The organism is Drouetiella sp. (assembly GCF_059504425.1).
The window spans coordinates 1-56,779 of record NZ_JCACIN010000091.1 but is presented as its reverse complement, the minus strand read 5'-3'; the positions used below and the strand labels follow the sequence as shown (position 1 = coordinate 56,779).

The 56,779-nt window shown below is 50.1% G+C and carries 53 protein-coding genes, 1 tRNA gene and 2 pseudogenes (1 of these 56 cut by a window edge); 29 read left to right on the top strand and 27 right to left on the bottom strand.

Features of this window, described 5'->3' with window-relative positions; genetic code table 11:
• Window positions 1-1,092: the 5' portion of a molybdate ABC transporter permease subunit gene (gene modB / locus AC5JMP_RS21110; protein ID WP_495853464.1), read on the bottom strand. 741 nt of this gene lie to the left of the window's left edge; only the first 1,092 of its 1,833 coding nucleotides appear in the window; its start codon is at window positions 1,090-1,092; its stop codon lies beyond the left edge, outside the window.
• 163 nt (window positions 1,093-1,255) lie between these two features.
• Here modB and AC5JMP_RS21105 point away from each other — a divergent pair, with 163 nt between their 5' ends.
• From AC5JMP_RS21105 to AC5JMP_RS21090, 4 genes are all read left to right on the top strand, one after another.
• Window positions 1,256-1,528, top strand: coding sequence for a hypothetical protein (locus tag AC5JMP_RS21105; protein ID WP_495853463.1), 273 nt, complete (start codon window positions 1,256-1,258; stop codon window positions 1,526-1,528).
• Between the two features lie 412 nt (window positions 1,529-1,940).
• Window positions 1,941-2,645 (top strand): ROK family protein, encoded by a 705-nt coding sequence (locus AC5JMP_RS21100; RefSeq protein ID WP_495853462.1) that lies wholly within the window; start codon window positions 1,941-1,943, stop codon window positions 2,643-2,645.
• A gap of 219 nt (window positions 2,646-2,864) precedes the next feature.
• The gene (locus tag AC5JMP_RS21095; protein WP_495853461.1) at window positions 2,865-3,092 is read left to right on the top strand and encodes a hypothetical protein; all 228 of its coding nucleotides are present in this window, start codon (window positions 2,865-2,867) and stop codon (window positions 3,090-3,092) included.
• Window positions 3,085-4,506, top strand: a complete 1,422-nt coding sequence (locus AC5JMP_RS21090) for an APC family permease (protein ID WP_495853460.1) — start codon at window positions 3,085-3,087, stop codon at window positions 4,504-4,506. The genes AC5JMP_RS21095 and AC5JMP_RS21090 overlap by 8 nt, the downstream gene beginning before the upstream one ends.
• A 352-nt stretch (window positions 4,507-4,858) precedes the next feature.
• On the opposite strand, the gene AC5JMP_RS21085 is transcribed toward AC5JMP_RS21090, so the two are convergent.
• Window positions 4,859-5,089, bottom strand: coding sequence for a hypothetical protein (locus AC5JMP_RS21085; protein WP_495853459.1), 231 nt, complete (start codon window positions 5,087-5,089; stop codon window positions 4,859-4,861).
• Between the two features lie 892 nt (window positions 5,090-5,981).
• Window positions 5,982-8,096 (bottom strand): type I DNA topoisomerase, encoded by a 2,115-nt coding sequence (gene topA, locus AC5JMP_RS21080; protein ID WP_495853458.1) that lies wholly within the window; start codon window positions 8,094-8,096, stop codon window positions 5,982-5,984.
• Between the two features lie 338 nt (window positions 8,097-8,434).
• On the opposite strand from topA, the gene AC5JMP_RS21075 reads away from it, so the two are divergent.
• From AC5JMP_RS21075 to AC5JMP_RS21065, 3 genes are all read left to right on the top strand, one after another.
• A complete protein-coding gene (locus tag AC5JMP_RS21075) occupies window positions 8,435-9,892 on the top strand; it encodes a sensor histidine kinase (protein ID WP_495853457.1) in 1,458 nt (485 codons plus the stop codon).
• Complete coding sequence (locus AC5JMP_RS21070; protein WP_495853456.1) at window positions 9,882-11,531, top strand: hybrid sensor histidine kinase/response regulator; 1,650 nt, start codon at window positions 9,882-9,884, stop codon at window positions 11,529-11,531. Before AC5JMP_RS21075 ends, AC5JMP_RS21070 begins: the two co-directional genes overlap by 11 nt.
• Window positions 11,532-11,706: 175 nt before the next feature.
• Window positions 11,707-11,979 carry a GlsB/YeaQ/YmgE family stress response membrane protein gene (locus AC5JMP_RS21065; RefSeq protein WP_495853455.1) on the top strand — a complete coding sequence of 91 codons (273 nt, stop codon included), beginning with the start codon at window positions 11,707-11,709 and terminating at the stop codon, window positions 11,977-11,979.
• A gap of 117 nt (window positions 11,980-12,096) precedes the next feature.
• On the opposite strand, the gene pdxR is transcribed toward AC5JMP_RS21065, so the two are convergent.
• A complete protein-coding gene (gene pdxR, locus AC5JMP_RS21060) occupies window positions 12,097-13,632 on the bottom strand; it encodes a MocR-like pyridoxine biosynthesis transcription factor PdxR (RefSeq protein WP_495853454.1) in 1,536 nt (511 codons plus the stop codon).
• 131 nt (window positions 13,633-13,763) lie between these two features.
• On the opposite strand from pdxR, the gene AC5JMP_RS21055 reads away from it, so the two are divergent.
• The 5 genes from AC5JMP_RS21055 to AC5JMP_RS21035 all read left to right on the top strand — a co-directional run bounded on the left by AC5JMP_RS21055 (window position 13,764) and on the right by AC5JMP_RS21035 (window position 19,251).
• Window positions 13,764-14,243, top strand: a complete 480-nt coding sequence (locus AC5JMP_RS21055; RefSeq protein ID WP_495853453.1) for a GNAT family N-acetyltransferase — start codon at window positions 13,764-13,766, stop codon at window positions 14,241-14,243.
• A gap of 93 nt (window positions 14,244-14,336) precedes the next feature.
• Window positions 14,337-15,032 (top strand): pyridoxamine 5'-phosphate oxidase family protein, encoded by a 696-nt coding sequence (locus tag AC5JMP_RS21050; protein ID WP_495853452.1) that lies wholly within the window; start codon window positions 14,337-14,339, stop codon window positions 15,030-15,032.
• Entirely contained in the window at window positions 15,032-15,964 is a 933-nt protein-coding gene (locus AC5JMP_RS21045) for a DMT family transporter (protein WP_495853451.1), read from the top strand. Before AC5JMP_RS21050 ends, AC5JMP_RS21045 begins: the two co-directional genes overlap by 1 nt.
• 675 nt (window positions 15,965-16,639) lie before the next feature.
• Window positions 16,640-17,881: a homospermidine biosynthesis protein gene (locus AC5JMP_RS21040; protein ID WP_495853450.1), complete on the top strand. Its 1,242-nt coding sequence runs from the start codon at window positions 16,640-16,642 to the stop codon at window positions 17,879-17,881.
• Between the two features lie 335 nt (window positions 17,882-18,216).
• Complete coding sequence (locus tag AC5JMP_RS21035; RefSeq protein WP_495853449.1) at window positions 18,217-19,251, top strand: zinc-dependent alcohol dehydrogenase; 1,035 nt, start codon at window positions 18,217-18,219, stop codon at window positions 19,249-19,251.
• A gap of 14 nt (window positions 19,252-19,265) precedes the next feature.
• On the opposite strand, the gene rffA is transcribed toward AC5JMP_RS21035, so the two are convergent.
• Window positions 19,266-20,585 carry a dTDP-4-amino-4,6-dideoxygalactose transaminase gene (gene rffA / locus AC5JMP_RS21030; RefSeq protein ID WP_495853448.1) on the bottom strand — a complete coding sequence of 440 codons (1,320 nt, stop codon included), beginning with the start codon at window positions 20,583-20,585 and terminating at the stop codon, window positions 19,266-19,268.
• Between the two features lie 1,020 nt (window positions 20,586-21,605).
• On the opposite strand from rffA, the gene AC5JMP_RS21025 reads away from it, so the two are divergent.
• Entirely contained in the window at window positions 21,606-22,823 is a 1,218-nt protein-coding gene (locus AC5JMP_RS21025) for a glycosyltransferase (RefSeq protein WP_495853447.1), read from the top strand.
• 234 nt (window positions 22,824-23,057) lie between these two features.
• Here the strand turns inward: AC5JMP_RS21025 and AC5JMP_RS21020 are convergent, their stop codons facing one another.
• Window positions 23,058-23,783, bottom strand: coding sequence for a Bax inhibitor-1/YccA family protein (locus AC5JMP_RS21020; RefSeq protein WP_495853446.1), 726 nt, complete (start codon window positions 23,781-23,783; stop codon window positions 23,058-23,060).
• 397 nt (window positions 23,784-24,180) lie between these two features.
• Here AC5JMP_RS21020 and AC5JMP_RS21015 point away from each other — a divergent pair, with 397 nt between their 5' ends.
• Window positions 24,181-24,897 carry a rhomboid family intramembrane serine protease gene (locus tag AC5JMP_RS21015; RefSeq protein ID WP_495853445.1) on the top strand — a complete coding sequence of 239 codons (717 nt, stop codon included), beginning with the start codon at window positions 24,181-24,183 and terminating at the stop codon, window positions 24,895-24,897.
• Between the two features lie 35 nt (window positions 24,898-24,932).
• Here the strand turns inward: AC5JMP_RS21015 and AC5JMP_RS21010 are convergent, their stop codons facing one another.
• Window positions 24,933-26,024: a cysteine peptidase family C39 domain-containing protein gene (locus AC5JMP_RS21010; protein WP_495853444.1), complete on the bottom strand. Its 1,092-nt coding sequence runs from the start codon at window positions 26,022-26,024 to the stop codon at window positions 24,933-24,935.
• Between the two features lie 170 nt (window positions 26,025-26,194).
• On the opposite strand from AC5JMP_RS21010, the gene AC5JMP_RS21005 reads away from it, so the two are divergent.
• Complete coding sequence (locus AC5JMP_RS21005) at window positions 26,195-26,740, top strand: NUDIX domain-containing protein (RefSeq protein WP_495853443.1); 546 nt, start codon at window positions 26,195-26,197, stop codon at window positions 26,738-26,740.
• Window positions 26,741-26,816: 76 nt separating this feature from the next.
• Here AC5JMP_RS21005 and AC5JMP_RS21000 read toward each other — a convergent pair whose 3' ends face one another.
• Window positions 26,817-27,956: an AbrB family transcriptional regulator gene (locus tag AC5JMP_RS21000; RefSeq protein ID WP_495853442.1), complete on the bottom strand. Its 1,140-nt coding sequence runs from the start codon at window positions 27,954-27,956 to the stop codon at window positions 26,817-26,819.
• Window positions 27,957-28,213: 257 nt separating this feature from the next.
• Between AC5JMP_RS21000 and AC5JMP_RS20995 the strand changes: the two genes are divergently transcribed.
• Window positions 28,214-28,420 carry a glycogen debranching protein gene (locus AC5JMP_RS20995; RefSeq protein WP_495853441.1) on the top strand — a complete coding sequence of 69 codons (207 nt, stop codon included), beginning with the start codon at window positions 28,214-28,216 and terminating at the stop codon, window positions 28,418-28,420.
• A gap of 108 nt (window positions 28,421-28,528) precedes the next feature.
• On the opposite strand, the gene AC5JMP_RS20990 is transcribed toward AC5JMP_RS20995, so the two are convergent.
• The gene (locus tag AC5JMP_RS20990) at window positions 28,529-29,527 is read right to left on the bottom strand and encodes a putative 2-dehydropantoate 2-reductase (protein ID WP_495853440.1); all 999 of its coding nucleotides are present in this window, start codon (window positions 29,525-29,527) and stop codon (window positions 28,529-28,531) included.
• A 192-nt stretch (window positions 29,528-29,719) separates the two neighbouring features.
• Here AC5JMP_RS20990 and cysK point away from each other — a divergent pair, with 192 nt between their 5' ends.
• Window positions 29,720-30,679, top strand: a complete 960-nt coding sequence (cysK, locus tag AC5JMP_RS20985; RefSeq protein WP_495853439.1) for a cysteine synthase A — start codon at window positions 29,720-29,722, stop codon at window positions 30,677-30,679.
• 99 nt (window positions 30,680-30,778) lie between these two features.
• Window positions 30,779-31,669, top strand: coding sequence for a PHP domain-containing protein (locus AC5JMP_RS20980; RefSeq protein WP_495853438.1), 891 nt, complete (start codon window positions 30,779-30,781; stop codon window positions 31,667-31,669).
• Here the strand turns inward: AC5JMP_RS20980 and AC5JMP_RS20975 are convergent.
• From AC5JMP_RS20975 to AC5JMP_RS20950, 6 genes are all read right to left on the bottom strand, one after another.
• Window positions 31,643-32,236: a hypothetical protein gene (locus tag AC5JMP_RS20975; protein ID WP_495853437.1), complete on the bottom strand. Its 594-nt coding sequence runs from the start codon at window positions 32,234-32,236 to the stop codon at window positions 31,643-31,645. The two genes, AC5JMP_RS20980 and AC5JMP_RS20975, sit on opposite strands and share 27 nt — an antisense overlap.
• A 197-nt stretch (window positions 32,237-32,433) precedes the next feature.
• Window positions 32,434-33,030 carry a peroxiredoxin gene (locus AC5JMP_RS20970; protein ID WP_495853436.1) on the bottom strand — a complete coding sequence of 199 codons (597 nt, stop codon included), beginning with the start codon at window positions 33,028-33,030 and terminating at the stop codon, window positions 32,434-32,436.
• A 404-nt stretch (window positions 33,031-33,434) separates the two neighbouring features.
• Window positions 33,435-34,622, bottom strand: coding sequence for an NAD(P)H-quinone oxidoreductase subunit H (locus AC5JMP_RS20965; RefSeq protein WP_495853435.1), 1,188 nt, complete (start codon window positions 34,620-34,622; stop codon window positions 33,435-33,437).
• 197 nt (window positions 34,623-34,819) lie between these two features.
• Window positions 34,820-35,473 carry a hypothetical protein gene (locus AC5JMP_RS20960; RefSeq protein ID WP_495853434.1) on the bottom strand — a complete coding sequence of 218 codons (654 nt, stop codon included), beginning with the start codon at window positions 35,471-35,473 and terminating at the stop codon, window positions 34,820-34,822.
• A 213-nt stretch (window positions 35,474-35,686) separates the two neighbouring features.
• Window positions 35,687-36,871 carry a glycosyltransferase family 4 protein gene (locus tag AC5JMP_RS20955; RefSeq protein ID WP_495853563.1) on the bottom strand — a complete coding sequence of 395 codons (1,185 nt, stop codon included), beginning with the start codon at window positions 36,869-36,871 and terminating at the stop codon, window positions 35,687-35,689.
• Window positions 36,872-37,109: 238 nt separating this feature from the next.
• Complete coding sequence (locus AC5JMP_RS20950) at window positions 37,110-37,316, bottom strand: hypothetical protein (RefSeq protein WP_495853433.1); 207 nt, start codon at window positions 37,314-37,316, stop codon at window positions 37,110-37,112.
• 241 nt (window positions 37,317-37,557) lie between these two features.
• On the opposite strand from AC5JMP_RS20950, the gene gloB reads away from it, so the two are divergent.
• Complete coding sequence (gene gloB / locus AC5JMP_RS20945; protein ID WP_495853432.1) at window positions 37,558-38,331, top strand: hydroxyacylglutathione hydrolase; 774 nt, start codon at window positions 37,558-37,560, stop codon at window positions 38,329-38,331.
• 5 nt (window positions 38,332-38,336) lie between these two features.
• Here gloB and AC5JMP_RS20940 read toward each other — a convergent pair whose 3' ends face one another.
• From AC5JMP_RS20940 to AC5JMP_RS20930, 3 genes are read right to left on the bottom strand one after another with little or no spacing between them, the layout of a single operon-like run.
• Entirely contained in the window at window positions 38,337-38,570 is a 234-nt protein-coding gene (locus AC5JMP_RS20940) for a hypothetical protein (protein WP_495853431.1), read from the bottom strand.
• A 44-nt stretch (window positions 38,571-38,614) separates the two neighbouring features.
• Window positions 38,615-39,403, bottom strand: a complete 789-nt coding sequence (gene xth / locus AC5JMP_RS20935) for an exodeoxyribonuclease III (protein ID WP_495853430.1) — start codon at window positions 39,401-39,403, stop codon at window positions 38,615-38,617.
• Window positions 39,404-39,452: 49 nt separating this feature from the next.
• Window positions 39,453-40,430, bottom strand: coding sequence for a cation diffusion facilitator family transporter (locus tag AC5JMP_RS20930; RefSeq protein WP_495853429.1), 978 nt, complete (start codon window positions 40,428-40,430; stop codon window positions 39,453-39,455).
• Window positions 40,431-40,548: 118 nt separating this feature from the next.
• On the opposite strand from AC5JMP_RS20930, the gene AC5JMP_RS20925 reads away from it, so the two are divergent.
• Window positions 40,549-40,881, top strand: a complete 333-nt coding sequence (locus AC5JMP_RS20925) for a 2Fe-2S iron-sulfur cluster-binding protein (RefSeq protein ID WP_495853428.1) — start codon at window positions 40,549-40,551, stop codon at window positions 40,879-40,881.
• 157 nt (window positions 40,882-41,038) lie between these two features.
• A tRNA-Arg gene (locus AC5JMP_RS20920) sits at window positions 41,039-41,112 on the top strand.
• A 95-nt stretch (window positions 41,113-41,207) separates the two neighbouring features.
• Here AC5JMP_RS20920 and AC5JMP_RS20915 read toward each other — a convergent pair.
• The 3 genes from AC5JMP_RS20915 to AC5JMP_RS20905 all read right to left on the bottom strand — a co-directional run bounded on the left by AC5JMP_RS20915 (window position 41,208) and on the right by AC5JMP_RS20905 (window position 42,743).
• Entirely contained in the window at window positions 41,208-41,429 is a 222-nt protein-coding gene (locus AC5JMP_RS20915; RefSeq protein ID WP_495853427.1) for a hypothetical protein, read from the bottom strand.
• The gene (gene rpsU, locus AC5JMP_RS20910) at window positions 41,426-41,614 is read right to left on the bottom strand and encodes a 30S ribosomal protein S21 (protein ID WP_495853426.1); all 189 of its coding nucleotides are present in this window, start codon (window positions 41,612-41,614) and stop codon (window positions 41,426-41,428) included. The genes AC5JMP_RS20915 and rpsU overlap by 4 nt, the downstream gene beginning before the upstream one ends.
• Before the next feature lie 280 nt (window positions 41,615-41,894).
• The gene (locus AC5JMP_RS20905) at window positions 41,895-42,743 is read right to left on the bottom strand and encodes an acyl-CoA desaturase (RefSeq protein WP_495853425.1); all 849 of its coding nucleotides are present in this window, start codon (window positions 42,741-42,743) and stop codon (window positions 41,895-41,897) included.
• Between the two features lie 233 nt (window positions 42,744-42,976).
• On the opposite strand from AC5JMP_RS20905, the gene AC5JMP_RS20900 reads away from it, so the two are divergent.
• Both AC5JMP_RS20900 and AC5JMP_RS20895 read left to right on the top strand, forming a co-directional pair.
• Window positions 42,977-44,188 (top strand): TetR family transcriptional regulator, encoded by a 1,212-nt coding sequence (locus tag AC5JMP_RS20900; protein WP_495853424.1) that lies wholly within the window; start codon window positions 42,977-42,979, stop codon window positions 44,186-44,188.
• Window positions 44,189-44,404: 216 nt separating this feature from the next.
• A complete protein-coding gene (locus AC5JMP_RS20895) occupies window positions 44,405-45,376 on the top strand; it encodes an RNA polymerase sigma factor, RpoD/SigA family (protein ID WP_495853423.1) in 972 nt (323 codons plus the stop codon).
• 24 nt (window positions 45,377-45,400) lie between these two features.
• On the opposite strand, the gene AC5JMP_RS20890 is transcribed toward AC5JMP_RS20895, so the two are convergent.
• Window positions 45,401-47,875 carry a potassium channel family protein gene (locus AC5JMP_RS20890; protein WP_495853422.1) on the bottom strand — a complete coding sequence of 825 codons (2,475 nt, stop codon included), beginning with the start codon at window positions 47,873-47,875 and terminating at the stop codon, window positions 45,401-45,403.
• Window positions 47,876-48,099: 224 nt separating this feature from the next.
• Between AC5JMP_RS20890 and AC5JMP_RS20885 the strand changes: the two genes are divergently transcribed.
• The 3 genes from AC5JMP_RS20885 to AC5JMP_RS20875 all read left to right on the top strand — a co-directional run bounded on the left by AC5JMP_RS20885 (window position 48,100) and on the right by AC5JMP_RS20875 (window position 52,550).
• Window positions 48,100-50,586, top strand: coding sequence for a glycosyltransferase family 4 protein (locus tag AC5JMP_RS20885; protein WP_495853421.1), 2,487 nt, complete (start codon window positions 48,100-48,102; stop codon window positions 50,584-50,586).
• A 212-nt stretch (window positions 50,587-50,798) separates the two neighbouring features.
• Window positions 50,799-52,385, top strand: coding sequence for a glucose-6-phosphate isomerase (locus AC5JMP_RS20880; protein WP_495853562.1), 1,587 nt, complete (start codon window positions 50,799-50,801; stop codon window positions 52,383-52,385).
• Between the two features lie 21 nt (window positions 52,386-52,406).
• On the top strand, window positions 52,407-52,550 hold the full coding sequence (locus AC5JMP_RS20875; RefSeq protein WP_495853420.1) for a hypothetical protein: 144 nt from the start codon (window positions 52,407-52,409) through the stop codon (window positions 52,548-52,550).
• 57 nt (window positions 52,551-52,607) lie between these two features.
• Here the strand turns inward: AC5JMP_RS20875 and AC5JMP_RS20870 are convergent.
• Together AC5JMP_RS20870 and AC5JMP_RS20865 are read right to left on the bottom strand one after the other, a co-directional pair.
• A pseudogene (locus tag AC5JMP_RS20870) lies at window positions 52,608-52,868 on the bottom strand (ParE family toxin-like protein).
• Complete coding sequence (locus tag AC5JMP_RS20865; protein ID WP_495853419.1) at window positions 52,868-53,068, bottom strand: hypothetical protein; 201 nt, start codon at window positions 53,066-53,068, stop codon at window positions 52,868-52,870. The pseudogene AC5JMP_RS20870 and the gene AC5JMP_RS20865 overlap by 1 nt, the downstream one beginning before the upstream one ends.
• 79 nt (window positions 53,069-53,147) lie before the next feature.
• On the opposite strand from AC5JMP_RS20865, the gene AC5JMP_RS20860 reads away from it, so the two are divergent.
• Entirely contained in the window at window positions 53,148-53,276 is a 129-nt protein-coding gene (locus AC5JMP_RS20860; protein ID WP_495853418.1) for a hypothetical protein, read from the top strand.
• Between the two features lie 207 nt (window positions 53,277-53,483).
• Here AC5JMP_RS20860 and AC5JMP_RS20855 read toward each other — a convergent pair whose 3' ends face one another.
• The 3 genes from AC5JMP_RS20855 to AC5JMP_RS20845 all read right to left on the bottom strand — a co-directional run bounded on the left by AC5JMP_RS20855 (window position 53,484) and on the right by AC5JMP_RS20845 (window position 54,527).
• Window positions 53,484-53,816 (bottom strand): DUF5615 family PIN-like protein, encoded by a 333-nt coding sequence (locus tag AC5JMP_RS20855; RefSeq protein WP_495853417.1) that lies wholly within the window; start codon window positions 53,814-53,816, stop codon window positions 53,484-53,486.
• Window positions 53,813-54,037, bottom strand: a complete 225-nt coding sequence (locus AC5JMP_RS20850; protein ID WP_495853416.1) for a DUF433 domain-containing protein — start codon at window positions 54,035-54,037, stop codon at window positions 53,813-53,815. Before AC5JMP_RS20850 ends, AC5JMP_RS20855 begins: the two co-directional genes overlap by 4 nt.
• Before the next feature lie 115 nt (window positions 54,038-54,152).
• Entirely contained in the window at window positions 54,153-54,527 is a 375-nt protein-coding gene (locus tag AC5JMP_RS20845; RefSeq protein WP_495853415.1) for a hypothetical protein, read from the bottom strand.
• 266 nt (window positions 54,528-54,793) lie between these two features.
• Here AC5JMP_RS20845 and AC5JMP_RS20840 point away from each other — a divergent pair.
• Together AC5JMP_RS20840 and AC5JMP_RS20835 are read left to right on the top strand one after the other, a co-directional pair.
• A pseudogene (locus tag AC5JMP_RS20840) lies at window positions 54,794-55,765 on the top strand (integron integrase).
• Window positions 55,766-56,147: 382 nt separating this feature from the next.
• Entirely contained in the window at window positions 56,148-56,387 is a 240-nt protein-coding gene (locus AC5JMP_RS20835; protein ID WP_495853414.1) for a hypothetical protein, read from the top strand.
• The last annotated feature ends 392 nt before the right edge of the window (window positions 56,388-56,779 follow it).

Genomic DNA, 56,779 nt, shown 5'->3' with positions numbered 1-56,779 from the left:
CTGGGCTTCTACCTGCTGTTTAACCGCAGATTTCGGTGTGCTTTGGGGCAGACCAAAGGCGATATTTTGGGCAACCGTAAGGTGAGGAAATAGGGCATAGTTCTGGAAAAGAAACCCAATATGGCGATCGCAGCTAGGTAAATTAATTCCCTTTTGAGAATCATACAGCACTCGCCCGTTCAAAATAATTTGTCCGGCGCTAGGAGTTTCAATTCCGGCAATGCACCGTAAAATCATGCTTTTTCCTGCGCCCGAAGCGCCCAGTAGCCCTAGGGTTTGTCGATCTGCCGTGAAGGATACTTGGAGGGAGAAGTTGGGGAGATGCTTTTGGATATTGACCTGGAGAAATGGGGAAGTCGGGGAGTCGGGAAATCGGGAAGAGGGAAAAACCTTCTGGTCTTTTGCGCTGTTACTCTTCAGCTTCCTCACATCCTTACTCTGCTGCTGCTGCCCTATATTCACCGCAGTGATGCTAAATAGAGAAATTGAGAGAATGACCAGCGACCAAAACCAGGCTTCCTGAAATGACCCGCTCTCTACTGCAAAATAGATGGCCATGGGCACCGTTTGAGTTTGTCCAGGAATATTACCTGCCACCATTAAAGTCGCACCAAATTCTCCTAGCGATCGCGCAAAGGATAGCGTCGTACCTGCCAAAATACCGGGAAGGGCGAGAGGAAAGGTGACGCGCCAAAACACTCTGCTTTCCGAGGCTCCAAGAGTTCTGGCAGCGCGCTGTAAATTGGCATCTATTTGTTCAAATGCTCCCAACGTGGTTCTGTACATGAGCGGAAAAGCAACCACCGTGCCGCTGATCACGGCTGCATACCAGGTAAAGACGATCGCTCCATTAAATGGCGCGAGCAATTGCCCTACCCACCCATTTTTGCCACACAGCAGCAGCAGCAAAAAACCCACCACCGTTGGCGGCAAAATTAAGGGCGAAATTAAAATGCTCTCTAACAGAGATTTCCATTTGCCCTGATAGCCCTGCATCCAGTAGGCAGCCGCAATGCCCAAGAAGAACGTGATGAATGTGGCAAGACTGGCTGTTTTTAGAGAAATCCACAGCGGAGAGAGATCAAAAGGCATTGCTGCTGACTACTAGATAGGGTTTTGAACGATCAGAACGCCATAAAACGCCATAGGACAAGAAAGCGAAAGGCTCATAATCGGCAGCTAATTATACTGAGAATAATTCTTGTTTTTGATAGCTTGATATCCAAGCAAAGTGCAGTTTACCATTGCTTAAGCCATGAATCTACCCTCACGCAGCAAGTCTAAGACTGATCCCAACAAAGTGGCTCAGGTCAGGGATTGGGTTTACAACCGCCTACCCATTAGCCCTGATATTGCCGTGTCTGTAAACCAGCTGATTTGCAAAGAGCCAGGATATCCGCCGATCAAAACGGTGATTGCGGTCATGACTCGTCCACCGCAGCAGTACAAAATCTACAAGCCGATCGCCGATCTCAACTACAGCGACTTTCACAATATTCTCCGCCCGACTTGCCCAGAGCTTGATTAACTGCGGCTTTCGGTAAAGGCGATCGGTGGCTCAAACCCGATCTCGTAGGCGATCGCGACCTGATGCAGCGCCGCACTTTTATAGAGTCTCAGTCGATCGCAAACCAATGCTCACGCTAGAAACACTCATGTCTGATCCCCCAAAATTCCCCTCAAAAAGAGGAACTTGAGTTCTAAAGCCTCCTTTTTGAGGGAGCTGGGGGATCGAGTGTAACCTTTGCGATCGACTGAGTCTCCAACATCACTGCATTTACGAAACCAGGCAATTGAGAGCCTATTGCAGCTTGGGCAAATGCTGAATCAGACACCAGCCTATCAAAGGATTCTTCACAAATTCGGAGTTCTGGAATCTAATACATCTAATACAGTAGAATGCGCGTAGATTCAAGGATTCAAGAGGACAAATACCCACCATGGCGGAAGACAGCAAGCCGCTTCAGACACTCGCCGTGGATATCGGCGGTAGCGGTATCAAGGTAATGGTTTTAGACGAGCAGGGCAGTCCGCTGACCGATCGTGAGCGCGTAGACACACCGCAGCCCGCTACTCCCAATGCGGTGCTTTCAGCCGTTGTAGGATTGGCGAAAGACAAAGAGTTCGATCGCGTTTCGGTGGGCTATCCCGGCGTGGTGCGGCAGGGCATAACCGAAACTGCGGCAAACGTCAGCCCAGAATGGATCGGCTTTGATTTGGGGAGTGCCCTCACTCGCCACCTAGGTAAACCTGTGCGGGTTGTCAACGATGCCGATATGCAGGGTTTGGGTGCAGTCTCTGGACATGGCGTTGAGATGGTGATTACGCTGGGCACAGGCTTTGGGTCAGCGCTGTTTCTCAACGGCAAACTCGTTCCCAACCTGGAGATGGGGCATCACCCGTTTCGCAAAGGCGAAACCTATGAGCAGCAGCTTGGACGTGCCGCTCTAGATGAAGTCGGCAAAAAACGCTGGAATGAGCGTCTGGAGAAAGCGATCGCCACCCTCAGCTATCTTTTCAACTACGACACGCTCTACATTGGCGGCGGCAACACCAAGAAAATTGAGCTAGTGCTGCCTACGAACGTCAAAGTGGTTGCCAACGTTATGGGGCTGCTGGGCGGCATTGCACTCTGGAAAGACTGATTGGGAGAAAAGCTAAAATGGAAAATCTCCGATCGCATTGACCGGAGACTGAGTTGGTGTGAGGAGTGCGTAACTGAAACTACATTCAAGATATCGATCGCCCATGACATTCAAAGTACAGGCTTATGACGGTCTTGTGACAATTGTGTAATTGTCCCTTAGAACGCAGAGTAACGCCGTTTAAACAGCCGAGTTACTGGAGCTGAGGGAGCGATCGCTGTGCCGATCAAATTCATGGGCAGCTTTGAGCTGAGGCTGACATCGATCGTGGGTAGTTTAGCAGCAGTACGGACTCCGTGCTCCTCAAACCCTGGCTGCGGCTGGGGCTTTTTTGTAGCGATCGGCAGGATACAGGCTTATGTAATGCGCTATACGACCGAGTGCTTGGGCTTGTGCAACTGTTTTGAGAACCTGCACAGCAAAAATCCACTAAAAACCTATGTCTAAAGGCTTGAAGGAGAACGCTTTATCGATCGTTGATACCATCACCCTTGCAGTAGCAGGCACAGCTCCCTCCTATTCACTAAACGCCACCACGGCAGCGCTAGTAGCGGCAGTGGGATTAGCTTCGCCAGGAGCCTTGCTCTATGCGGCGATTCCCATGTTTGGCATCTCGTTTGCGTTCATGCACCTGAACAGATGGCGCGCTGATGCTGGCACAGCTTACGCCTGGGTGGGACGATCGCTCAGCCCAGTGCTGGGGTTTCTTTGTGCCTGGACATTTTTGGTGTTGAGTACGGCGTTTATGGTGGCAGCGGCTTTGCCTGTAGGCGTAACAACGCTGGACTTGATCGCTCCTCAATATAAGGAGAATGTGCTGCTGGCAACTCTGGCAGGAGGCTTGTGGTTTGTGGGCGTAGCGACGCTGACTATCTTGGGCGTACATGTGGCGGCAAAGTTTCAGCGGCTGATGACAGCGATCGAGGTCATTGCTCTGCTGCTACTGGCGATCGGCGCATTCATTAAGTTTTCCGCCGCCCCGGTTCATCCCTTTTCTTGGGCGTGGTTTTCACCTATGGCGTTTGGCAATTTCCAAACCTTCATGGCAGGAATGCTGGTGGCGATGTTCTACTATTTCGGCTGGGATGTCTCCTCTAACGTTGCCGAAGAAACCTCAAACTCTAATTCAGCTCCCGGTAGTAGCGGCGTTTTGGGCATGGTCGGGATTTTCCTGCTGTTTTTGCTGCTGCAAGTCGCTATTCAGATGGGGCTAACTGCCGAGCAGGTAGAGCAGCACAGCGCAGATCTCTTGCCCGCTCTAGGCAACGCTATTTTTCCGCGTCCTTGGGGCAGTATTGCTATTTTGGCGGTATTGGTTAGCACGATCGGCACGATCGAAACTCAGCTCACCCAGTGCGCCCGGACGCTGTTTTCCATGGGGCGCGATCGCGTCATTCACGAGAAGTTTGAAGAAATCCATCCTCACTTTCAAACTCCCTGGCTGGCTAGTCTGGTAATTACAGTGCTAGCGCTATTTCTGATGATTTTGTCGAGCACCAGCGCCAGCATTGGTACCGTGATGCAAAGCTTGATTAGCTCGATCGGCGTCATGGTGTCGTTTTACTACGGTATGACGGGTCTAGCTTGCGCTTGGTACTACCGTAAAACCTTACGCCAAGACAGCAAGTCTCTCTGGCTACGGGGAATTTGGCCGGTCACTTCTGCCGTTTTGCTGCTGCTGGTCGGAGCTTTTCAGCTGCCGCAGTTGGGCTTAGAGGTATCGCTGATGACCGTTGGGGCGATCGCCATCGGGTTCATTCCCCTGCTTTATTTCCGAGCCAAGTACCGCAGCGCCTTTTATTCGGCTCCTGCTGAATATCACAACCCGCAAGAAGAGGGCGAACTATTGGAGATAAGTTGAACCAGAGGCAAGAAATAGCTCTGATACCAATTTAAACTGGTTATGGGGCAGATATTTTTTGAGAGCCGCACATTGCGCGGCTCTCAAAAAATATCTGCCCCATTTAAACTTTAAAGCGGTATGACACCAACTCAGCGACGCAGGTTACGACTGTCATTCATGATATGGCGCAGCGGAGTAGAAACATCTTAAGACTGCGCTAAGGGCCAAGATACCTCGACTCCGCTAACGCTTCTTCAGCATGAGCAATGCAGGGGCAATTAGTGCTGACCTGACATGGATAGAGCGATCGAAAAGTTCCATAACCCTTCCCCCAGATCTGTTGGGGTTGGGGCAATTTACATTTTTCCAGTCAATCAGGCTGAATGTCTGGCTTTGTCTCCTCCAGAGCAGCCTTAGCGCTAGCTGCACGAGCTTCATTTCCCCAAAAATCACCGTAGATGACAGTCCTTTTTTTGAGAGATGCAACCATCTGGCGGCGGACTTGTGCAGCCCAGGCATCAAAGTCAAAGCTGTTTTGATTTTGGCTTACAGAAGCCTGGGACGTTAAGCTAACTGGTTTCTGACCACTTTCAACATTCATTTTTCTAAACTATTAGGTCATTTTTCAAGGTTTTCAAACTTCGCTGAATCTACTCATTGCGCAATGTAAAATGACGCTATCAATCGGCTGACGCTTATGGCTAGGCAATGGCAAGGTCAAGACCAATACCTCTGCAAGAAGCAGCTCAACCCCACAAGTTAGATTATTTGCTATGCAAGGTACTCTATCGATTACAGACTTTAGATCTACGTATTACCTTTACGTATGACCATGCCCAAGAGTTTGGAGGACAAAACTATCAAGGGCAGGGAGTAAAGCTTTAGTCAAACTAGAGTGCAAAGGTCTAGTGACTCTATCAAACCTAATTTCTGTCAGACCTGTAAAGAGTCTATGGGTGGAGTTCACAATTCTTTTCCGTCCATATTATTCAACCCATAGCTTAGATACCATAAAAATTCAATTTGAACATTAGACAATTCTTATTCTTTAATAGTTAACAAATAACTGCGATTAAATCTGTATCGCAATAATACGTTTGGCAATTTTGTCCAACTTTGTATCAATACAATACTTTTAAAGGATTGAATTAGTCTTTTTAATCCATAGATTTTTTAATTCATAGACTGTGAGATATAGCTGATATAGCGCTACGCGCTTAGATCCAATGAGTTATTTTTGAGAGCCGCGCGGAGCGCGGCTCTCAAAAATAACTCGTCCTAACTCAATTACGTAGGGCTATACCAATTTGAATTGGAACCACGACAGATCCCGGTACGGGCTTGGCATTGCCAAGCCCCTTCTGGGGTTCAATGTGCCCACAAATTCATTTAAATCGGTATGATTTATGGCTTCACCAACAGCAGTAAATTATCCAACATTCATTATGGGTAATTACCGAGGGAATAAGACAAGCTATAAAATTCAGATAGATTTAATCTGAGTCTTTAGGTGGACGACGCGATCGCTTTTTGCCGCTGGAAGATTTTTGAGTCTGCCGATCGCGACTTGTCTCGGAACTTTCTTGAAGCTCGCCAAATTTGGGACTCCAAAAGCTCCCTTTTGCGGTGTAGAAATAGACTGCCTCGCGATGCTGCTCTGAGTTTGTGGCGCGATCGGAACATCGCAACAGGGTTTTGGGCTGTCCATCCTTTTGGTAAACATATTCTTCTAGCGGCTTGCGGCAAACAGGGCAAGGATATTCGGTGCGTTTGCCAGTAGGCAGTTGAGGTGATCTGCCGCTGGCACTATTTTGAGTGGCAGCCTTTTTAGCGATCTTCTCTCCAGTATTTTTAGAAGAGTTTCCAGAAAGTGTTCCAGCAGAGAGAGACATGAGCTGCCGCGCTTGCTCTAGCGCCGGAGCAAAATAGCCTCTGTTCCACTCATTTAGCCAGCGCTCCCAATTTATTTCGCCTTGGGCGATTTGGTCGAGCGATCGCTCCATTTCGGCAGTAAAGGTGGGATCAACCAACTTCACCAGCAGTTTCTCTAGAGCCGCGTCTAAATCTAGCCCTAGGGCGGTGGGTTGCAGCTTGCCTTTGACCACCTGCACATAGTCTCGCTGCTTCAGGGTTTTGATGGTGGGCGCGTAGGTAGAAGGTCGCCCAATTCCCCGACGCTCCATCAGCTGCACGAGCTTCGGCTCAGAATAGCGCGGTGGCGGCTGAGTTTGCTTCGGCTCAGCCTGGGCTTGTTGAAGGGTCAGCGCTTGCCCTTGACTCAAAGCCGGAATCTGTTGGTCAGTATGGAGATTTTGCCAGTAGCGGGCATAGCCCAAAAATTCAACAATTTGCCCTCTGGTTTCCCAATGCAGATCCGCCGATCGCGTCACCACTCGCGTTTTGCGTAGCCGTGCTGGGTTGCACTGTGAGGCGACAGATCGTTTCCAGATCAGCACATATAGGGCAAAATCATCGGTGCTCAGCTCTACCTTAAGTTGTGCAGAGGGACGATGCAGATCGGTCGGACGAATGGCTTCATGCGCCTCCTGAGAACCTTTGCGGCTTTTGTGGCGCGTCATCTGCTTCGGCACATTGTCTGGATCATGCGTCTCTAACCACTGCCGCACTTCCTGACAAAACTCTGGACTCAGGGCAACGCTGTCTGTACGCATATAGGTGATCAAACCCTTCTCGTAGAGCGACTGAGCCACCTGCATGGTGCGATCGGGGCTGAGATGCAGCTTTGCACCTGCTGCCTGCTGAAGGGTAGAGGTGATGAAAGGCGGCGGCGGCGACTGATGGGCAATTTTGCCCTCTACCACCGTGACGGTATGAGGATGGGTGCGGGCAACCTCTACCAATCGATCGGCTTCTGCTTGAGAGAGGACGCGATCGCTTGTGGGAACCTCTTTGGCTTCTCCGGTGTCGTCTGCGGTGTCTGGCGAAGCATCTGTACCAGACGTTGAAGCCGCGTTGAGCTTGACGCGATAAAAAGCCCGAAAGCCTTCTGCGTACTCTACCCAGACTGACCAGTAGTTTTGCGGCTGAAAGAGCTGAATTTCTCGCTCTCGCTGACACAGCAGGTGCAATGTGGCGCTTTGCACCCGCCCCATCGACTTTGCACCAATGTTTAGCTTCCAGACAATGTGCTTGCTGCCTCGGTAGCCCACGAGCTTGTCTAGACAGTCTCTCGCCCTCCCGGCGGCGATCAAATTGGCGTTGAGGGGTCGCGGTTGGGCGATCGCCGCTCTTACAGCATCGGCAGTGATTTCGTGGTAGACCACCCGCTGCGGATTTTTTAACCGCAATTCCTGCGCCAGATGCCAGCTGATCACCTCTCCTTCTCGATCTTCATCGCATCCTAAAAATACGCGATCGGCTTGTTTCACAACCTGGCGCAGTTCGGCAAGCACCTGCTTTCCTTTAGCACCTCGCGGCACATAGCGACACTGGACGCTGTTTTCTGTCAAGTCAAAGCCGAGGGCATCTTCGCCATCGTCTGCTAGCTCTCGCACATGTCCCATGCTGGCTTTGACGATCCAGCCACTGCCCAAAATTTGTTTTAGCTTAGCGATCTTGCCAGGAGACTCAATCAAGAGCAGGTGCATGATCAAAACTCCCGATCGCGGCTTTTCTTAGCACGGCTTCCCTTTTCACGGTTTCTCCTTTCATAGTACATGCGTTTTGCTCGACCTGGAGCACTCTTAAAAATAGAATCAGGAGACACAGTAAGCACAGATCCATTTAATGTTCAGCATTACAAGGGTATTTATGCTTAGATCAGGTAAGTCATTGAGCTGGAAAGTGAGTTTTAGTTTGACGTTGCTGAATGCAAGTATGATTTGCCTCTCAATTCTGAGCTTTTAGCTCTAAAAACCATGGTTGGGGAAAATGATCCGCAAAGTCTGGAAAACGATCTGGAAAACAATACCGTTGAGAGGCTCCTATGCTTGAACTGATTCAAAATCTGTTTGGGACAGGGACATTCATACCCCATGGACATTGCTATCTGTGGAACTCTGCGCTGGTATGGCTGCATGTCCTCTCAGATTTAGGGACGGCTTTGGCTTATTATTCCATTCCGCTGACTCTGTTTTATTTTGTGCAGCAGCGGCAAGATTTGCCGTTTAACTGGATATATCTGATGTTCAGCGCATTCATTACAGCCTGCGGTACGGTGCATCTTCTAGAAGTTTGGACGCTTTGGCACCCGGTCTACTGGCTTTCTGGAAGCATTAAGGCGATCACGGCTGTCGTTTCTTTGGGAACGGCTGTTGCGCTTTTTAGGCTGATTCCAAAAGCGCTGGCTCTGCCTAGCCCTGCGCAGCTAGAGCTTGCCAACCAAGAGCTGAAAAACCAGATCAGCGATCGCCATCATACAGAGCTAGAGCTGATCCGCAGCCGTGATTTGAAGGAAGCCATCTTTGATGAATCAACGGATGCCATTTTTCTAGTCGATTCTCAAACCCTGCTGACGCTCGACTGCAACCGTCGCGCCGTAGACATGTTTGAGGCTGTCAGCAAAAATGAGCTGCTCAATATCGCAGGACACACGCTGCAGCGTGAGCAGTTTAGCGCTGCAGAGCTAGAGGCAATCACTCAAGAGATGAAAGCCAAGGGCTTTTGGAGTCGAGAAATTGAATATTGCACCAAACTAGGTCGCATCTTTTGGGGTTACATTAATGCAAACGTTGTTCAGGTTGCGGGCAAAACCCTTAATTTGGTACGCGTTAGCGATATCAGCGATCGCAAGCAGTCAGAACAACAGATCCAGCAATCTCTGCGAGAAAAGGAGGTTTTGCTCAAAGAAATTCACCATCGAGTCAAAAATAATCTGCAAATTGTCTACAGTCTTCTACGATTGCAGTGCCGCCAGCTTAAAGACCCCCAGGCGGTTGAAGCGCTGCTAGAAAGCCAAAACCGAATTGAAACGATCGCCCTGATTCACGAAAAGCTCTATCGCTCTAAAAATTTGGCCAGTATTGACTTTGCCGAATATATCCCTGGGCTGGTCAGCAATCTATTCAGCACCTACGATATTAGCGAGAGGCAAATCGCCCTGGAGACAAGGGTTGAGTCCATTTCACTAGATATCGATAAAGCTATTCCCTGTGGGTTAATTATTAATGAACTGGTTTCTAACGCGCTGAAGTATGCCTTCCCGGCAGCAGCAGCAGGGCAAATCGATGTCGAAATGAAGTATGGAGACGACGCGCAAATTACGCTGATTGTTGGCGATAATGGCGTAGGGCTTTCAGCCGATCCTGGGTTTCCTCACCCCGAAACGCTAGGTTTGCAGCTCGTTGAAGATTTTGTTGCTCAGCTCAAGGGCAAGCTCCAGGTTAGCTGCAATGCAGGAACACAATTTAGCATTACGTTTCCAGGAGGTTCCTATGCCCCGTGAGCCGTTGCCTCATGAGCAAAAGCCAACCGTTCATGTGCTGGTTGTGGAAGATGAGCGCATCGTTGCCCGCGATATTACAGCCTGCCTGGAGGGCTTGGGATACTTTGTGGCAGGCACAGCTACTTCTGGGGAAGAAGCGATCGCCAAAGCCAGAGATCTTCGACCCGACATTGTGCTGATGGATATTCGCCTAGAGGGTGAAATGGACGGGGTAGAGGCAGCTCAGCAGATCTGGAACGAACTTCAAATTCCAGTCATTTACGCCACAGGCTACTCGGATAGGGCAACGGTCGATCGCGCTACAGACAGTGAGCTATTTGGCTATATTCTCAAGCCGATCAAAGAACGCGACCTCTACATTGCCATTAAAAATGCCCTGCAACGGCAGCAGCAGCAAACGACATTGATGGAGCAACAGCGCTGGGTGAGCCTGATTCTCAAGGCGATCGGAGATGGCGTCATCGTTACCGATGCTCATGGGCAAGTTAGATACCTCAACTTAGTTGCCGAGTCTTTAACGGGTTGGAAGCTGGAGGAGGCAGTCAATCAGCCGCTTTTGCAGGTCTTTCAGCTGGTGAATGAACAGACACCGCATATTCCTCTAGAAAATCCCGTTTCAGAGGTGCTGCGCACAGGTAGAACGGTCTACTTAGTCAATCCCGTTTTGCTCATTACCAAAGACGGGAGGCAGATTCCCATTGCAGACAGCGCTGCACCGCTGAAAGACGATAGTGGCAATATCACAGGCGTAGTCGTAGTCTTTCGAGATGTTACCGAACGGGAGCTTGTGCAAGAACGCGCGATCGCCCTACAACGAACGCAACTTCTGGAGTCTCAAATGTCGGAGCTTCAGCGCCTCAGCCAGCTCAAGGATGATTTTCTCAGCACGGTTTCCCATGAACTGCGATCGCCCTTAGCCAATATCAAGATGTCTATTCACATGCTGGAGATGAGCCTGGATAGGCAGAGGTTATCGCCTCAGGGAGCCGAGGGGGATTCTTCAAGCGATCGAATTACTCGCTACCTCAAGATCCTGCGCAACGAGTGTGACCAAGAGCTGAATCTGGTGAATGACCTTTTGGAGATACAGCGCTTAGAAGCCAACGCCACCCTATTTGACTGGACGCCTATCATCCTGTCAGAGTGGATTCCGCAAATCATCGAAGCCTACGAAGGTCGGGCGGAGCAGCAGCAGATACAGATTCGGGTGATTCTGTCAGAAAACCTGCCCCCTCTGATTTCAGACCGCACTATTCTCACATCTGCCTTTAGCGAACTCCTAAATAACGCCTGTAAGTATACGCCGCCTCGTGGGGTGATCACCATTAGCGCTCAGTTAGACACTCAGCTAGGCTCAGCAGGAACTCTACAATGGGTGGTGAGCAACACGGGCGTTGAGATTTTGCCCGATGAACTCCCCCACATCTTTGATAAGTTTTATCGGGCACCTAGCCTTGCAAACATTGTGTCTCGCTCAGAAGAGCACCGCCATCAGAAAGGTACAGGCTTAGGACTCGCCTTGGTTCAGAAACAAATAGTTTGCTTAGGGGGAACGATCGCCGCGCAGAGCGATTCGGGCGAAGTGCGCTTCTTAGTTGATCTTCCCTTAACGCCTGTGAGCCATTCTGGTTGGCAATAGATCAGCAACGAATCAACGCTGAGTTAGGCGCTCATCTCATCCTTAAGGAAGAAACAATGTATCTCTTTAGGTAGTCCATGCAAAGGTCAGCCAATTGATACTGTTATATGCAAGGTGAATAATTATTCATCAGTTAAAGCGGAATTAAGCATAAAGTTTTCACGGGAGACAAAGAATGAATATCTTGGCATGGATCGTATTGGGTCTGTTGGCTGGCGTAATTGCAAAAGCAATCTTCCCTGGCTATCAGAGCGGTGGATTTTTGGGAACAACAATTCTAGGTATTATTGGTGCTTTCGTAGGTGGTAGCCTCTATACCTTCCTGACAACAGGAGCACTAGCCTTAACTGCACCCGGTCTTAGCATTGGTGGCGTTTTCATCGCAGTTTTGGGCGCGATCGTTGCTCTATGGATCTACTATGCGATCGGTCGTCGTAGCGCCATCTAGTCGTTAACGGAAAGTAAGGTTGGAAAGAGTAGAATTAGCCCCCACTTCTAACTTTAAGTTTCAAAAGCCTCTGTAATTGCAGAGGCTTTTGTTTGTCGTTGCATAGGTTGCACAAGGCTATAGTTCTAACGCTTTTGCTAGTCGGTTAATTCCTACCTGAATTTGCAGTTCATCTAATTCGCTGTAACCAAAAACAAACTCACAGGATCTTTTCGCCATGAGGTCTGGATTTGTTTCTGGATTGCAGCTCGAATCTAAGCTCGAATTGCAGCTCGAATTTAAATAGCAAGGACGGGCAGACATTAACCCTATGCCATCATTGGCTGCACGCCTAATGATTTCCTCCTCATCTAGATCAATATTTATTCTCACCATAATATGAAGACCCGCTTTCTCACCTAGCACCCTGACGCGATCGCCAAAGTGGGTCTTCAAAGCCTGCACCAAAACCTGACGGCGCTGATCATAGCGCGATCGCATTTTGCGGATATGGCACTCTAAATGTCCATCTGCAATAAACTCAGTCAAAACCTGCTGTTCTAGGGTGGGAAGTTGGCGATCGCTCAACCATTTTGCTTGAGTAAAGGGCACCACTAGATGAGAAGGCACCACTAGATAGCCAATTCGTAGAGAAGGAAATAAGACTTTAGAAAAAGTGCTGATATAAATCACGGCATGGTTACGATCTAAGCCCTGTAGAGCGGGAATGGGACGATCTCCATAGCGGTATTCGCTATCATAATCATCTTCCAGAATTAGAGCATTGTTCTGCTGTGCCCATGCCAATAGCTCCAAGCGGCGTGGCAGCGACAGCGTAGACCCCGTGGGAAACTGATGGGAAGGCGTAACGTAAACCAATCGGATTTTCTTCTCGCCATTTTTATTCTTGCCATTGCATAGAAATTCCACTCTCAATCCCGACTCATCCACTGGAATCGGTCGCAGATCTGCCCCATAGCTGAGAAAAACCCGGCGGGCGCTAAGATAGCCTGGATCTTCTATGGCAATAGCATCTCCTGGATCAATTAAGAGCCGCATGACTATATCCAGGGCTTGCTGGGTGCCATTGGTGATGATAATTTGCTCTGGGTCACATTGCACGGCGCGTGCCCGTGCCACATAGCGGGCGATCGCCTCTCGTAGAGGGAAATATCCCCGAAAATCGCTGGCATAGTCCAACCAGTCTGAGCCTGCCGTGCAGTAGCGAGACAATAGCCTGCGCCATAAATCAATGGGAAAATCCTTGAGGGCGGGTCGTCCGTAGCGAAAGCTGATGACAGATTTGGGTTCTGATGAAAGGGAGGAGAGCGCCTTAGTCAGTCGGGTACCCTGCTGCGAGAGCTTTACAGGCACAGGGTCTTGCTTTGTGTTTAGCTCTACTTGGGTAGAACACAGCAAATCGTCAGGCAGTTGCGCACAGACGTAGGTGCCAGACCCAACGATCGCCTGTAGGTATCCTTCGCTCAAAAGCTGTTCATAGCTCTGAGTCACTGTTGTGCGAGAAATCCCCAGAGATTGGGCAAGCGATCGGGTGGAGGGAATCCGTTGGCTCGGCGGCAGTCTCCCGGTCAAAATAGCTTGCCGTAATGCTTCATAGAGCTGAGTATGGAGCGGCTGGGACAGGTGGCTATCCAGAGCGATCGGTAAATCCATAGGCTGGCGATTTTACGACTTACCCCTGCGTCTTAACCTCAAAGTGGACTTATCTTAAAGCACTAAATTGGCTATTGTGGGAGTCCACTTAACCAATTAAGCTAACCCTAGCAAAATTTCAGCATTCAGATATGCCAATCCAGCAAGCCGTTCAGGTCAGGGCTGCAACACTCCAAGAAGATGCGCTCATTGCTGAACATTTCTATCAAATGTGGCTTGATAATCACGTTGCCCCTGACGCAATCATCGCCCATTGGCAAGAAACTGTATTGCAGTTTACTCAGCAAGCGCGTCGGAAACTAGACTATCAGGCCTTTGTGGCGCAGTCGGGCGATCGCTTGGTGGGATCAGTCGGATGCCAGCGATTTGCCGGACTGTATCCTCAAATCTTGACCGCAAGCGAGCGCTGTGATGGATACATTTGGGGAGTTTATGTAGAACCTACTTTTCGCCGCCAAGGGATTGCCACGCAATTAACAAAATACGCGATCGCTCACCTCAAGGCGATCGGCTGTACCCATGCCGTACTCAATGCTTCTCCATTTGGCAAACCTCTCTATACCCAGTTGGGATTTGTCGAAGGGAATGTGATGCGGCTTGATTTGCGCTGATTGGCTACTGATCGACCCCCTGGTTAGCTAGTGTCAACCCTAATTTTTCTCGATCGATCTGTTTTTTAAAGTCATTTGACAGGGATAAGCACCATGAGTTCATTAGAGGCTGAAACGGAACCTAATTCTTTGCCGACTCAACGCAGTCAGATCAAACGTCTGCCGCAGCGGGGTGAGTACGATCGCCAGACCATTCACCAAATCTTGGATGAAGGCTTGGTCTGCCATGTAGGATTTGTCGTGGAAGCTCAGCCGTTTGTGATTCCGACCGCATATGGCAGAGTAGGCGATCGCCTCTATATCCACGGCTCTCCGGCAAGCCGGATGCTGCGAACCCTCAAAGAATCAGTTGAGGTCTGTGTTACGGTCACCTTGCTAGACGGACTGGTGCTGGCGCGATCGGCGTTTCATCATTCTATGAACTACCGCTCTGTGGTCATTTTTGGCGCGGCAACCCTTGTACAAGATGCCGAAGAAAAACTACAGGCACTCAAAGCGTTCACCGAGCATGTGATTCCGGGGAGCTGGTCAACCGTGCGTCTGCCCACGCATCAGGAGGTAGCCGGAACGCTGGTGCTGTCCTTGCCCTTGACAGAAGCTTCCGCCAAAATGCGAACTGGAGCGCCCGTAGATGATGAAGCTGATTATGCTTTACCCATCTGGGCAGGAGAGCTGCCGCTGCGATTAACGGCGATCGCGCCTGTGCCTGACCCTCGCTTGTCCCCCGGAATTGAGCTACCCGCCTATGTGCAAAATTACACCCGCAGCCACCCTACAGAGCTTCATTAATGAGCATCAAACCTGGCGATCCATTGGCTCATCCGGCTCCTAAAGACATTGACCTCGAAACCTTGGGACTCGCCTACGGTTTCTTGGGTGTCCTCACTTTTAGCCTCAGCCTTCCAGCAACGCGTCTGGCTGTAGCCGATCTAGACTCGACTTTTGTGGGATTAGGGCGGGCGATCGTTGCCTCTGTTCTGGCGGCATTGCTCTTGAAAATCACGCGGCAGCCTCTGCCTGCTCAGCGACATCTGCCTAATTTATTCATAGTTGTGGCCGGGGTAATTGTCGGATTTCCCGTACTTTCTGCTTGGGCAATGCAATCGTTACCCGCATCCCACGGAGCGATCGTTTTGGGTATTCTACCCTTAGCCACGGCGCTAGCAGGCGCATTTAGAGCGGGCGATCGTCCTTCAGCGGCATTTTGGCTATGCAGCAGCTTAGGGAGTGCCATTGTTGTGGGCTTCACGGTGGTGACTGGGGGCGGCGTGATTCAGATTGCCGATCTTGCTCTACTGGGAGCAGTAGCGGCAGCCGCACTTGGGTACGCTGAAGGGGGACGGCTCTCGCGGGAATTGGGAGGATGGCAGGTGATTTGCTGGGCGCTCGTTTTGTCTGCCCCAGTTTTGGCAGTGCCCGTGGCAATCGTCGTGGCTCAGCAGGGTTTGCATGCCTCTTGGTCAGCATGGCTAGGGTTCGGCTACGTCAGTTTGTTTAGCATGTTCCTAGGTTTTTTTGCCTGGTATCACGGGCTGGCGATCGGAGGAGTTGCCCGTGTCAGCCAAATGCAGCTTTTACAGCCCTTTCTGACCCTTTTTGCTTCGGCATTGTTTCTGCGAGAGCGCATTACAGTGCTAGCTGTTATGACTGCGCTGGTAGTAGTTGCGCTGGTTTTTCTGGGCAAGAGGGCTCCCATTGCGCGCGCAGGCGATCGAATCTAGAGGCCGTACTTTGCCGTACTTTATAGTTTCTTTAGCCAGTCGCTTCAGATTCGGTAATCCCCCTGAGGCAATTGGGAACTCAAGTGGTACACTACAGAAGTACATGTTGCAAAAGGTTGCAGTGCGTTGAAACACTTTCCCTCAATTGCTTTTCCCTGGATGCCTCTTTGGTATCTAGAGACAAAGCTACAGCGTAGGCGGATGACCGACCCAGCGCTGTCTTGGGTAGACCGCTGTGAAGGACCCAGTATAAGCTGATCGATCTGTAATTAAGGTTTGCGAGTGGTTCGTCCACTCTGCTAAAGATTGCTCCCTGAATACGGCTAGATATTCTATCTTTAGCATCCTGGCAAACTCGGTCGATCAGATACTTTGCAAAAAGTTTTGCTAATTCAATAGCTCACGCTAAGCGGAATCGGGCTGTCATGCAGTGCCCACTCTGAGTTGAGTATTGGGCAGATGTGATTAAAAGCGCAGATGTGCTTGAAAGTGCAGATATGCCTGGATAAGGCTGTCACAGCTGTTTTCTGGCGATCGCGATTCACACAAGCCCTCTCAATTCAACCGTTGGCAACTGTTTGCCTTCATTTAGCATTGCCCAAGCATTGCCCAGTTTGCCGATTCCCGTCCTTACTCAGTTGCTTTCATGCATTTCAATCTTTTTGGAGATTCATCATGTCTAAATTGCTCAGCCGCAAAATTGCACCCGCCCCCATGCCTGCCGAAATCAGCGTCGTTGATCTAATCGACGGATACTTTACAGCCTACAATTCGGCACGTCTGCGAGAAATCTGTCATCTGCTCACCCAAGAAGTTATGCGCGACGGCGTTACGGTCGGCATGAGCCTGTCAGGAGCCATGACTCCCGCTGGATTTGGGGTATCGGTACTGGCTCCTTTGATGCGCCACGGCTTCGTGGATTGGATCATCAGCACAGGTGCCAATCTTTATCACGATATGCACTACGGGTTGGGTCTAGACTTGTACTCTAGCAATCCCTTTGTAGATGACGTGAAGCTGCGCCAGGAAGGACGAATTCGCATCTACGACATTGTGTTTGGCTATGATGTGCTGCTGGAAACCGATGCATTCATCCGAGAGTTGCTGCGTGCCGAGCCGTTTCAGAAACGCATGGGTACGGCTGAGTTTCATCATCTGCTAGGTAAGTATGTGCATGAAGTCGAGAAACAGTTAGGAGTCAAGAACCCTTCTTTGCTGTCTACCGCCTATGAGTGTGGCGTACCCATCTACACCTCTTCTCCAGGAGATAGCTCGATCGGCATGAACGTCGCGGCTCTGGCGCTGGAAGGCTCCAAGCTGGTAATCGATCCCTCTATTGATGTTAATGAGACGGCGGCGATCGCCTATGCGGCAAGAGATGTAAACGCTGATGGCGTAGAAGGCAAGAGTGCGGCTCTGATCATTGGGGGGGGTAGCCCCAAGAATTTCCTGCTGCAAACCCAGCCGCAGATTCATGAGGTGTTGGGTCTGGAAGAGCGGGGGCACGACTATTTCATTCAAGTGACAGACGCGCGTCCTGACACAGGCGGACTCTCTGGGGCAACTCCTTCAGAAGCCGTAAGCTGGGGCAAAGTCGATCCAGAAGAGCTGCCCAGCACGATTGTCTGCTATACCGACAGCACGATCGCCCTACCGATTTTGACGGCATATGTGATTAACCAATGTCCTGCTCGTGAGCTGAAGCGGTTATACGATCGTCGAGAAGAACTGCTAGAGCGGCTGCGTTTGGATTATCTGGCGGCAAAAGCGCTACAGCCCGATCAGGCGGCTACCGTTGTCAAAATCACCGAACAGCCTATGCGAGAGCCAAAGCGAGAACCTGTTGCCACCTATCCTTGTGGTACCCCTATTCGCAATGGACATATCCGCAATGGACATATCCGCAATGGACATTAGAAAATAGCCGACTCCACTCACGCTGTAGCTTATGCGCAGCAGTGAGGACGGCGACATTTTTGAGGGTGTTCTGCGCACCCTCAAAAATGCCCTAAGCCGGATACTTACGGCTATAAATCGTCGATAAATCAATGTTCTGGGGCATGGTGCCGCCATGGCTTTGTTTTGGGGATGATAGTTTCTAGCGAAGCTGACGATCGCCGCGTAGATGTACCTAAACATCTTTTTCTCGCCGCGTTCAATAACGTTTTCAATCATTGAGTAGGCGATCGCCGCTCGAAGGTAAATGTACCCGTAAAATCAGGGAGTACAGAATTTTATAGAAACTCCTATCCATGCTAGCTGCTCTCCTCTACGGTCAAGAAGATCTGCGCTTAGAAAACTTGGCTGAGCCATCTCCTAGCGAGGGAGAAGTGGTGATTCAGGTGAGTGTGGCGACAACCTGCGGCACTGACTTGAAAGTGTGGCGGCGAGGGGGACATGCCAAGATGCTGAAGCTGCCTACCCTGTTTGGACATGAAGCTGCCGGACGGATTGTGGCGATCGGCTCAGATGTAATAGGTTGGCAGATCGGCGATCGCGTTGTTGCCAATAATTCTGCCCCTTGCATGACCTGTTTTTTTTGCCAGAAACAGGAGTATTCGCTTTGCACCGATCTCAGCTTTAATAACGGCACCTTTGCCGAATATCTCAAAGTTCCTGCACCGATCGTTCAACGCAATCTGCTGCCGATCCCTGACGATCTGCCCGACGCGATCGCTGCTATGACCGAGCCACTAGCCTGTGTGCTGCATGGAGCAGCAAGGTCAAATGTCAAACCAGGCGATCGCGTGGCGCTATTGGGGGATGGGGCAATCGGGCTGATGTTTGCTGGAGCTTTGGTGCAGCAGGGCGCAGAGGTGTTTTTGTTCGGCGGCAGCTCGGCAAGATTGCAGGTCGGCGAAGCCTTTGGGGTAGCGCGTACCTTTAACCACCATCAAGTGACAGACATCCCAACTACCGTGAAGTCTCTCACGCAGGGCTGGGGTGCAGATGTAGTTGTGGAGGCAACCGGATCACCTGCGGTCTGGGAAACGGCGATCGCGTCCGCCCGTCCTGGAGCCACCGTTAATTTGTTTGGCGGCTGCCCCAGAGATACGACGATCACCGTTAGCACCGAGCAGTTGCACTACAGCGAACTAACCCTGAAGGGGGTATTCCACAGTACGCCGCAGTATGTGCGTGAAGCGCTGAATTTACTGGCAAGTCGAGCTTTACCGTTTGAGCTGCTGATTAGCGACCATCAGCCGTTGAAACAGTTGGAGCAGGTATTTCAAGATATGAAGAGTCGCAAGGTGATCAAGGTGGCAATGGAACCTGGCATCCGATGAGGCTTGAGGCTGGTTCATGTCAAAACTTCCAGAACCACAGAGACAACATACTCTGCCTCTCTCAACGTCATGCCACCACCCATGGGCAGCCGCAAGAGGCGATCGCTCAAGTCATCTGTCACCGCCATATCACCAGAAACACGACCATACTTCTCTCCCGCAGGAGAGCTATGGAGCGGTACGTAATGGAACGCTGCCTGCACCCCTCTTGATTTGAGTTTTGCGAGGACGGCAGTGCGGGTTTTCAAATCTTTTAGCAGCAGATAATACATGTGAGCATTTTGCTGGCAGTCGCCCGGAGTGCTGGGTCGTTGGACAATCTGTTGTGCCTCCAGATTGGCAAAGGCATTGTCGTAGTATTGCCAGATGCCGTGACGACGCTGCTGAATATGATCCGCCTGCTCCAACTGTGCCCAGAGTAAAGCTGCAATTAGATCGCTGGGCAAATAGGAGGAACCCACATCAACCCAGGTATATTTATCGACTTCGCCCCGGAAAAATTTGCTCCGATTGGTTCCTTTTTCTCGAATAATTTCTGCACGTTCTAGAAGACTGGGATCATTAATTAACAGCGCACCACCTTCCCCAGAGACAATGTTTTTGGTTTGGTGGAAGCTCAAAGCCGCTAGGTGTCCAGTGCTGCCAAGGGGTCTGCCTTTATAGGTTGCCATGATTCCCTGAGCTGCGTCTTCAATCACCAAAAGGCTATGGCGATCGGCAATTGCCATCAGGGTATCCATCTCACAGCTGACACCCGCATAGTGAACCGGAGCGATCGCCTTGGTTTTAGACGTAATCGCAGCCTCTACCTTCGTTTCGTCAAGATTGAGCGTATCGGGACGAATGTCCACAAACACGGGAACCGCCCCCCGCAACACAAACGCATTTGCAGTCGAGACAAAGGTGTAAGACGGCAGAATCACCTCGTCTCCGGGCTGAATGTCCGCCAAGATTGCCGCCATCTCCAGCGCTGCTGTACAAGAGTGGGTAATCAGCGCACTCTGACAGCCAATCTGATGCTCTAGCCATTTTTGGCAGCGCTTCGTGAATTCACCATCCCCGATCAAATGACCATTAGCGATCGCTTCGCCAATACATTCCAATTCTCGATTTGTAATCAGCGCTTTGTTAAAAGGAACGCTTTGCACGGGTTCCTCCAGCGTATGAGGCTGGGCGATCGAAAGTCCAACAAATCTGCTGCTAGCTGAGTTTTCTAGAGGGAGATAGACCATTTTTGCTTGCGATCCAAAGTTACGTAGAAAGCTAGAACCTTGCATGGACATAAATTTCAGTTGAAGGGCTAGCCAGGGAATGCTCATTTCGGGGATGGACATTCGTCAATGGATATTCGTCAGCCAAGAGCTGAAAAACATCTACAAATTCCTGGCTAATTTCTCTAAGTTTGTGATTTAGGATACATATTGAATAAGAAAAACCTATATAGTTGAATAATGGGATAGCTATAAATAGTAAAAGCAGTTGACCTGTAATCTGCGACTTATATGTACTTTCCTAGGTTTATCCTTTCTCCAATCTTAGAATTTAATTTGAGGTTGTTAGGAAAAGGTTAGCTCAAGCGAGCTTGAGTCACATTTTTACAGCGGCGCAGACACGAACTCATGCGCTGACCTAGCTTCGCGTCTCAAGTGATTATTAGGCTACGGTCATGCTCCTCCGTTTAGCAATGACCCTAGGATCTCTTCGTCGAAATTTGGTAATGTGCGTTCAAGTGTAAGGTTTGTGTAAAGTCGGACAGACCTGCTCTTCAGACAATGTCTACTCATTTACACTGCTATTTGAGCGGGTCGCAGCATATTTGTGGTTTGGGCAAGCTGGGTACTCTTAGCCGAAGGTGTTCTGGGGAGAGTCTGGTCGCTCAGGTTGTCAGACGGCTTACAGCAAAAAATATCTACTACGTGAACGTTACACATGTTTTAGCAACTTTTTAAGTTGCAGTTGCTTGATCTTTGGTAGCTTATTGACCTAGCTGAGAACAATCTTAGAGGATGTTTGAAAAGTGGTCGGCTGTGATTTTAAGCACCTGTTGATCCCCCCTGCCCCCTTAAAAAGGGAGAAATGAATTCAAAGTCCCCCTTTTTTCTAGCGCAGCGGCGCGATAGCGCGGGGGTTGAGGGAGATCTGAAACGTTTCGCTACCCATAGTTGGACTTTTCAAACATCCCCTTGGGCTAATGTACTCATAAGGCTTCTCATAGACTATTGTTCTCTCAAAAGGGGACAATGAAGGCATGAGGGAACTGAGCTGCATAGGGTATCAAGCTTAGGATACTGCTAGCTTCTCCTACTGAGTTTGTAAAGGGCATTCATCTCGTAAAAATTAGGTTGAGGTACAAAATGCGTGTACTGGTCGTACAGTATTCTGGTGACTATCGTCAGGCAGCTCAACATTTTTCTGCTGGACAGCAAGAGACCTATTACGCTCAAAAGCATTCTGTTGATTCAGTTGCCAAATTGAGTGGTTATGCTGAGGAAGTTGGCGTTCTCTGTTGTATGACAGCAGAAACCTACAGCGAGGTATTGCCCAACGGCGTGCGGGCAATTGGCGCTGGATTTAGTGAAAAAATTGATATTAAGAAGGTTATTCAACTGATTGAAGAGTTTCAGCCGACGCATCTCATTGTTCGTACTCCTAGGAAAGAAATTTTTGAGTGGGCAATTCAAAAAAAAGTTAGAACGATCGCCTTGTTTGCTGAATCTGTTATGACGCGAGGCTGGCGAAATAAAATCAAAATTTATTTCTTAGTTAAACTGTTGAATAATCCGCAGATTGAGTGGGTAGGCAGCTATGGCATCACTTCGTCATTGGTGCTACAAAACCTGGGAGTAGATGCCAAAAAAATTATTCCTTGGGATTTTTTACTGGAAACGCATCCCGGATCTCTTTCCCCTAAATCTCTTAAAAAGACAGATCTATGGAACCTACTTTATGTCGGCTCAATGCTTCCTGCTAAAGGGGTAGGCGATATCCTAGACGCAGTTGCCAAACTAAAGGCTAAAAACATGGATACGCGCTTGCAAATTGTTGGCAAAGATCCAACTGGCAGGTTCCTCCAGCAAGCAGAGCAATTGGGTATTGCTAATCAGGTTGAGTTTTTAGGAATTATCCCTAATCAACAGGTAGAACCGTTGATGCGAGAGGCGGATCTTGTGATTGTGCCCAGCCGACACAGCTATCCAGAAGGGTTTCCTCTGGTGATCCATCACGCTTTGCGATCGCGGACTCCCATTATTGCATCTGACCATCCTATGTTTAGAAACAGCCTGACCCATGGCAGTAGCGCCATGATTTTCCCGGCGGGCAATTCAACCGCGCTGGCGGGCTGTGTGGAAAAATTGGTGACGGATGCAGACCTCTATTACAGTCTCTCAGTTCGCTCCTATGAAACCTGGCAAAAGCTGAGGCTACCTGTGAAGTGGGCAGATATTCTCGATCGCTGGCTGGATGATTCTCCTGAAAACAAAAAGTGGTTATCTAACTATCAAATTTCCTCTGACTGCTATCGAGAAAAGATAACAGCTTCACTGGTAGCAAATCAATTTCTACAAGCCTAGCGGGCGATCGCCCATTTACAGCGGTTTGCGCTTGATTAAGTATGGGTTATTTTTGTAGAAGCCTCGCGGAGCGCGGCTTCTACAAAAATAACTGTGGTTTATGCAATTGAAAATTGCTGTAATAATATTGTTCAATGCTTTGGGTGAATACGACTAAGGGGCAAAGCTACAAAATAGCTTTGCCCCTTAGTGTATGAAGCTCTAGACCAGAATTACCTAATAAACATCTAGCGGTTAGTCGCGGTTAAAGGCAATCAAGAGTCTAAGAATAAAGACAAACAAATTGATGTAGGTCAGGTACATCGATAGAGCTGCCGAAAGATACTGCTCATCTCGATAGGTGCGCGGCAGGATGTAGAAGTCTACCACCGAACATCCGGCAAATAGGAGTGTTCCAATTGCAGAAATCGCGATTTCCAGCGGCTGAGGGGCGTAGATGCCAAAGAACGACAGAGCAAACTGAGCCAGTAGAACGACCAGTAAAGCGATCATGCCGATTTGAACCGTTTTACCTAATGCCAGCCCATCTCGATCGGAGAGGTTAGAGCCAATTTGTCGAGCTGCCAAAAAAGTTATGCCGCAGCCCAGAGCTGCTACGCCTACTCCTTCGATCCCGACACCCTGGCTTCCTAATGCGACATAAACCAAACCGCTAAGGGTGTATCCTGAGAGCAAGCTATAGGTTGCTAGAAGCGGTAGAGCGATCGCATTATTGCCCTTTTCAGCTACGCCACGAGCCACGAAAAAGAGAATTAGCTCAAGTACCATTGCTCCAATGAAGGTAGGCATAAATAGCTCAGGTTTAGAGCTAATCAGGCGAACGCCGCCATAGGTGCCCAGAGCCGTTAGCATAAGTCCTGCACCCAAGAAGGGCAGAGCATTGCGAATCACATTAGGGCCTACCAACGACTGGGTTTTGGCTTGTCGAATAGCGGCTCGAAAATTGCTGGTGTTGCTCATGAAAACTCCTGAACTAAGTTGTGTCTAGTTAAGTTTTGGCTAACGAATATTGAGTCGATCGATTAAATCGATGAGTTTAAATCGATGAGTTGCATCAGAGGTCGTGAGGTGAAGCCCAAGACACTTTACTCAAAAGTGGGGATCCCCAGACTCCTCAACGACTATTGTAGTGCTGAGTTCTTGTACAGTCTTTCACTTGCCGTGTGGCTTAACATGGGGCTTGACCTGTAAGCCAGGACGCGATCGCCTAAGCACGGAAGCTTTATTGAAAATCTTAGGGTTCTTGCAAAACCTTTCCCTAAGTTAGAAACTAGCGATACGACTGAAAAGATACATTTCGCATAGTATGAGCCTTGTAATAGTATTAGCCTTATAACCTGTAGCCCCCAGAAAATCAGTGTTTCCCATTAGCGATGAAAATCCAACCTACACCAAGCCCTACGTAACCTACGGCTTGATTTTGATTAATATCCTTTGCTTCCTGTACGAACTCTCTCTGCCATCCGGACAACTCGACAACTTTTTTCGGATGGCAGCCGTGATTCCAGCAGAATTAACGGCCAGTTTTCAGGGTCAGGTGATTCCTCAAGGGCTACCAGAATGGACAACCTTGATCTCCTCTCAGTTTCTACATGGTGGCTGGCTGCATCTGCTAGGCAATATGCTTTACCTCTGGATTTTTGGAAACAATGTTGAGGATAAGCTGGGTCACGTCAAGTTTCTGATTTTTTATCTGCTGTGCGGCATTTTGGCGGGTTTAGCGCAGTGGTTTTTTGCCCAAGGCTCAACAGTGCCTTCGTTGGGAGCTAGTGGAGCGATCGCCGGAGTCATGGGAGCCTATATCGTCCGGTTTCCCAGAGCCAGGATTCTGACGCTAATCTCCATCTTTCCCATTCGCGTTCCAGCGCTGCTGTTTCTGGGTATCTGGTTTGTCCAGCAGGCTTTTTACAGCTACGCCAGTCTCAATGCGCCGACGAATATTGGCATGGAGAGCGGCGGCATTGCCTACTGGGCACATGCAGGCGGGTTTGCCTTTGGCGCTATCCTAGGGCCACTATTCGGGATTTTTTCTGATTCAAGCGCCAGACCCAATTCTGGAGGACTGCCGTTTTAGAAACACTCAGGGCATTGCAGTTTAGGAAGGCTGGGTCACGAGGGTGTGATGGTCACCGTGCGATCGAGTCTGGGAACTTGGTCTAGAAATTGACCGCTCAGCAGCAGAGCCGTTTTAGCATCCAGTTCACCGGTAGGTGGAACTCGAAGGCGCATCTGAAACTGCTGTAGAGCAACTTTAAGGCGGGCAGGCTGACTAGCCAAATCTTGACTAGCCAAACCTAGGGGCTGGCTTAGAAAACCCGATTGATATAGCAACTCAGCCGATTGGGCAGGCGTGAGGGTAACATCAGAGGGACGAAAGATAGGGACGTACTGATTGCGCCAATGGCGATCGAGAAACTCAGTTTTGCCAACCTGGTAAATTTTGCCAAAAGCCGGATCGCCGATGATCACAGACTGATCATCCATGCCCAAGAGAGCGATCGCATGGGGCGCTTTGCCAGTTTCGGAATAGAGCCAGGTGGCAATCACGCCCGGTCGATTAATCTGGCGCATTTGTGCCCAGGTGGTGTCCAGCTCTACGCCATCCATGCCAAACCCCTGAGCCGCTACGATGATCTGCGGCATGGAGGTACCCAAGAGGCTCGTACCTGCCAATTGTGCCGCGCTGGACTCAGTGGCATTAATTCCCCAAAGCTGCAAGACCGTAGCCAATGCCGCCGGAGCGCAGCTGCTATCTGAAGTTTGCTGAAATACACCATTGGGTCGAAGATTATCCTCCAGAGAAGCATAGATGGGAGCCAGGAAATGCGCCTCGGTTGCCGTGAAGCCACCCATCCCCAAAACACCCAGCAGCGCCACCGCTACCACCTGAAGCCGCGCCGTTTGCCAGCTGACCGTAAATGCCAAGCCACAGAATCCGAGTAAGATGACCCGAATCAGTGTCCAGGTGACGCGCATTCCAGACACCCGCCACTCTAGAGGTAATGCCTGAAGCTGGGGCACATACAGCGCCAAAACCAGCATTCCTACATAGAGTCCTAGAAACGCCAGAGAAACGGAGGTTTTGCCCTTAAATAAATTGTTGGCAGTCGAACCTTTATGCAGCATCAGGCGACCCAGCCTGCGCCCTAAAGAAAAAGCCAAAACGCCCAGCAGCACGGTAAAAATCAGTTCTATCAGCATGAATGCGATCGCCGAAGGGTCTCTTTCAATTTTCCCAGACCCATCGTGCAGGTATCAGGAAAGTTGATGTTTTTCTACGTCTGCTCATTTCTTGTATGCTGAATTGGAGTGAGAGAAACTGTAGGAATGAGAAGCCAGTTTTTACTCAACCCGACCTTAATTTTTATCCAATGAGCGAAAGCCGCCAGTTTCCGCAAGCCCCTGCTAAACTCCTCAAAAAGATTTTTCAGCAAACGCAGGGCAAGCTATCTAAACACCTTAAAGCCACCAAAATTCGGAAGCGGATTCGAGGAACGGCGATCGTTGATACGCCCCAAGGAGTTCTGCTGGTGTCTACGAATGGCGATCGCTTTAGCTTGCCGGGAGGTGGCGCAGAAAAGCAGGAGAAAGGAGAGGCGGCAGCGATTCGAGAGTTAAAGGAAGAGACAGGCTTAAAGGCAATCTCGGCTCAATATCTATTTAGTCATGTGGGCAAAATTCGCAAACGCAGCTCAGGTGGTCTAGCTAGAAATCACCACGAAGTTTTCTTAATTCAAGCTAAGGGAAAACCTCAGCCTAAAGAGGAAATTAAAGCGATTGCCTTCTGTCAGTTTTCTGAGATACCGATAGAAAATAGAGTTAATATCTCCGATTCTGCGAAACATATTATCAATAAATACTGGGCGCTCAAAGAGAGCGGTCTACTTCAAGCCTTAAATAGGAATCAACAGCTATAGGCTCTCTCTTCTTGAAGGCTTGGCATTGTTTAATCGGGGGATGATTTTTTTGAATTCATCCCTGAAACCAGCAACGCTAGGTATCCTCGATCGCCTGAGGCTCTAAATTGGGCTGATCGGTAGGCTGCTCGTCGGCATTCTCAAGCCGAAAGAGAAGGAACCCAAGGGGAAGAAGGCTATTAATGGCAATTAGACGTACCAGATGGGCAGCAGTAATAATTTCAATATCGTGATTGAGCGTGAGTGCCACCACAATCATCTCGGCGGCACCGCCCGGAGCTGCCACTAAGAGACAGGTGAGCCAGTCCCAGTCGGTGAGGGTCAGCGCCAGCAGCGCCGTGAGAAATCCTGTGGCGATCGTCAAGCTCACCGACAGCACAGCATAGCCCACCATCCGCCCCTGAATTTTGGGTTTGTTGCCCCAATACTCGCCAATGGTGATGCCCAGCAGACTTTGCCCGACGATATTGACCAATCTGGGCGGACTAAAATCAAAATCTGGCACAAAAGGCAGACTCCCCAGCAGCGGATGAAAGGCAACTCCAGCAATCAACGCCCCAAAAAACGGCGGGGAGGGCACCTTGAGCCAGGTAGCCAAGCGCGCGCCCAATCCGGCAAATAGCAGGGCGATCGCCAGTAGCTCTAGCTGAATAGGCTCCGTATTGATCCAGGGCGGGGTTGGAAGTAGGGCGATCGCGCTTTGAGCCGCAGTCGCTCTTGCCAGCAGCGGAATCAAAATCACGACTGTCGTCACTCGCATCACCTGTACGAGCGACACCAGAGCCACATTTCCGCCATAATCTGCTGCAAAACTAGACATGACGCTGACTCCACCCGGAACCGTTGCTAGCAGGGCGGTGAGCAAATTAGTTTGGCTAAGGCGGGCATAGAGATAGCCGATCGCCCCACCGCTGAGCAGCATTGAAGCCGTTAGCAGCAGAAATATCGGCAGGTGGCTGATGACATTTGTTAGGTCAGCATTGGCGATCGCAAACCCAATTGCCATGCCCACCAATGCCTGCCCTACCTTGCGCACGGTAGCATTGGGCTGTCTGTCAGCTTGAAACAGCAGCCGATAGACCTGAAGCACGACGATGCCTGCCGCTACGCCGCTAAAAATCCAGGCAGTGCCACCAATGTTGAGAATGGCTAATCCAAAGCCTAGAGGCAGCGCCAGCAACAGCTCGATCGTCAGAATTGCCAGCGGTTTTAGCATTGATTGGAATAAAAGCGCGATCGCGCCGCAAGTCGCTCATCAGCCCTGTCCTGACTGGGGAGCATGACTGGGGAGCAAGATTATATTCCCTTACGCTACCAGGAACAGGAGATATTTAAACCGCCTGTTAGAACAATCCTGAATAATCCCAATTAAATCAAAAACATGAGACGATTCCCATAGCGACTTGCTTGATTGCTTGACTCTCCGTTAAAACCATAGAGAGACTTGTCGCGATCGCGTTTGGAGGATCAAGTGTGACCATTTGGGTAAACGAACAGATCGATCCGTCAGGCATTATCCGAGCCTGTATTGCCTGCTCCGATGCTACACAGGCGCAGGAATGTCACGACTCGTTTGAGGAAAACCTCACCCCCCTGCAAAAGCAGGATGGCTGGGTCGCACAAATGCGCACGGTAGAATCTTGGGAGGAAGTTCCTGTAAACTCGCTCAAGCTTGACTAGCGGCTTGATTAACTAAACAGAATTGCTGGTTTTATGTATGAATTTTTTTTGAAAGGGGCGCGGAGCGCCCCTTTCAAAAAAATTCATACCCAGATTCAGCACTGCCAACTAAACTTGGTTGCGGGCACCCAAAAATTTGAGCTGCTGATAGAGCATTTCAATTCGGGGCAGCTCGACTCCAGCCTGTTTTGCCATGCGAAGCGGATTACCCAAAATCGCCTCTGTTTCTAGAGGGCGGCGATCGTCGTAATCAAGCTTCATGCTGGTGCGGTAAGGGGTCATTTTGGCGGTGTACTCTAGCATGGTCTGGATGAAGTGCGGCGGCACGGCACGGGTGCTACTCGGATCGATCGCCCGAACACAAGCCGCTGCCCCTAAAACTACTTCCTCCATCAGCTTTTCTGCCAGAGTGCGAGTCTGGTCATCTGCCATCATTTCATGGGTCGTTGCATTTAGCACTACCGATAGCCCGTTGAAGGGAATGTTCCACACCAGCTTTTTCCAGCGGGCAATGAATAGGTCTTCAGCACAATCGATCGGAATACCCGCCCGTTCAAAGTCGGTGGCGATCTGCTGCATGCGTTCAGTCACGCCGCAGGGGCTGTAGCTTTCGCCGTTAGTTTCTATCCCATAGTCGCCCAGCGTAATCTGCTTATAGTCCAAGTGGCGAATATGTCCTGGCGCAATCTTGTTGGAGCAGAGGAAGCACAAACCGCCCACGACGCGATCGCTGCCGACAATTTTTGCGACCTCCACCTCAATGCCCAATCCATTTTGCAGTACCAGCACCACGCCGTTGTCTTTCAGCACAGGCGGCAAAAGGTCAGGCAGAAGGTGATTTTGGGTAGTTTTAAGGGCAACGATCACCACATCGCAAGGGGGCATATCGCAGACGTTACGATAGGCATAGACCTGCGGGAGCGTAACGTTGCCGTCTGGAGATTCGAGGGTCAAGCCCTGCTGCCGCACCTGCTCGTAGTCGCTGCGTAGCAAGAAATGAACTTCTATGCCCGCCTGCTGCAAACGTGCGCCATAGAAGCCGCCAAGTGCACCCGTCCCTAAAATGGCGTAAGTGCGAGGATTTTGAAGAGATTGAAACGTGATCATGTTGCCATTTTTTCACAAAAGCCGAGGTTTGCGTCTATGAGAACCGACTTATCGATATGCTTAATGAAGTCCTCATAACAACCCGTAAGTCAGTCGGGATGCCGTAGTACAAAAGCAGCAGAATCTTCGTTAACCCACTTTACTTAAATCAATGCGATCGTGCCCTTGGATAAGGGCGAAGGAATAATGACTATGCGAATTGCCAAAGATATTACAGAGCTAATTGGACATACGCCCCTCGTGCAGCTCAACAAAATTCCCCAAGCGGAGGGCTGCGTGGCGCAAATTGTCGTGAAGCTGGAGAGCATGAATCCGTCAGCTTCCGTCAAGGATCGAATTGGGATCAGCATGATTCAGGTTGCCGAAGAGCAGGGCTTAATTCATCCTGACAAAACTATTTTGGTAGAGCCGACTTCGGGCAACACGGGCATCGCGCTAGCAATGGTTGCCGCAGCTAAGGGATATCGCCTGATCTTGACAATGCCAGAAACTATGAGCTTAGAGCGGCGATCGATGCTGCGGGGCTATGGGGCTTACCTAGAGTTAACCCCAGGCTCGGAGGGAATGCGGGGTGCGATTCAGCGTGCGGAAGAAATTGTGGCGAAAACATCTAATGCTTATATGCTGCAACAGTTCAGCAACCCTGCGAATCCTAAAATTCACCGAGAAACTACCGCCGAAGAGATCTGGGCAGATACAGATGGACAGGTGGATATTCTGATTTCAGGTATTGGCACGGGCGGCACGCTCACAGGCATCGCAGAGGTGCTAAGGGAGCGCAAGCCTGGGTTTAAGGCGATCGCCGTTGAACCTGCCAGTAGCCCTGTCCTTTCAGGGGGATTGCCCGGTTCCCACAAGATTCAGGGGATTGGCGCAGGCTTTGTGCCCAAGGTACTGCAAACCCATCTGATTGATGAAGTAGTACGAGTCAAAGATGATGATGCTATCGCCTTTAGCCGTCGGATGGCGAGAGAGGAGGGCTTGCTGTCGGGCATTTCTGCGGGAGCGGCTTTGGCAGCGGCGATCGAGGTGGGCAAACGCCCTGAGAATGCCGGAAAGCTGATCGTCATGATTCAACCTAGCTTTGGCGAACGCTATCTCAGCACGGTGCTGTTTAAGGATCTGGAGCTACCGGAGTTGAGCCTAGTGTAGTTTTTGAAAGGATCGCGGGGCGATCCTTTCAAAAACTATCCATCTGCAAGACGATCTGCAAGACGAAAAGGCTACCCTGGAAGAAAACAGGAGAAGACCATGCTGGAGCTGCACTGCCACACGACCCACTCTGACGGAACGCTAACTCCTGCTCAACTCGTGGAGGCGGCGATCGCTGCTGGGGTAAGCATCCTTGCCATTACCGACCATGACACGGTATCTGGCTGGGATGAAGCCTTTGCCAGCGCCGAGCAGCGCCCCATTGAAATAGTTCCTGGGTTGGAGCTGAGCACCGTCTGGAATGAGCGATCGATGCATATTCTGGGCTTCTATCCCGATCGCGACAAGCTTGAGCAGCCCTTGCAGGAGCGTTTAGCAGGACGGCGGCGACGGGCAAGCCTCATGGTCGAGAAGTTAGCGGCGCTAGGATATCCCATCGAGCTACAGCCTATGCGGGGCAATATGGCTCCGGGTCGCCCCCATGTGGCGGCAGCCTTGGTGAAGGCGGGTTATGTGCAGTCTTCTCAGGAAGCATTCGAGCGCTGGCTAGGAGACGATCGCCCTGCTTACGTGGAGTACGAAAAATTTTCGGCGATCGAAGGCATTCAGCTCCTGCGAGAGTGTGGAGCCGTGCCCGTGTGGGCGCACCCTTACCTGTTTCGCGGCGGCGATGTAGAAGCAGTGTTGCCAGAGCTGGTCGCAGCCGGGTTATTGGGTCTGGAAGTCTATCACCCGACCCATACGCCAACTCAGACACGCGCCCTCGAAGCCTTTTGTCAGCAATATGGATTGCTCATGACAGGAGGCAGTGACTATCACGGCACCAAGGCAGGCGAAAAAGACGATCGCCATACGAATCTCAATCAGCTTCATTTGTCCGATCGCTTCCTTGCCCCAATTCAGAAGGCTGCGTTTGATCTGAGGCTCCCCACTTCAGAACTTGTGACTTCAGAACTTGTAACTTTAGAACTCTCGCCTCCACAGCGCTAAACCGCCGCCGCGTCCACGTGCCGCAATGTAGTTCTCTGTTACTAGGAAAAAGGCAAAAAAGGGAAGTTTGGCGATGGGTTGCTCAGAAAAGTTCTGGTCTTTTCGTCCGCCCATCCTGCCGTTGTAGAGGGGGCGATCGAAGGCTGTGATCTGCATTTGGTTGAAGTCAAAAGCCAACAGATTTTTCTTGCCCACATAGCGACACAGACCTGTCAGCCGCAGTTTCAAGCCCGCCACCTGAATCTGATTGGTGATTGCTCCTGACTCTGGCTCACTTGTAGCCATGCCAGCCGCAAAGCTAATCTGAGCGGGAGAAATTCTTGGCAGATAAAAGCCGTTGCCCAGGATAATTCCGCCTCGTTTGACTTTACGCGTTCCGGTCGTAAAGCAGAGTTGCCAGGAGCCTTGAAGAGATGAAAACGGGTAGCTCAACCGCTGTTGTTTGGCGGTTTTCTCGGCTTGTAGCAGAGCCGCAACTACGGCTTTGGCAGCAGGTCGCAGGTGAGGAGGGACTTTAGCTGCTTGTGACAGGATGAGCTGGAAATCTGCGGGCAGAGAAGAGGTCATACCATTTTGAAAAGAATTTCTGACATCCATAGCAACCGCTAGGGCGGTTAGGACGAAACTGGCGACAGTCTATAATTTCTATCGATCCTCATGAGAATGGCAGAGGCGAAATTTTTCACACCTCTGCCATTGCTAAACATACCGTTTATTTTCGCGAGAGACGTGAAGCGCCTCTTACGAAAAGTAAGCTACCTTGACTAGACTGCCGCAAAGAAAGTCTTAGACTTCACGGGGTCAGGGTTCATTGTGGCATCACCGGGCTTCCAGTTTGCAGGGCAAACTTCATCGGGATGAGTCTGCACATGCTGAATGGCTTGCAGGGTGCGCAGGGTTTCTTCAACGCTGCGACCAAACGCCAAGTTGTTGATCGTGGCGTGCTGAATCACCCCATCTTTATCAATGATGAACAGACCGCGCAGGGCAACACCAGCGTCCGGATCAAGTACGTTGTAGTCGCTGCTAATGGTCTTCTTGAGGTCGGCTACCAGAGGATAGCTCAAGTCGCCTACGCCACCCTGATTGCGATCGGTCTGTATCCAGGCGAGGTGAGAAAATTCGCTATCTACCGACACACCCAACACTTCGGTGTTAAGTGCCTTGAATTCTTCGTAGCGATCGCTGAATGCCGTGATTTCGGTAGGGCAGACAAAGGTAAAATCTAGCGGGTAGAAGAACAGAACAACGTATTTGCCGCGATAGTCGGACAATTTGATTGTCTTAAATTCCTGATCGTACACAGCCGTTGCTGTGAAGTCTGGGGCAGATTGTCCAACCCGGAGACATCCTTCGGTCATGAGTTACGCTCCTTAATTTAGCTTGTCTACTTTAATCTGAAGACCTGAGAACGCTTTTGGCGAGCGACTGGAAAGATTCGCTCTGAAAAGATTTGCTCTGAGGTCTAGCGTTCATTTAAGAACTGTAACAGTTATATCATAGTCATAACGATTTTGAGTAGATGGCTCCGCCAAACTATAGCCCTACGCAACTGAGCTAGGACGAGTTATTTTTTGAGAGCCGCACGGAGCGCGGCTCTCAAAAAATAACTCATTTGGATCTAAGCGCGTAGCGCTATAGATGGCCATGTCAAACTTAGATGGCAATGCCAAACTAGAGATAGCCTGCCAAAGTTAAGCGCCCCCAAATGGAAGGCGCCTAGGTGATCTATGTCATACGATCGAGCTGAACCAGAAGATAGAAGTTAGCGATCGACCGATCCCATAATGATGTCGATGCTGCCCAAGATAGCGATTAAGTCTGCCACCTTCACGCCCTTGATAATGTGAGGCAAAATTTGCAGGTTGTTAAAATCTGCCGCCCGAATCTTAAACCGCCAAGGGAAGACGTTGTCATCGCCGATGATGTAAATGCCTAGCTCGCCCTTACCGCTCTCCAGGCGCACGTAGTGTTCGCCCTTGGGAATCTTGAACGTAGGAGCAATCTTTTTGCTAATGAACTGGTAGTCAGGACTTTTCGCCCAATCAGACTTAGGCCCCTCGGCAATCCGCTTGGCTTCCAGATTTTCAAAAGAGCCGCCCGGCAGTCCTTTAAGTGCCTGTCGCAGAATCTTCACAGATTCGCGCATTTCTCGAATCCGCACCACATATCGAGCAAAGCAGTCACCCGCCGTTTCCCACTGCACATCCCAATCAAAGTCGTCATAGCACTCGTAGTGATCAACCTTACGCAAATCCCACTGCACGCCAGAAGCCCGTAACATAGGCCCCGACAAGCCCCAGTTCACGGCTTCTTCGCGGCTGATAGTGCCAATTCCTTCAATCCGGCGACGGAAGATGGGGTTATTGGTAATCAGCTTTTCGTACTCGTCTACCTTGGGCAGAAAGTAGTCACAAAAATCTTCGCACTTATCCACCCAGCCGTAGGGCAAGTCAACCGCCACGCCGCCGACGCGCCAATAGTTGTTGTTGACCATACGATAGCCTGTTGCAGCTTCCCAAAGGTCATAAATCAGCTCACGCTCACGGAAGATGTAAAAGAAGGGAGTTTGTGCGCCCACGTCTGCCAAGAATGGACCAAGCCACAGCAGATGATTGGCGATGCGGTTCAGCTCTAACATGATGACGCGAATGTAGCTAGCGCGCTTGGGCACCGCAACATCCGCAAGTCTTTCAACCGCGTTGACCGTAATCGCCTCATTGAACATCCCGGCAGCATAGTCCCAGCGGCTGACGTAGGGAATGTACATCACAGGAGTGCGACTCTCAGCAATTTTTTCCATGCCTCGGTGCAGATAGCCAATGACTGGCTCACAATCCACCACGTCTTCGCCGTCGAGGGTGACAATCAGCCGCAACACCCCGTGCATAGAGGGATGGTGAGGTCCCATGTTGATCACCATCGGCTCGGTCTTGGTTTCGATCATTGACATAGATCAATCTCTCCGGTATCAAGTGTCTCCAATCGGCTCGGTCAGGCGGTTTTACTATAGCTTTACTATCTATAGTTTTGTTGCGTCTCTCTGATTATTATACGGATGAAAGCGCGATCGAGTCAGTCAAGCTCAAGCCAAGCTCAAGTCAAGCTAACCTAGTAGCGCCACAGAGATTATGGATGGAAAAACCGGGATTAGGGCTTGCACTTAATTGAGTCAAACACGATCGCCGCGTTGACCGTAGCATTTTGTCCCACTGCTGAAACGATCGCAATCCGATTATCCTGATCAAGCATGACCTGAGTTTGGTAGCGTACGGCCAACACTGGCGGCGTTTGGTCTGCCAGAGTTAAAGTCCCTTCATCTACTTTGACCTGAGCAATCGTTCCACAAAAAGACCGCAGCTCTGTCTGAGTTTTCGTAATCTGAAAAGTATTGGTCGTCTGATTGGAAAAAGAGAAACCTGAAAATAAAAATTCATTGCCAAAGTCTTCTTCAACATCTGTCCCAGTTTGAGCCGGAATGCGAGCGATCGCCAGCTCAACCTCCGGTAATATCACGGCACCTCCTGGCGAGGCTGTGCTCAGAAGAGCCGTACTGCTAATCACCGCCATTCGTCCACCGCCGACATTGGTGCCAAACAGCCCCTTAGAGCCATTCGGCATCTTGTAATCCACCATGCTACGGGCGATCGCCTCTGCCCGATTAGGATTAAAGGCGTTATTGAGCGCCTTGACGCTCAGACCTGCAAGACCCACGGCAACTAGGAGAACTGCACTGGCGGCGATCGCCATGCCTTCCCAGATACTGACGCGATACTGGGGAATAGACGGAAGAGAGTCTGACATAGAGAAATGAAGAGCCGAATCAGAAAGAGGAATTGAAATTTAAGCCGTTTGCAGTAGGGTTCTCTAAAAAATCCTACAAACCTATCTCCGTTATAGCTGTCGCTAGTTTGCTTAGGACATTAATGGTGGGCGCGAAGCGCTCACCATTAATGTCCCTGCCTTAATCGCCTTGGCGGTTGCTACATATCTGCTGCCATACTTGCCATACTGAGGCTATCTCTTTTTCATGACGCGCGTCAGAATTGGCTTCAGAGCTTCTGCCATTGCCTCAATGCTGTAGTCGGTAAGGCATTTTCTTCGGGCGCGCAGTCCCTGAGCTTTGGCGGTTTCTAGGTCGGCAAATAAAGCCTGTATGCCAACTGCCAAAGACTGAGGCGAATCTGGCTCTACCAAGTATCCCGTGTCGCCTAAAATCTCTGGAATGTCGCCCACACGAGTGGCAAGTATGGGCTTTGCCATCGCCATGCCATCGGTCAGCTTCAGAGGAAACTGGGCTTGGGCAGCGGGTGTGTCTCGCTGGGGAATGACGATCGCATCGGCGGCAGCAATCACATCCGGCATCAGGGTATAGGGCATCTTGGGTAGCCTGATTAGCCAACGACCCCACTGACGCTCAAGCTGCTGATCGTAGTCATCATAAGGGCTACCCCCCACAATCACCAGCCGTAAATCGGGTTGGTTAAGCCGCTCTAACGCCATCAAGACATCTTCAACACCCTTGTAGGGGCGGGGCGCACCGGGAAACATCAGCACCCGATAACCTGATAACCTATAGCGCTCTTTCAAACCTGCCGTATCATATCCGTCAGGGTTAAACAGTGAAGTATCTTTGCCGTTAGGAACATATTCTCCGCTAAATCGCTGCTTGAGAAACTGGGTATGGGTCGTTACAGCATCGGCTCTTGCCACCAGTTTTTCCATGCCTTGCAGGTAAAGCGGGTGATCTGGGTGGCGCAATTCGCCTTCCGGCTTCAGCAAATCTCTTGCCAACTGTTTAAGCGCGGGGCGATAACGCCAGGTGTCACCGCCATGCCAGCTTAGCTCCCAGTCGTCGATGTCTAGCAGCAGCGGACGACCTGTGGTGAGTTTGTGAAGCAATCCTACCCCAAAGCTGGTAGGTTTCGGCTTGTAGGCATAAATAATATCGCCATCTAGCTGTTTCAGGAGTTGCCGCGCCGATCGCAGAAATTGGGGATAGAAATGTCCAGGAAAGGTGACGATCGGCACATCTGTGGTGGGCAACACTGCCGCTACACCAAAGTTAAATCCAAAAATCTTCACCTCATAGCCGCATTGCTTTAGGGCTGCTGCCAGCAAAAATGGGCGGACTGCTCCTCCCCAGCGTCCTGCTCCTTGTTGAGACAGATCGCTAACGAGAAGTGAGATTTTGAGGGGCATCGGCTTTTGCCAAGATGCTGCTGATGAAGTAGCCAGGTCAGCTGAAGAATTTACCATTCAGTTGTGTAACGTGCTGCGATCGGTTTTGCCAAGGTGTTTTTGCCAAGGTGTTTTTAGGGTTCCCAGAGAGGCAAAAAAAAGGAGACACAAGATTCTTATGTCTCCAGATGGGTGAATCGCTTTTTAACGGACTTGCAACTCAGTGGGCTTGCAAAAAAGAAGAGAATTCTAATCAATCCTAATCAATCAGCTTAAGTCGCCCAATTTGAATGTAATCAAAAACCCGGTTGATTTGCTGGCGATCGCCATCAGTGATCCGCTGATCGGAAAGGATAGCGGAAGTCAACTGAACGTGATCTTTGCGGCTCATCTGACCCGTCGAGATAATTTGCTCGACTAAAGATTGAACTGCAATACCAGACTTATGTGGAGTTAGCCATGCCATAGGTTTAAGCCCTGTCTTTTGAAGCGGTGACGATTTGAGCTGAGGGTTGAATATGTATCGCACAAAACGTTTTGTAATACCTATTCTCTTTCCTGATACGGATGACTAGGCAAAGTTCTGATGAGAAGCTTTTAAAGGGTTAATAAAAATCTAATGCTTCGTTGCAGGGTGCAACAGCGAGAAATTGCGGATATGCGTAGAAGGCTCCTTTTAACTACCCGTTGTCCTACGGAAGACTACAATGCAGATTCTTCGGCTACCTGTTTTATTGAATAACTATATTTTTCTGCTGTATGAAGCTGACTTCAAAATTGCGTCGGTGGTTGACCCCGCAGAAGCCGATCCTGTCTTGCAGTGTTTACACGAGCTGGATGCTCAACTTGTTGCAATCTTCAACACGCACCATCATGGAGATCACGTAGGCGGCAATACCCAATTGTTGCAGGCGTTTCCTCAAGCAACTGTCTATGGTGGCGCAGAAGATCGCGGACGAATTCCGGGACAAAAGGTGTTTTTACAGGAAGGCGATCGGGTCACTTTTGGCAATCGACGAGCCGAAGTTTTGTTTGTTCCAGGACATACTAGGGCGCATATCGCCTACTATTTCCCGCCCGTTCAGTCGGGTGAAGTAGGAGAGCTATTTTGCGGCGACACGCTATTTGCTGGAGGATGCGGCAGATTGTTTGAAGGTACGCCAACTCAGATGGTGAATTCTCTTGGCAAACTTCGGGATCTGCCAGACTCAACGCGGGTCTGGTGCGCCCATGAGTATACGCTTAATAACCTAAAGTTTGCTTTGACGATAGACGAGGAAAATACCGATTTACAGAATCGATTTGAGATGGTCAAGGCAATGCGGGAGCGATTGGAATCTACTATTCCCTCGCTTTTGGGGGAAGAAAAGCAGACGAATCCGTTCCTACGATGGGATCAGCCTAGTTTGCAGGCGCGCGTCAAAAGTCAAGATGCTGTTCAGACTTTTGCAAAGCTACGCGGCATGAAGGATCAGTTTTGAAGCGATTAACGAGAGGATTCGCAGCCAATGCCATCTCGATCGCCATCAAAACGGTGCGGATCGGGAGGACGAACCGGAAAGTTGCGATCGGCAATGCTTTTACAGTCCAGATCAGGTGGCGGTGATGGGATGCATAAGCTGGGGTAGGCGCGATCGCAGTTCGACTGCGCCTGGACAATCCAGATCGGGATGAAAGCAATAGCGATGACCCAAGCCAGAAGGAGCAAAAAGAATTTCATAGGATTGAGTAATAGCTGCCAAAGCTAACGTACCCAGATTACCGCTAGCTCAGCTCTACCACAACAGGCACATGATCGCTAGGTTTCTCCCAGCTTCGAGGCGTTTTGTCGATGGTGCAGGCGATCGCTTTTTCCACCAAATTAGCGGACAAGTAGTGGTGATCAATCCGCCAGCCCATGTTTTTGACAAATGCCGCCGCGCGGTAATCCCACCAGCTAAACTGTCCTGGGTCTGGATTAAACTGGCGAAAAATGTCAATAAACCCGATCGAGAGCACCGATTTTTCCAACGCCTCCCGTTCGGCAATTGATGCCATGATGTGATTCGCCCTACCTACCGGATTGTGGATATCACGATCCTCTGGGGCAATATTGAAGTCACCACAGACCAGAACGTGGGGCGTTTCGGTCAGAAGCTCTTGCAAGTAATCTCGTAGCACCGAAAGCCAGCGCAGTTTGTATTGATACTTGTCGCTGCCCACTTCTGAGCCGTTAGGTACATAGAGATTAACAATGCGAAGGTCGCCGAGAGCGCCAGAAATCACGCGCTTTTGCTCATCTAAATCTCCAATACTCTCGCCCACAACTGGGCTAAATCCTATGCTGAGGCTTTCTAGGGGCGATCGGCTAAGGATCGCCACCCCGTTATAAGACTTTTGCCCAGAAAAGTAGAGGTGGTAGCCCAAGTCTTCTAGGGGCGATCGCGGAAAGTCTTTATCTACAACTTTAGTTTCCTGCAAGCATAAGACATCTACTGGATTTTCGGTGAGCCACTGGGTGACGTGATCCAAGCGGGTACGAAGGGAGTTGACATTCCAGGTCGCAATTTTCATAGAAAGTATAAACTGCAAATAATGAGCTGCAAATAATGAGCCAGAGAGATCAGCCCAAGCTATCTCTATCTGGGGGAAGAGCTTCTGGTACAGAAACCCTAATTAGCTCAAGCTTAGGAGGAGAGGAAAGATTAATGGGTTCGGTAGGAGCCGTCATTTGCAGAAAAACATCCGCAATGCCGAAGGGTTGAAGCGATGCCTGAATGTTTTCGAGCAGCCGATCGCGCTTCAGCCCATCTTGAATTCCCACCGTCAAATGGGCTGATAGAGCTTCTTGACCTAGAGCGATCGTCCATACCCGTAGACGCTCGACAGAGACAACTCCTTCAAAACTCTGAAGATGCTGCTGAATCTGGGCTAAGTTTAAGTGAACTGGCGTTTTCTCTAGCAAAATGTGCAAGCTCTGACGAATGAGAGGCAAAGTGCCCAACCCCACCAATATCGCTACGCCCAGACTCATCGCTCCATCTGCCCAATTCCACTGAAATAGCCAAACGGCGATCGCCGCCAAGATTACTCCCACCGAGCTAACGGCATCGGCAACCATATGCAAAAATGCGCCCCGCAGATTCAAATCATGGTGGCTATGGCTGTGCAACAGCGAAGCGCTGAGGCTGTTGATCCCTAAACCCACGATCGCCGTCATCAGCATCGGCAGGCTGAGGATTTCTACAGGTGGGGATTGTAAGTAGGCGATCGCTTCCCAGGCAATCCAGACGGCAATCCCCATTAACCCGACGCCGTTCACTAAAGCCGCCAAAATTTCTATGCGCCGATAGCCAAATGTGGCTTGAGGGGTGGCAGGCAATCGCGCTACCCAGGTGGCAAATAGCGCCAGACCTAGCGCCAGCGTATCCGACAGCATATGCCCTGACTCAGCCAGCAGCGCCAAGCTATGACTCCACCAGCCAACCGCCAGCTCGACTAAGGCAAAACCGCCAATCAGACACAGCGCAATCCACAGCAGGCGGGCTTTTTCTGCGGCAGTCTGACTTGCCTCATAACTTGCCGCCTCATGACCTGTCACAGGATGTTGATTACAATCGGGCGAACAGCTTAAATGGTACATTGACGACAGCGCGAGAGGGTGAGTCAGCGGACACGAGAAGCAGTAGGAAAGAAACAGGACAAAAGCAGCAGCACGAATGGCAGTTTATCAGGTTCGCTTGGTGAATGTGGAATTGGGAATCGATCGGTCGATCGCCGTTCCAGATGATCAGTACATTATAGATATTGCTGAAGATGCAGGAATCCGTTTACCTGCCGGATGCCGACAGGGCGAATGCTCAGCTTGCATTGCCAAATTACTGGAGGGAGAAGTTGACCAAACTGAGCAAAAATTTCTGCGTCCTTTGGAAATCAGTCAGGGTTATACCATCACTTGCGTTGCCTATCCGCGATCGAACTGTACATTGCTGACTCACCAAGAGCAAACGCTGTATCAGTCTTCGCTGTATTACGTTCCCAAAGAAAAATAGCCGCCCAAAATTTAACCAAGCCCAAAATTTAACCAATGATCCGCCGATGAAGAGTAGTGAGCTTGGTACGGGTGCTATCATGTCTAGACTGCCGTTAGGTATCATAATTCTAGTGAGTATTAGTCACGAGGTGACTGGCACATATCTAGACAAACTTGGGGCTGTAGCTCAGCAGGATAGAGCGACCGCCTCCTAAGCGGTAGGTCGAGGGTTCGAATCCCGCCAGCCCCGTTTAAGCCCTGCAAAAGCAGGATAAAGTTTGAGCCAGAAGGTAGTTAAGCGAAAAAATAGGCGTTACCACAGCTCCGCTTGGCAACGCCTAAACCTTAGAGTGCTGCCTTCATGCGATAGGTCAGCACTGAAACTTTATCAACAGGGACGAAATAGATTTCGATCAAATTCCTAGACTGGAGCTGTAGCAAAATCTGAGATAGAGCAGGGTAGCTTTTGCCCGTCAAGTCAAAAAGCTCTCCCTGATTTTTATCGCCCTGCTGCAGCGCTTCCAAAATAATGTTTTCGGTAGACTTAGGATCTGGGGTGGAGTTCAAAAACGAGAACGCTTCCTCCGCTGCTTATGTCTTGCAAGAGCTTTACGCTTGCGCTTTTCAATCGGTGTTTCAAAGTGACGATGCTTCCGCATGTCAGGAAAAATCTCTGCTTTGGAAACCTCTCGCTTAAATCGACGTAATGCCGACTCAATTCCTTCGTTTTCGCCAGGAATGACTTGGGTCATTCGATCGCCTCACAAATAAAACAACCTGTGGCTAATGTCAAAAAAGTCTCTGACAGACAGAAGACCTTTGGCAAAAGCTCTAACTAAAAAGGGCAGACCTTTTGCCTACCCTCAAGATTACAAATCCGAAATCTTAGCTTCCGAATCGCTTAGAGCTGCATAAAGCCTTGGCTCTACAACTACGAGTAACCTTACCTAAGACACTAGCACAATTTCCAGCAAATGCCCTTAGTTACCCGTATGAGTTTCAAGCGCTAACTCGCCTGAGATCCGTCTGACTTCAGCTCTCCAGCGATTGCGGAGGCATTATTACTTTTTTGGCTAGACCAAGCGATCGCAGGGCTTGTATTGCCCACCAAGTCATATCAATTTCCCACCACTGCAAGCCTGCTTTTGCCACATTGGGATAGGCATGGTGATTGTTGTGCCAGCCCTCGCCGTAGGTGAGAATTGCCGCCCACCAGAGATTTCGCGCATTGTCATCAGAGGCAAAGGTGCGATATCCAGTAATATGGCTTGCAGAATTGATTAGCCAAGTGCTGTGCCATAGCAAAACCAGTCTCAAGAACATGCCATAGATCACAAACGACCAGCCGCCCACCAAAAATAGCCCTATTCCTAGAGGAACTTGCAGCAACAGAAAGTTGCGATTTAACCAGCGATAGAAAGGGTCGCGAGTCAGATCAGGCGCAAATTTCTTGTAGGATTCGTATTCAAAAAATTCGGCACGGGGATAAAACAGCCACAGCATGTGACTCCACCAAAATCCTCGACGGGCAGAGTAGGGATCTTTTTCGTTGTCTTCGGTGTGCATGTGGTGCAGCCGATGTCCGGCAACCCAGAAAATGGGGCCCCCTTGCAGCGCTAGAGCGCCCAATGTGGCGATCGCATATTCCAACAGCTTAGGCACCTGAAAACTTCGGTGAGTCAGCAGCCGATGGTATCCCAAGCAAATGCCGATACTGCCCAACAGCCAGTGGAGGAACAGCATCACGCCTAATGCCGACCAGGAGAAGAACCAGGGAGCCAGCAGAGCCAGGGCGTGGATTGTTCCAAAGAAAAAGACGTTTGTCCAGTCCAGAGGCATTTGCTGCCCTTGGGAAGCCGTTTTAATAGAATTGGGGGTCATGATTGGAGTTGTGGGTTGCGGGTTTTGAATTTTGAATTTTAGATTTTTGCAGAGGACGCTGTAAGGGACTGATTGAATTCGATAGCTGGTTCTATATAGTTTTGCTTTGGCTGTTTTGCTTTGGCTTTTGCTTTGGCTATTTGGCTATAGTGGATAAGAAGATGCAAGCGCTACTTACATTTATATCCTAGCAACCTCCCTTTGATTTTGCAAGTGTCACTTACATTTCTCCTATGTCTGACTCCCGCCATTCAACTCGGCAGCGCTTAATTGACGCAGCGCTTGAGTTATTTGCCGCTCAAGGCATCACTGAAACAACAACTCGGCAGATTGCAGAAGCGGCTGAAGTGAACGAGGTGACTTTGTTTCGTCACTTTGGCAACAAGCATGGTCTGCTGCTGGCAGTGATTAAAGAGGTAGCCGTTTTTATGAATCTAGGGCAGGCACTGGTTCAGCAAGCGGTATGTAGTAGCAGTCTTGACCAAGCACTGAGAGATTATGCGATCGCCGCTCTGCAAACCCTAGAGAAAGTACCTGAAGTGGTGCGATCGGTCATAGGTGAGGCGGGGCAATATCCCTTAGAAAATCGTCAGGCGTTGGGGCAAGGCTTGACTCAAGCCAATGGCTATGTTGCACAATATTTTGCGGCTGTGATTGACCGTGGGCAGCTTCAGGGTGAACAGACTCCCGTATCTGCCGCAAAGTTGGCAAGTTTATTAAATAGCCTGCTGTTGGGCTATGCCGTGATTGAGTTTACTAGCGAGTTTCACGAACTTTGGCGCGATCGAGATGATTTTTTGGAGCATCTGGTGAGGCTGTTTTTGCCAGGAGATATTTTGTCGGTGCCGTCAGCCGTTCAGCCTGCTCCCATCAATGATTTGCCTGCGACTCTGGTTCACACGATATTGCAACGCGCCAAAAAATCGGGATTACAGGATTACGCTCTGATTTATCTGCTGTTTGGTGCCGGACTCAGCCCTGGAGACTTGGTGCGGCTGGAGCGATCGCATCATATCAGCGATGCCCATCAGCAGATTGTACAAGTCCCCTATGACTCTTCTTCTCGTCAAGTTCCTATTAATCAATGGATTATGGGCAGGCGCTATGGCTCTTATCTCCGCAATCCTCTAACTCAGTGGCTCAAAAGCCGCAAAGATACCCAAGCCGCCCTGTTCCTCAATGCAGCCGGAACACCGCTTCTGGAAAGCGAGATAAGGCAGCGCTGGCAAGAGATAACGACAGAGCAGCGAACTCCCACTGGACATCTCCCCACGCCTGAGCAAGCTCAGCAAACTTGGTGTGTAGATATGTTGATGAGAGGTATAGAGCCAGACAGCCTGCTGATCTTGACGGGCTGGGATGCAGCTAAGCTACAGCCCTATATTCAGAGGGCAAAAGAAAAAACGGCGTTAGAACAGGCTATTCAGCTTGACCATAAGCCCTGAGCAGGGGGTAAGGGAGGGGCGATCGCTCAAACTCGATCGCTCAAACTCAATTTGTCCATCTTTTGCGCATCGTTCATAATAAAGATATCTGCATAGGCTCGTCTGGTAGACTGAAATAAATCTTCAAGCTTTTATCTAATTCCTGCGACGAGGCTAGAGGTCAAGGACAGAGTGACGCACTTGAATGGATAAATTCCAAAATCTATAGGTATCTCTTTGACTCCCATCCATCCTGCTCAGCCTAATTTCGGCACCGACACCATTCGGACTTATCTCTTAGAAATTGGTCGGATTCCTTTGCTCACCAAGGAACAGGAAGTTGTTTATGGTAAGCAAGTTCAGCAGATGATGGCTCTGTACCTCAACAAAGCAGTCTTAGCTGAGAGATTGGGTCACGAGCCAAGTCCTGAAGAGTGGGCGCAGCAAGCTGACGTTAACCTTAATGACTTAAATGCTGCTCTGGTGAAGGGGCAGCGAGCAAAGCACAAGATGATTGAGGCAAATTTGCGCCTGGTGGTTTCCGTTGCCAAAAAATATCAGCGGCGGGGCGTGGAGTTTCTCGATTTGATTCAGGAAGGAACTTTGGGCTTGGGGCGCGGCGTAGAAAAGTTTGACCCGATGCAGGGCTATAAGTTATCTACCTATGTGTACTGGTGGATTCGTCAGGCGATGTCACGGGCGATCGCTCAGCAGGGACGCACTATTCGTCTGCCTAGTCATGTCTATGAAAGATTGACCAAGATTAGGACGACGCAAAGGCAAATTTCTCATCAGTTGGGGCGAAATGCCACTCCGGCAGAAATTGCTGAGGCGCTGGAGTTAGAACCTGCCGAAGTGAGGAAGTTTTTACTGCTGGCTCGACAGCCGATTTCTCTAGATCTGCGAGTTGGGCAAAATCAGGACACGGAATTTGTGGATCTGCTGACGGACGATAAGCCTTCGCCAGAAGAGTATACAACAGGTGAGGCGCTTCGAGATGATGTGCAGCGGCTCTTGGCGGAGCTAACTCCTCGACAGCAGGAAGTTATGACCTTGCGCTTTGGCTTAAACAACAGTACGGCGCAGAGTTTGCAGGAGATTGGTGAGCATTTGGGGCTGAGTCGCGAACGGGTGCGCCAGATTGAGATGAAGGCTCTGGCTCAGTTACGTCGCCATCGAGAAAGGGTACGAGAGTATTTGGTGATTTAGTGTCTGGGGACGAGAGCAACCCCATCAAAGAGGCAATGGCACCAGTGAGACTTGAGGGAGCTGCCGCTGCAACTCTTCCACCAAGCGGTGAGCTTGGTAGTCATAGAGCAGCAGATCGATCGTCCCTGGCAAATTTTCGGTAAAGGCTCTAGCTCTGTCGAGGTCGCAGCCTGAAACACGGTGGAGGATATTGCTGCTCTCTTGTTCTGCTCCTTGGTTGAGAGGCTTCTGGGCTGCTAGTCGCCAGCGCTGCGGCGGTGAAGCTTCTTGATGCTCAATGCGACGTAGCCCGTTGATAGAGGCAAGCAGAATCAAGCGATCGCCCACCTGCAAACGGCGATCGTCGGGGGGCATCAGAGAATCAGTGGGATCACTCTCAACCTGATTGGTTTTGTGCTGACTGGCTCTCTGCTGGCTGGCTCTCTGTTGGCTGGCTCTCTGTTGGAAGATTGGCACTACGCCGTAGCCATAGGAAACCTGCGCTAAGAGCTGCCCGACTAAGGAATCTCCTTGAGCGATCGTGTATTCCGTCACCAGAATAGTTTGCTCATTCAAGCGAAATAGCCCTAAGATATTCTCGCCGAAAGCAGCTCCTGCAAATGCTTCTGCCGATAGTCCGTATGCCGCCAGCGCCTTGGCATCAGGGAGCAGATTACTCAAATTATCGCTGAAGCGCTGATCATAAGTTCGCACCACAAGCTGAACATCGCGGTTGATCTGCTGGGCTGCATCCCGTGCCATTAATGCCACTTCCAGGTTTAGCATCTGGTCTTCGGTCAACACAATTACGCTTTTGGCATTTGCCAGGTTGACTTTTGCTAATTCAGTCACCGGGTTGCCCACCAGCAGCGGAATTTGAGTTGGTGATACCGTTGGCTCCAGCGTCTCAGTGATGGCGACAACAGGCTGTCTAAATTCCTTCAGCAGAGCCGCGACGCGCTGCCCTACTCGTCCATAGCCGACCAAAACGACATGATTTTGCTTCGGCAGTCGCGGACGCTTACGCAGAAAATCAAACCGGGAGCTGAGCAGGCTATCGGTAATTAGTCCTAGCACACCCAAGACTGAGGCAAGGCTGGCGATCGTCACCACTAGGCAATAGAGCTGCACCAAAGGCGGTACTTGTAGCGCCGGATCGGAAAGTCCCCCAAAAATGTCGCCATAGCCTCCCAGCAGCAGAATCGCCGCCGTAGAAGCCGCCTTTCCCCAGCCAATCTGCGGCACCGTTGCCCAAAGCAATGTCATACTCGTCAGCCACAGCATCGTGGCAAACAGCACCCCGGCACCAATCACCTGACGCACCTGCTGAGCGTTGAGCCACTGCCAAATCTGGGTGACATTGCGACGCAGACTGCGCTGACTAGCCTCCTGAATTAGGACAAGCAGCTGCTGCCAAGGAGTCTCGATCGTCGAAATATCCGTAGGGGACGATCGCCCGGATTGCCCAACAACTTCGATGTAGGCGATCGTATCGCTGGGCTGAATTTGCGTATCCGTCTGCCACTGATAAAAGGCTCTGGAGGGAAGTTGACCCGATGCCGATTGATAGCTCAACAGCCGATAGCTTTTTTTATGCAGCGTTGAGGCATAAGCCCCCTCAAACCGATGGTCCTTGGGCTGCACCTGCTGCTCAACCACCTGAAGCCGAACGCCGCCAATATCGAAGTAGCCCAAAATTCCAGCTTGCAGACCTGCCAGGGCAAAGGAAGCAGCTGGAAGTTCTGTGGGATCAAAAGCCACAAAATCGCCGAGCTGCTGTTTGAGCAACTGGTTAAGGCTCTGCCGAGAAGAGCGGACAATCAGCCGGACATTGGGGTTCAGCCGCCGAGCCGCGATCGCCGCCTCAATATTGACGCTTTCATTGCTTGTGACCAACAGGATCGCACGACATTGCTCAATGCCAGCCTGTAACAGCACCTCATTGTTGCGGCAGTCGCCAATGACTGGCTCTTCGGTGAGCAGATTGAGAAGGTCAGTAACTTCCCACTCGTCTCGCATCTGTTTGTCGATCGCCGTAACGCGAATCTCAAACTCTCGCAAGGCAAATCGCTTGAGGTTAAGAACACAATATTGCCCCAGATCCCCCAGTCCGCAAACGATGAAGCGATCGATTTGAGGATCGGGCAAGCTGGGCGGTAAAGAATGGGCGATCGATCGCGGAGCAGCAGGCGGCAGGGCGGCAGATATGGCGGCAGATACAGCCTCAGATTGCCAGTTCACAGATTGACTCCAGACCGGGGTTGGCTCCCCCTCTCGATAGCCAAACACCCGCACAGTCTCGACAGATTCTATTTGCAAAACCTGCAAGTTTTCTTCCAAAAAGGCGATCGTCTGAAGCGGATCAACCTCAGTGGCAGAGAAGAATCGGAGGTTCAGCTGCTTACCCTGCCAATCGGCTTTCACCCCCGTTTCTGGATGGGCAAGCAGCCGATCTAAGAGGGCGGCGATCGCCTGAGGATCTCCATTTTTCGCAAGTTCAGCCAGGTTTGTGGGAGTCATGCCGTTCTGAAATGGATAAGCTGCACGAGCAGCTATGTGCGTGTATGCAAAGACAGCTATATGTAAAGACAACTATGCGAAAGATAGCTATGTGTAAAGACAGCTATGTGTAAAGACAGCTATGTGAAGGATGTGTAAAGAACGCGTGAAGCAGAGGGCATCTTGCCTGTCCCAAGGCTATGGTTGCTGACTGAGAGCATAATACTGTCTCTTGGAGTCCCCCCATGTCGGACAATGCATCGATACAGGATTCATCTCTGCGGATTTTATACGCTGCTGGCCCTGGCAATGTTATTGGAACCTATGAGTACTGGGCAAAAGGACAAGATGATCCTTCACAGGTTTCTGTCACTTACTCTAGCCAGTTCTATGATGTTTGCCGAAAATTAGGGGCAAAAGCTTACGTGATTTCGTCTTTTAGCGATCGATCGCGTTGGCAAGACGAACAGTTTATTTTAGAAAATCGCCCTAATTTTCTACAAAATACCTCTGGGATTTTATATCACCTAGGTCAAGTCATCTATGGGCTACGGCTGATTTTTTCGGCGATCGGCTTTCGGGCAAATGTGGCAGTCGTAGATACGGGTTCAACCTACTGGTTTATGCTGTCTATGCTGAGCGTGTTGGGCGTTCGGGTCATTCCCAGCCTGCACTGCACCCTATGGCGAAAGTATGAATCTCAGCGACGGGTTGAAAGTAAACTATTGCAGCTTAGCCGCAGATTTTTTGCTAAGGACTGTGCCGCAATTTTAGCCGTTTCGCAGGATATCAAGGGGCAGGTCGCGCAGATCACTCAGGGAAACTCTCGACCTGTCGTAGAATTCTTGCCAGCCTATCGATCGACTGAGTTTGCTAATGTGACAGAACCCAATTTGGAGCGATCGCCCTTCCGAGTTTTGTTTGCAGGTCGGATTGAGAGCAGCAAAGGGGTTTTTGACCTGCTGGCAATTGCTCAACGCTTTGCGGTCGAGGGACGGCAAGACATTATCTTTGAACTCTGCGGCGACGGGTCGGCTCTCAACGATTTGCGTGTGGCGGTGGCTCAAGCAGGATTACGAGACACTGTGATTTGCTACGGCTATTGTCAAAAACCTGAGATGCGGCAGCGCCTAGGTCAATCTCATGTGGTGATTGTTCCTACTCGAACCGAATTTGTGGAAGGCTTTAATCAGGTCGTTGCCGAAGGAATTTTGGCAGGTCGTCCGGTCGTCACTTCGTCCGTTTGTCCTGCGCTAGATTATGTGCAGGCGGCGGTCGTTGAAGTCCCTCCTAACGATGTCAAAGCCTACGGCGATGCCCTGTTGCAGCTCTGCGACGATCGCGACTTCTATGAGCAAAAACGCCGCAACTGCCTGAACCTCCAGGCACAGTTTTATGACCCGGCTCGGAGTTGGAGTGCGGCATTGGAATCTATTTTGATGGAGCGGCGATCGGGCAATGCCCCCTCCCTGCCGCAGCCTGCTTCTACAAAACGGTTCGTTATCGTTCAATATGCCGGAGACTATCGGCAGACGCTTCAGAACTTTCTGGCGGGTAAAGAGGAAACCTATTACGCCCAGCAATACTCCGTCGATTCTGTTGCCGATTTGGCAAAGCAGGCTGATGAGGTTGCCGTCATTTGCTGCCTGACCCCAGAATCCTATGACGAGATGCTGCCGAATGGGGTACGGGCGATCGGAGCAGGAGTTCAGGCAGGGCATCGAGCCATCAAGCCCCAAGCGATCATTAGCCTGATCGAAAAGCTGAATCCGACTCACCTAATTGTGCGAATGCCGATGGCTGAAATTTTTGCCTGGGCAATCCAGAACAAAGTGAAGACCATGGCGCTATTTGCCTCATCGATCGTTTCTACCCACTGGAAGACCCGGCTGAAGAATTATTGGCTCATCCGATCGCTCAATCATCCCCAAATTGAATGGGTGGGCAGCTACGGCATGGCTTCGGCGCAAAGGCTGAAACATCTGGGCGTGTTGCCTCGCAAGATTGTTCCCTGGGATTTTCTCCTAGAATTAACCCCCGGTGCCCTGCTGCCAAAATCCCTGCGATCGCAGCCAAACTGCTGGAAGCTGATCTATGTCGGGACGCTAATGGCAGAGAAAGGGGTAGGAGATTTGCTGAAGGCGATCGCCCACCTCAAAGCCAAGAAAATTCCGGTAGCGCTACAGATCGCTGGAGAAGATGGGACAGGAGAATTTGCTCGTCAAGCCAATTGCCTCAACATCGCGGATGCTGTCGAATTCTTGGGTGTGATTTCTACTCAAAGAGTTGAGCCACTGATGCGAGAGGCGGACTTAGTCGTAGTCCCCAGTCGCCATGTTTACCCCGAAGGATTTCCGCTGACCATTCATCACGCGCTGCGATCGCGCACGCCGATCGTGGCTTCAGATCATCCCATGTTCACGCACAATCTCCAGTCTGGCGTTAATGCTCTGCTGTTTCCTGCGGGTGATGCAATCGCTCTAGCCAGCTCTGTTGCTCAGCTTTTGGCAGATACTGCTTTGTATGAGCAAATTTCTGTGGCTTCCTATGAGACCTGGAGACAGCTGAGATTGCCTGTAAAGTGGGCAGATATGCTGGAGCGCTGGATGAGCGAAACTCCCGAAAATCATCAGTGGCTACTCAGCCATAGCCTCGACCCTGGCTGCACCGCCAATCTGAATGGCGGAACGAACTTAAAGAGCGGCTGCGATCGCCAGCCTCAAATTGCTTGACCCCTGCCCAAATTTGGGTAGCGCCTGAATTTATCAAGGCGAGATGATGTGCAGGATACCGTATCTTCCTAGACAGGTGTCGCAAAATTGGACAGGGGGTTTTATAGCGCCTGAATACACTGTGCTAAAACACCGTGCCAGCGCCTTGTATCGATACGCTGCGATTGTGAGAAACTCAATGATTAGTGAGAAACTCGATAGGTAAAGACTATATGGATGCCTCAATGCTCTGGCAACGCTATCAAGACTGGCTTTACTGTCACTCAGGACTGGGGCTATACCTGGACATTAGCCGAATGCGGTTTGATGATGCTTTTGTAGAGAGCCTGAAGCCTAAATTTGACAAAGCTTTTAAGGACATTGAGGCGCTAGAGGGAGGGGCGATCGCCAATCCTGATGAGAACCGCATGGTGGGTCACTATTGGCTGCGGGATGCCGATCTGGCTCCTACGCCAGAGCTGAAGCAGGATATTGTGGAAACGCTCGATCGCATCCGCACGTTTGCCGCCCAGGTTCACAGCGGCGAAATTCATCCCCCCAATGCCGTCAAGTTTACTGATGTTCTGTCGGTGGGCATCGGCGGCTCGGCGCTGGGGCCTGAATTTGTTGCCGATGCCCTGGCTCCGGCTCAGTCGCCCATGACCATTCATTTCTTGGATAATACCGATCCCACGGGCATGGATCGGATTTTTGCCAAACTTAAGGATCGGCTGGCTTCAACGCTGGTCGTGATCACATCCAAGTCGGGCGGCACCCCCGAAACCCGCAACGGCATGTTGGAGGTCAAGCATTTTTATGAGCAGAATGGGCTGAGCTTTGCGCAACATGCGATCGCTGTCACGGGCATCGGCAGCAGTTTCGAGAAGCTGGCGCACTCAGACGGCTGGCTCGGTACCTTCCCTATGCATGATTGGGTGGGCGGACGCACCTCCGAGCTTTCGGCAGTCGGTCTTTTGCCCGCAGCGCTTCAGGGCATTGATATTGATGCCATGCTGGCAGGCGCTAAAGAAATGGATGCTGTGACTCGCCTCCCTAATCTAAAGGGCAATCCAGCAGCGCTGATGGCGCTGGGCTGGTATTATTCGGGCAACGGCAAGGGCGAAAAAGACATGGTCGTCCTGCCCTACAAAGATAGTCTGCTGCTGTTTTCGCGCTATCTGCAACAGCTGGTGATGGAGTCTCTGGGCAAAGAGAATGACCTAGACGGCAACCCCGTCTATCAGGGCATTGCTGTCTATGGCAACAAAGGCTCAACCGACCAACATGCCTATGTGCAACAGCTGCGGGAAGGCGTACCCAATTTCTTTGTCACCTTTATTGAGGTGCTTGAAGATCGGCAGGGGGAATCGATCGAAGTGGAGCCAGGAGCAACCTCTGGCGATTTTCTATCAGGTCTGTTGCAGGGTACAAGACAGGCGCTTTACGAAAACCACCGCGACTCGATCACCATCACGATTCCAACAGTCAACCCTCGAATTGTGGGAGCCATGATCGCCCTATACGAGCGGACTGTCGGCATCTATGCCTCTCTGGTCAACATTAACGCTTACCACCAGCCCGGTGTTGAGTCGGGTAAGAAGGCGGCAGCCACTGTCCTGCAACTTCAACGCGATGTGGTGAAGGCATTGGAGGAGGTCGGTCAGCCGCTCTCTTTGGAAGATCTGGCAACAAAGGTAGGGGCACCGGATCAGATTGAGACGATCTACAGAATTGTCCGCCACCTTAATGCCAACCAGCGTAGCGTTACGGTGACGGGCGACTTAAGCCAGCCGGGAAGTTTGGCGATCGCCACCCGTTGATGTGTAGCAGGAGGCTTGGCAATGCCAAGCCCCTGCGCGATGCGGCACGAGGAAGCAAGATTGCGATCGCATTCTGTGTTGAGATCTTCCTTGTGCAATCCTGATCGCGCTGAGCAACTGCAAGATGTTGCATCAGCAGTTCAAGATTTGAGCCGATCGCGATAGCACCGCCGCTACTTCCACCGATCGCCTCCTAAGATCTGGGCAGTATGAGCAATCGCGCTATGCTTTACCGATTAACTTGTCGTATTCTGCGTGGGTTCCAATCCAAAACCACGAAATATCACCTTCTACCTCAATTCCTAGAGCGCGATAATCTAACCCTGCCCGAACTGACCAATACCTTTTACCGAGCTTCTTGAAGTGTAAAGATGGATGAGATGGCTCAGTTTTCAGAAGCTCGTAACACTGATCGGCTGTCTTTTGAACGCCTTGAGGTAGAGCGTCATAGCACTTCTAAAACCTTTGGGTTGTGTAGTGCATTAAATTTCTCGATAGCAACCCGCTTTGAAGTCAGCGATCGCTTCTTCTGCTAGAGCATCTAATTTTCCCTCTGTAATGTCTTGCTCTAGCTGTTCATCCCAACGCTGATAATCTACGTCAAAGAACCACTGTTTGAGTCGATGAAACTCATCTGACGGAAGAGTGAGAATAGCAGCTTCAATTTGCTCCAACGTTGACATAATCGTTCTTTTCTCTAATCTCAGGTCAATTATAGCTTTGTGGCTGGCGATCGCTGAAGTGCCTCTAGCGTCAAGCTAATTGGTTCAGACGATCGCGCCACCGTTACCTCAATCGATCGCCTCCCTGAATTTGGTCAGCCTATGGGGTGCGTTGCGATCGAGCAAACGCATCGTCAATGTTCGTATCGCTTCTATGCGTGAGGAATGACGTTAGAATTCTCATGAAAATAGTGCGTTTGCTAAGCCGCAACGCACCCTACGCAATCTGCACCCCAGCGGCAATCTTGAAATATCGCCCTCGCAAATAAGCTAGGCGTATAACGTTCCGCTTCACCCGCCGCAGATAGCCTCTCGAACTCAACCAACCAACTCAATACGGTCGGTGTGCAAGCGGATTGTTATGCGTTGCTCTACACTACATCAACACCAGAAGACTTTCCGTTTTGCCACTTTCAAATTGAATGATTGTGTCAAAATTATCTCTCAAAATTTGAATAATCGACGATGTTGGGCAATTGCCAATCCGAAGATAAATAAACTTAGGTGGATGCCCATAGAGTAAACTGCGCTGATGAAAGTCAGAGTCTTTGGAAACAATTACAAATTCGTTTATCTTTGCATATTCCCAGATTTCCGCATCATCCGTATTGATCAGTCCTAGCGTCTTGACATGCTCAGAGCCTGGATACAGATCGACAATCCTGTGGATAACTCGGTCGGATAGGTTCTCATCCAATAGCAGTTTCACAACAATGCCACAAATAACTTTTTCTCACGATCTGCTGCAAACGCAAGACAAGCTTTGATGTCTTCTGGAGTGAGTTCAGAAAAGTCTTCTAAGATTTCCGCTTCAGTCATGCCACCCGCCAAATATTCCAGGATGTCATACACTGTGATTCGCATTCCCCGAATACAAGGTTTGCCGCTGCGCTTTCCAGGTTCAATGGTGATGATCTGTTGGTAGTCCATAGAAATTGGCTCAGAGAGAATAGATGTTACCATTACATAGTAGATTTTCTACCACGGACAGAGGATACGGCTAGAGCCTATTTGCAATGCAACCGATACTCATGCTGCTGTAGGACTAAAACTCACTGTTAAAAATGAATCTTGCTTGATGAGGATACTTCAGCATAAAGTCTCGAATTGCCTTAATCATCCATATGTATCGTGCTTCTGTGCTCCCATCAGCTTCAAGAGTTTCAAGACAACTATTTAATCTTTCAATATCCTCGCGAGTTAGTATCAGCATATCCCCCTCTGCCCCTTGTCGAGTTGGAATATAGTTATAGCAGAGCTGAGCATAATCATCCTCACCATATTCATATTCGTAGCAAAGATATTCACCTATACCAAATTCCTCGTGGATTCTGTAAGCTTCACATGGTTGACTACCAGATAGGTACTGATAAACAGTCCTAGACTCTCCATCAACATCGCATTTGATAAATCTTGACATTATTTCTTCTTGTCAAAAACAACCTAGAACTCCTGATAACTGAAGCAGCATAACTATTGGTAGGCTGAAAGCTTCTGCCTAAGATCCCAATTTGGGTAGATAGGCAGAATAATTCAGCATAACGCCCAGATTTTACTGCTTATGCAGATTATTTCTGCATAATACACCGCTCAAGCTGAATAGCCAGAATCTTTCCGCATATTTTCAGATTCCTTACGGATGCGGGCAAATGTACTATTAAATACACAGTATATTTATTTATTTCTATGCAGTCACCTCCTAAGAAATTGCTGGATCAGGTGCGGGATACCATTCGTCTCAAGCACTATGCCTACCGCACAGAAGAAACCTATGTGCAGTGGATTCGCCGCTATATCCTGTTCCACAATAAGCGCCATCCCAAGGAGATGGGCAAGGCTGAAATTGAAGTCTTTCTCACCCATCTAGCCGTCGAGGGGCAGGTCGCGGCTTCGACCCAAAATCAAGCTCTCAGTGCCTTGCTGTTTCTCTATCGGGAAGTACTCAATCTGGAAATGTTGGGCATCGATGCCGTTCGCGCCAAACGACCTCAGTATGTGCCAACCGTGTTGACCAAACAGGAGGCGATCGCCGTGATCCAGCAGTGTGACGGCATTTACCAATTGGTCGTGAAGCTGCTTTACGGGAGCGGGCTTCGCTTGATTGAAGGTTTGCGCTTACGAGTTAAAGACATTGATTTGTTAAAGACATTGATTTTGCTCAACAGCAAATCATAGTCAGAGATGGTAAAGGGAGCAAGAGCCGTGTGACGATGCTGCCATCGATGGTCGCAGTGGAGTTGAGAGATCAGCGAGTGTAAAACGGCAGCATCAGCGGGACTTGAGCCGAGGGTTTGGAGCCGTGAATCTGCCGTATGCGATCGATCGCAAGTATCCTAATGCCAATCGTGAATGGATTTGGCAGTTTGTGTTTCCATCGAGTCAAATTGTCAAAGATCCGCGTAGTGATTTGATGTGTCGTCATCACTTGCATGAAAGCGGTGTCCAAAAAGCGGTCAAGCAGGCAGTTAGAGCCACACAAATTTCAAAGCAGGATGCCATACTTTTCGCCACAGTTTTGCCACACACTTGCTGGAAGCAGGCTACGACATTCGCACGATTCAAGAGCTTTTAGGTTACAAAGACGTGAAAACGACGATGATCTACACCTATGTCGTGAATCGTGGCGGAAAAGGGGTTCGCAGTCCGCTGGATGCGTAGGGGGTTTGACACAGCCGATCGCCCCCCAAATTCCCTATCCTCAGAACACAAACAAACTTGTGCAAAAAAGAGCTTGACGATCGCCCCTTCTTTCCTATATTGTCATCCGCTAAGGTTGCTTTCTCGTATTCCTGCGCCAGCAGCCTTAAGTCACCCAAAAACCTCTGGCGAGGTATGAAGTAGTGCCACCTACAACATACCTCTAACCTTACAGACCGTACAGGCAGTCCGTAGGGCTTAAGTTAGTGTAGCTTTCTGGTTACACTCCTTGGCGCTACTTGTTAATCGATCGTGAGTAGCCATGTTTTTGGGGTTCCTTCTCGTCTTACTTCTGTAAGCGAGATCTCTGCAAGCGAACCCAAAACAACAAGGAGTGATAGTTATGACCGGAGAATTCAATTTCTTCAACCATCCGGCGTTGCAGCCCGATGGTGAACCCAACCCAGAGCGAGAGCTAATTCGCGTGATTGTGTTCGGTTCACGGGATGCCGTGAGAGCCACGATTCACGAGTCACACGTCCGGGGATTTCGGACAATTGACACCTGGAGTCCGCTCTTGCCTACCCCTGATCCGCTCAAGGTGATGGCGATCAGCACCCACTATCGCCCGACTAACGGTTGAGGGAAGGCGATCGATTGAGTAGAAGTAGCAGAGGGGTGAACCGAATTGAGCATCAGCCCTCTGCTACTTACTCAATTCCTATAGCAAAGCTGATTTTGGGTTCTCGCCCATAGTTTTTGCTGAGGCAAAATCTAGTTTTACCTCAGCAAACGTTGATTTTGAGAACGCCGAACTTGATCTTGCGCCTTGGTGTACAAATTTTGCTCAAGCGAAATTTGATTGCATTGACACCAAATTTATGTAAGGCTGCACACAATCATAGGATGGTTCAGCGATAGGGTAAGCCGCTATCACTAAACCATCCTACATTGGGTGTCGCTTCATACTAGATTGGCGTGAGGTATAGCGCTACGCACATACGTTAGGACACTCTTTAAAGGCAGCATCAACGC

Coding starts and splice junctions, on each gene's coding strand:
- gloB (WP_495853432.1), top strand. CDS start 37,558: ATGCAGATTCTTCGGCTACCTGTTTTATTGAATAACTATATTTTTCTG.
- AC5JMP_RS21100 (WP_495853462.1), top strand. CDS start 1,941: ATGGCGGAAGACAGCAAGCCGCTTCAGACACTCGCCGTGGATATCGGC.
- AC5JMP_RS21010 (WP_495853444.1), bottom strand. CDS start 26,024: ATGCTGATAGAACTGATTTTTACCGTGCTGCTGGGCGTTTTGGCTTTT.
- AC5JMP_RS21055 (WP_495853453.1), top strand. CDS start 13,764: ATGCCAATCCAGCAAGCCGTTCAGGTCAGGGCTGCAACACTCCAAGAA.
- AC5JMP_RS20900 (WP_495853424.1), top strand. CDS start 42,977: ATGTCTGACTCCCGCCATTCAACTCGGCAGCGCTTAATTGACGCAGCG.
- AC5JMP_RS20850 (WP_495853416.1), bottom strand. CDS start 54,037: ATGGACTACCAACAGATCATCACCATTGAACCTGGAAAGCGCAGCGGC.
- AC5JMP_RS21090 (WP_495853460.1), top strand. CDS start 3,085: ATGTCTAAAGGCTTGAAGGAGAACGCTTTATCGATCGTTGATACCATC.
- rpsU (WP_495853426.1), bottom strand. CDS start 41,614: ATGACCCAAGTCATTCCTGGCGAAAACGAAGGAATTGAGTCGGCATTA.
- AC5JMP_RS21085 (WP_495853459.1), bottom strand. CDS start 5,089: ATGAATGTTGAAAGTGGTCAGAAACCAGTTAGCTTAACGTCCCAGGCT.
- AC5JMP_RS21045 (WP_495853451.1), top strand. CDS start 15,032: ATGAGCATCAAACCTGGCGATCCATTGGCTCATCCGGCTCCTAAAGAC.
- AC5JMP_RS21040 (WP_495853450.1), top strand. CDS start 16,640: ATGTCTAAATTGCTCAGCCGCAAAATTGCACCCGCCCCCATGCCTGCC.
- AC5JMP_RS20875 (WP_495853420.1), top strand. CDS start 52,407: ATGCCAAGCCCCTGCGCGATGCGGCACGAGGAAGCAAGATTGCGATCG.
- topA (WP_495853458.1), bottom strand. CDS start 8,096: ATGCACCTGCTCTTGATTGAGTCTCCTGGCAAGATCGCTAAGCTAAAA.
- AC5JMP_RS20880 (WP_495853562.1), top strand. CDS start 50,799: ATGGATGCCTCAATGCTCTGGCAACGCTATCAAGACTGGCTTTACTGT.
- AC5JMP_RS20975 (WP_495853437.1), bottom strand. CDS start 32,236: ATGACCTCTTCTCTGCCCGCAGATTTCCAGCTCATCCTGTCACAAGCA.
- AC5JMP_RS21035 (WP_495853449.1), top strand. CDS start 18,217: ATGCTAGCTGCTCTCCTCTACGGTCAAGAAGATCTGCGCTTAGAAAAC.
- AC5JMP_RS20865 (WP_495853419.1), bottom strand. CDS start 53,068: ATGTCAACGTTGGAGCAAATTGAAGCTGCTATTCTCACTCTTCCGTCA.
- AC5JMP_RS21075 (WP_495853457.1), top strand. CDS start 8,435: ATGCTTGAACTGATTCAAAATCTGTTTGGGACAGGGACATTCATACCC.
- AC5JMP_RS20885 (WP_495853421.1), top strand. CDS start 48,100: ATGTCGGACAATGCATCGATACAGGATTCATCTCTGCGGATTTTATAC.
- AC5JMP_RS21025 (WP_495853447.1), top strand. CDS start 21,606: ATGCGTGTACTGGTCGTACAGTATTCTGGTGACTATCGTCAGGCAGCT.
- AC5JMP_RS20905 (WP_495853425.1), bottom strand. CDS start 42,743: ATGACCCCCAATTCTATTAAAACGGCTTCCCAAGGGCAGCAAATGCCT.
- AC5JMP_RS21050 (WP_495853452.1), top strand. CDS start 14,337: ATGAGTTCATTAGAGGCTGAAACGGAACCTAATTCTTTGCCGACTCAA.
- AC5JMP_RS20955 (WP_495853563.1), bottom strand. CDS start 36,871: ATGCCCCTCAAAATCTCACTTCTCGTTAGCGATCTGTCTCAACAAGGA.
- AC5JMP_RS21020 (WP_495853446.1), bottom strand. CDS start 23,783: ATGAGCAACACCAGCAATTTTCGAGCCGCTATTCGACAAGCCAAAACC.
- AC5JMP_RS20990 (WP_495853440.1), bottom strand. CDS start 29,527: ATGATCACGTTTCAATCTCTTCAAAATCCTCGCACTTACGCCATTTTA.
- rffA (WP_495853448.1), bottom strand. CDS start 20,585: ATGTCCATCCCCGAAATGAGCATTCCCTGGCTAGCCCTTCAACTGAAA.
- AC5JMP_RS21070 (WP_495853456.1), top strand. CDS start 9,882: ATGCCCCGTGAGCCGTTGCCTCATGAGCAAAAGCCAACCGTTCATGTG.
- cysK (WP_495853439.1), top strand. CDS start 29,720: ATGCGAATTGCCAAAGATATTACAGAGCTAATTGGACATACGCCCCTC.
- AC5JMP_RS20940 (WP_495853431.1), bottom strand. CDS start 38,570: ATGAAATTCTTTTTGCTCCTTCTGGCTTGGGTCATCGCTATTGCTTTC.
- AC5JMP_RS21005 (WP_495853443.1), top strand. CDS start 26,195: ATGAGCGAAAGCCGCCAGTTTCCGCAAGCCCCTGCTAAACTCCTCAAA.
- AC5JMP_RS20960 (WP_495853434.1), bottom strand. CDS start 35,473: ATGTCAGACTCTCTTCCGTCTATTCCCCAGTATCGCGTCAGTATCTGG.
- AC5JMP_RS20950 (WP_495853433.1), bottom strand. CDS start 37,316: ATGGCATGGCTAACTCCACATAAGTCTGGTATTGCAGTTCAATCTTTA.
- AC5JMP_RS20980 (WP_495853438.1), top strand. CDS start 30,779: ATGCTGGAGCTGCACTGCCACACGACCCACTCTGACGGAACGCTAACT.
- AC5JMP_RS20965 (WP_495853435.1), bottom strand. CDS start 34,622: ATGTCAATGATCGAAACCAAGACCGAGCCGATGGTGATCAACATGGGA.
- AC5JMP_RS20970 (WP_495853436.1), bottom strand. CDS start 33,030: ATGACCGAAGGATGTCTCCGGGTTGGACAATCTGCCCCAGACTTCACA.
- pdxR (WP_495853454.1), bottom strand. CDS start 13,632: ATGGATTTACCGATCGCTCTGGATAGCCACCTGTCCCAGCCGCTCCAT.
- AC5JMP_RS20835 (WP_495853414.1), top strand. CDS start 56,148: ATGACCGGAGAATTCAATTTCTTCAACCATCCGGCGTTGCAGCCCGAT.
- AC5JMP_RS21000 (WP_495853442.1), bottom strand. CDS start 27,956: ATGCTAAAACCGCTGGCAATTCTGACGATCGAGCTGTTGCTGGCGCTG.
- AC5JMP_RS20890 (WP_495853422.1), bottom strand. CDS start 47,875: ATGACTCCCACAAACCTGGCTGAACTTGCGAAAAATGGAGATCCTCAG.
- AC5JMP_RS20845 (WP_495853415.1), bottom strand. CDS start 54,527: ATGTCAAGATTTATCAAATGCGATGTTGATGGAGAGTCTAGGACTGTT.
- xth (WP_495853430.1), bottom strand. CDS start 39,403: ATGAAAATTGCGACCTGGAATGTCAACTCCCTTCGTACCCGCTTGGAT.
- AC5JMP_RS21105 (WP_495853463.1), top strand. CDS start 1,256: ATGAATCTACCCTCACGCAGCAAGTCTAAGACTGATCCCAACAAAGTG.
- AC5JMP_RS21065 (WP_495853455.1), top strand. CDS start 11,707: ATGAATATCTTGGCATGGATCGTATTGGGTCTGTTGGCTGGCGTAATT.
- AC5JMP_RS20925 (WP_495853428.1), top strand. CDS start 40,549: ATGGCAGTTTATCAGGTTCGCTTGGTGAATGTGGAATTGGGAATCGAT.